This is a genomic window from Kosakonia pseudosacchari (assembly GCF_900184035.1).
Taxonomy (GTDB): Bacteria; Pseudomonadota; Gammaproteobacteria; order Enterobacterales; family Enterobacteriaceae; genus Kosakonia; species Kosakonia pseudosacchari.
In genome coordinates, this window is record NZ_FXWP01000014.1 from 1 (window position 1) to 57671 (window position 57671).

53 protein-coding genes are annotated in these 57671 nt (G+C 53.0%); 32 read left to right on the forward strand and 21 right to left on the reverse strand.

The window, feature by feature from the left end:
* Nucleotides 1-267 precede the first annotated feature (267 nt).
* Nucleotides 268-957 (forward strand): FadR/GntR family transcriptional regulator, encoded by a 690-nt coding sequence (locus tag BN2591_RS13160; RefSeq protein WP_086872156.1) that lies wholly within the window; start codon nucleotides 268-270, stop codon nucleotides 955-957.
* An 11-nt stretch (nucleotides 958-968) separates the two neighbouring features.
* Nucleotides 969-2372 carry a multidrug transporter subunit MdtD gene (gene mdtD / locus BN2591_RS13165; protein WP_086872158.1) on the forward strand — a complete coding sequence of 468 codons (1404 nt, stop codon included), beginning with the start codon at nucleotides 969-971 and terminating at the stop codon, nucleotides 2370-2372.
* Here the strand turns inward: mdtD and rbsR are convergent.
* From rbsR to kup, 7 genes are all read right to left on the reverse strand, one after another.
* A complete protein-coding gene (gene rbsR, locus BN2591_RS13170; RefSeq protein WP_086872160.1) occupies nucleotides 2364-3356 on the reverse strand; it encodes a ribose operon transcriptional repressor RbsR in 993 nt (330 codons plus the stop codon). The two genes, mdtD and rbsR, sit on opposite strands and share 9 nt — an antisense overlap.
* Nucleotides 3357-3359: 3 nt before the next feature.
* Complete coding sequence (rbsK, locus tag BN2591_RS13175; protein ID WP_086872163.1) at nucleotides 3360-4289, reverse strand: ribokinase; 930 nt, start codon at nucleotides 4287-4289, stop codon at nucleotides 3360-3362.
* 108 nt (nucleotides 4290-4397) lie between these two features.
* A complete protein-coding gene (gene rbsB, locus BN2591_RS13180; protein ID WP_086872165.1) occupies nucleotides 4398-5288 on the reverse strand; it encodes a ribose ABC transporter substrate-binding protein RbsB in 891 nt (296 codons plus the stop codon).
* A 26-nt stretch (nucleotides 5289-5314) separates the two neighbouring features.
* A complete protein-coding gene (gene rbsC, locus BN2591_RS13185) occupies nucleotides 5315-6280 on the reverse strand; it encodes a ribose ABC transporter permease (protein ID WP_086872167.1) in 966 nt (321 codons plus the stop codon).
* 5 nt (nucleotides 6281-6285) lie between these two features.
* Nucleotides 6286-7791, reverse strand: coding sequence for a ribose ABC transporter ATP-binding protein RbsA (gene rbsA, locus BN2591_RS13190; RefSeq protein WP_086872169.1), 1506 nt, complete (start codon nucleotides 7789-7791; stop codon nucleotides 6286-6288).
* A gap of 7 nt (nucleotides 7792-7798) precedes the next feature.
* Complete coding sequence (rbsD, locus tag BN2591_RS13195) at nucleotides 7799-8218, reverse strand: D-ribose pyranase (protein ID WP_086872171.1); 420 nt, start codon at nucleotides 8216-8218, stop codon at nucleotides 7799-7801.
* Between the two features lie 205 nt (nucleotides 8219-8423).
* Complete coding sequence (gene kup / locus BN2591_RS13200) at nucleotides 8424-10292, reverse strand: low affinity potassium transporter Kup (protein WP_086872173.1); 1869 nt, start codon at nucleotides 10290-10292, stop codon at nucleotides 8424-8426.
* A 223-nt stretch (nucleotides 10293-10515) separates the two neighbouring features.
* On the opposite strand from kup, the gene ravA reads away from it, so the two are divergent.
* A complete protein-coding gene (gene ravA / locus BN2591_RS13205) occupies nucleotides 10516-12015 on the forward strand; it encodes an ATPase RavA (RefSeq protein WP_086872175.1) in 1500 nt (499 codons plus the stop codon).
* On the forward strand, nucleotides 12009-13460 hold the full coding sequence (viaA, locus tag BN2591_RS13210) for an ATPase RavA stimulator ViaA (protein ID WP_086872177.1): 1452 nt from the start codon (nucleotides 12009-12011) through the stop codon (nucleotides 13458-13460). Before ravA ends, viaA begins: the two co-directional genes overlap by 7 nt.
* Here the strand turns inward: viaA and asnA are convergent.
* On the reverse strand, nucleotides 13457-14449 hold the full coding sequence (asnA, locus tag BN2591_RS13215; RefSeq protein WP_086872179.1) for an aspartate--ammonia ligase: 993 nt from the start codon (nucleotides 14447-14449) through the stop codon (nucleotides 13457-13459). The two genes, viaA and asnA, sit on opposite strands and share 4 nt — an antisense overlap.
* Nucleotides 14450-14599: 150 nt before the next feature.
* On the opposite strand from asnA, the gene asnC reads away from it, so the two are divergent.
* From asnC to BN2591_RS13280, 13 genes are all read left to right on the forward strand, one after another.
* Complete coding sequence (gene asnC, locus BN2591_RS13220) at nucleotides 14600-15058, forward strand: transcriptional regulator AsnC (RefSeq protein ID WP_007369362.1); 459 nt, start codon at nucleotides 14600-14602, stop codon at nucleotides 15056-15058.
* Between the two features lie 118 nt (nucleotides 15059-15176).
* A complete protein-coding gene (gene mioC / locus BN2591_RS13225; RefSeq protein WP_086872181.1) occupies nucleotides 15177-15626 on the forward strand; it encodes an FMN-binding protein MioC in 450 nt (149 codons plus the stop codon).
* 372 nt (nucleotides 15627-15998) lie between these two features.
* Nucleotides 15999-17888, forward strand: a complete 1890-nt coding sequence (mnmG, locus tag BN2591_RS13230) for a tRNA uridine-5-carboxymethylaminomethyl(34) synthesis enzyme MnmG (protein ID WP_086872183.1) — start codon at nucleotides 15999-16001, stop codon at nucleotides 17886-17888.
* 54 nt (nucleotides 17889-17942) lie between these two features.
* Nucleotides 17943-18566 carry a 16S rRNA (guanine(527)-N(7))-methyltransferase RsmG gene (gene rsmG / locus BN2591_RS13235; RefSeq protein WP_086872185.1) on the forward strand — a complete coding sequence of 208 codons (624 nt, stop codon included), beginning with the start codon at nucleotides 17943-17945 and terminating at the stop codon, nucleotides 18564-18566.
* A gap of 617 nt (nucleotides 18567-19183) precedes the next feature.
* On the forward strand, nucleotides 19184-19564 hold the full coding sequence (gene atpI / locus BN2591_RS13240; RefSeq protein ID WP_017458042.1) for a F0F1 ATP synthase subunit I: 381 nt from the start codon (nucleotides 19184-19186) through the stop codon (nucleotides 19562-19564).
* An 8-nt stretch (nucleotides 19565-19572) separates the two neighbouring features.
* On the forward strand, nucleotides 19573-20391 hold the full coding sequence (atpB, locus tag BN2591_RS13245; RefSeq protein WP_020455863.1) for a F0F1 ATP synthase subunit A: 819 nt from the start codon (nucleotides 19573-19575) through the stop codon (nucleotides 20389-20391).
* A gap of 48 nt (nucleotides 20392-20439) precedes the next feature.
* Entirely contained in the window at nucleotides 20440-20679 is a 240-nt protein-coding gene (atpE, locus tag BN2591_RS13250; RefSeq protein WP_007369368.1) for a F0F1 ATP synthase subunit C, read from the forward strand.
* A gap of 58 nt (nucleotides 20680-20737) precedes the next feature.
* A complete protein-coding gene (atpF, locus tag BN2591_RS13255; RefSeq protein WP_017458044.1) occupies nucleotides 20738-21208 on the forward strand; it encodes a F0F1 ATP synthase subunit B in 471 nt (156 codons plus the stop codon).
* Between the two features lie 13 nt (nucleotides 21209-21221).
* Nucleotides 21222-21755 (forward strand): F0F1 ATP synthase subunit delta, encoded by a 534-nt coding sequence (gene atpH / locus BN2591_RS13260; protein WP_086872186.1) that lies wholly within the window; start codon nucleotides 21222-21224, stop codon nucleotides 21753-21755.
* 12 nt (nucleotides 21756-21767) lie between these two features.
* Nucleotides 21768-23309 (forward strand): F0F1 ATP synthase subunit alpha, encoded by a 1542-nt coding sequence (atpA, locus tag BN2591_RS13265; RefSeq protein WP_017458046.1) that lies wholly within the window; start codon nucleotides 21768-21770, stop codon nucleotides 23307-23309.
* 50 nt (nucleotides 23310-23359) lie between these two features.
* Complete coding sequence (gene atpG, locus BN2591_RS13270) at nucleotides 23360-24223, forward strand: F0F1 ATP synthase subunit gamma (RefSeq protein WP_017458047.1); 864 nt, start codon at nucleotides 23360-23362, stop codon at nucleotides 24221-24223.
* A gap of 26 nt (nucleotides 24224-24249) precedes the next feature.
* Entirely contained in the window at nucleotides 24250-25632 is a 1383-nt protein-coding gene (atpD, locus tag BN2591_RS13275; protein ID WP_017458048.1) for a F0F1 ATP synthase subunit beta, read from the forward strand.
* 20 nt (nucleotides 25633-25652) lie between these two features.
* Nucleotides 25653-26072, forward strand: coding sequence for a F0F1 ATP synthase subunit epsilon (locus BN2591_RS13280; protein ID WP_086872188.1), 420 nt, complete (start codon nucleotides 25653-25655; stop codon nucleotides 26070-26072).
* 337 nt (nucleotides 26073-26409) lie between these two features.
* Here the strand turns inward: BN2591_RS13280 and BN2591_RS13285 are convergent, their stop codons facing one another.
* Nucleotides 26410-28527 (reverse strand): right-handed parallel beta-helix repeat-containing protein, encoded by a 2118-nt coding sequence (locus BN2591_RS13285; RefSeq protein ID WP_086872190.1) that lies wholly within the window; start codon nucleotides 28525-28527, stop codon nucleotides 26410-26412.
* A 343-nt stretch (nucleotides 28528-28870) separates the two neighbouring features.
* Here BN2591_RS13285 and glmU point away from each other — a divergent pair, with 343 nt between their 5' ends.
* The 8 genes from glmU (at nucleotide 28871) to phoU (ending at nucleotide 37824) form a co-directional block, all read left to right on the forward strand.
* Nucleotides 28871-30241: a bifunctional UDP-N-acetylglucosamine diphosphorylase/glucosamine-1-phosphate N-acetyltransferase GlmU gene (glmU, locus tag BN2591_RS13290; RefSeq protein ID WP_086872192.1), complete on the forward strand. Its 1371-nt coding sequence runs from the start codon at nucleotides 28871-28873 to the stop codon at nucleotides 30239-30241.
* Between the two features lie 206 nt (nucleotides 30242-30447).
* The gene (gene glmS, locus BN2591_RS13295; protein ID WP_086872599.1) at nucleotides 30448-32277 is read left to right on the forward strand and encodes a glutamine--fructose-6-phosphate transaminase (isomerizing); all 1830 of its coding nucleotides are present in this window, start codon (nucleotides 30448-30450) and stop codon (nucleotides 32275-32277) included.
* 66 nt (nucleotides 32278-32343) lie between these two features.
* On the forward strand, nucleotides 32344-32922 hold the full coding sequence (locus BN2591_RS13300; protein WP_086872194.1) for a hypothetical protein: 579 nt from the start codon (nucleotides 32344-32346) through the stop codon (nucleotides 32920-32922).
* Nucleotides 32923-33195: 273 nt separating this feature from the next.
* Entirely contained in the window at nucleotides 33196-34236 is a 1041-nt protein-coding gene (pstS, locus tag BN2591_RS13305) for a phosphate ABC transporter substrate-binding protein PstS (protein WP_086872196.1), read from the forward strand.
* 123 nt (nucleotides 34237-34359) lie between these two features.
* Nucleotides 34360-35319, forward strand: coding sequence for a phosphate ABC transporter permease PstC (pstC, locus tag BN2591_RS13310; protein WP_017458058.1), 960 nt, complete (start codon nucleotides 34360-34362; stop codon nucleotides 35317-35319).
* The gene (gene pstA / locus BN2591_RS13315; protein WP_017458059.1) at nucleotides 35319-36209 is read left to right on the forward strand and encodes a phosphate ABC transporter permease PstA; all 891 of its coding nucleotides are present in this window, start codon (nucleotides 35319-35321) and stop codon (nucleotides 36207-36209) included. The genes pstC and pstA overlap by 1 nt, the downstream gene beginning before the upstream one ends.
* 46 nt (nucleotides 36210-36255) lie before the next feature.
* Nucleotides 36256-37029: a phosphate ABC transporter ATP-binding protein PstB gene (gene pstB, locus BN2591_RS13320; protein WP_086872198.1), complete on the forward strand. Its 774-nt coding sequence runs from the start codon at nucleotides 36256-36258 to the stop codon at nucleotides 37027-37029.
* 69 nt (nucleotides 37030-37098) lie between these two features.
* Nucleotides 37099-37824 (forward strand): phosphate signaling complex protein PhoU, encoded by a 726-nt coding sequence (gene phoU / locus BN2591_RS13325; RefSeq protein ID WP_086872200.1) that lies wholly within the window; start codon nucleotides 37099-37101, stop codon nucleotides 37822-37824.
* Nucleotides 37825-37858: 34 nt separating this feature from the next.
* On the opposite strand, the gene BN2591_RS13330 is transcribed toward phoU, so the two are convergent.
* Genes BN2591_RS13330 through yieH form a run of 3 tightly spaced genes read right to left on the reverse strand, consistent with a single transcriptional unit; the run spans nucleotide 37859 to nucleotide 40065 of the window.
* Complete coding sequence (locus BN2591_RS13330) at nucleotides 37859-38761, reverse strand: ADP-ribosylglycohydrolase family protein (RefSeq protein WP_086872202.1); 903 nt, start codon at nucleotides 38759-38761, stop codon at nucleotides 37859-37861.
* A gap of 24 nt (nucleotides 38762-38785) precedes the next feature.
* On the reverse strand, nucleotides 38786-39373 hold the full coding sequence (gene cbrC / locus BN2591_RS13335; protein ID WP_020455854.1) for a PF03691 family colicin E2 tolerance protein CbrC: 588 nt from the start codon (nucleotides 39371-39373) through the stop codon (nucleotides 38786-38788).
* Nucleotides 39374-39399: 26 nt separating this feature from the next.
* Nucleotides 39400-40065: a 6-phosphogluconate phosphatase gene (yieH, locus tag BN2591_RS13340; protein ID WP_086872204.1), complete on the reverse strand. Its 666-nt coding sequence runs from the start codon at nucleotides 40063-40065 to the stop codon at nucleotides 39400-39402.
* 169 nt (nucleotides 40066-40234) lie between these two features.
* Between yieH and BN2591_RS13345 the strand changes: the two genes are divergently transcribed.
* A complete protein-coding gene (locus BN2591_RS13345) occupies nucleotides 40235-41572 on the forward strand; it encodes an NCS2 family permease (RefSeq protein ID WP_086872206.1) in 1338 nt (445 codons plus the stop codon).
* A 37-nt stretch (nucleotides 41573-41609) separates the two neighbouring features.
* Here BN2591_RS13345 and BN2591_RS13350 read toward each other — a convergent pair whose 3' ends face one another.
* From BN2591_RS13350 to rpmH, 7 genes are all read right to left on the reverse strand, one after another.
* Nucleotides 41610-42176, reverse strand: a complete 567-nt coding sequence (locus tag BN2591_RS13350; protein ID WP_086872208.1) for an NADPH-dependent FMN reductase — start codon at nucleotides 42174-42176, stop codon at nucleotides 41610-41612.
* 19 nt (nucleotides 42177-42195) lie between these two features.
* Nucleotides 42196-42939 carry a 4'-phosphopantetheinyl transferase family protein gene (locus BN2591_RS13355; RefSeq protein ID WP_020455850.1) on the reverse strand — a complete coding sequence of 248 codons (744 nt, stop codon included), beginning with the start codon at nucleotides 42937-42939 and terminating at the stop codon, nucleotides 42196-42198.
* A gap of 197 nt (nucleotides 42940-43136) precedes the next feature.
* Nucleotides 43137-44501, reverse strand: coding sequence for a tRNA uridine-5-carboxymethylaminomethyl(34) synthesis GTPase MnmE (gene mnmE / locus BN2591_RS13360; protein ID WP_086872209.1), 1365 nt, complete (start codon nucleotides 44499-44501; stop codon nucleotides 43137-43139).
* A 72-nt stretch (nucleotides 44502-44573) separates the two neighbouring features.
* Nucleotides 44574-46220, reverse strand: coding sequence for a membrane protein insertase YidC (yidC, locus tag BN2591_RS13365; protein WP_086872211.1), 1647 nt, complete (start codon nucleotides 46218-46220; stop codon nucleotides 44574-44576).
* A gap of 2 nt (nucleotides 46221-46222) precedes the next feature.
* Nucleotides 46223-46480 carry a membrane protein insertion efficiency factor YidD gene (gene yidD, locus BN2591_RS13370; protein ID WP_017458070.1) on the reverse strand — a complete coding sequence of 86 codons (258 nt, stop codon included), beginning with the start codon at nucleotides 46478-46480 and terminating at the stop codon, nucleotides 46223-46225.
* On the reverse strand, nucleotides 46444-46803 hold the full coding sequence (gene rnpA / locus BN2591_RS13375; RefSeq protein WP_017458071.1) for a ribonuclease P protein component: 360 nt from the start codon (nucleotides 46801-46803) through the stop codon (nucleotides 46444-46446). Before rnpA ends, yidD begins: the two co-directional genes overlap by 37 nt.
* Nucleotides 46804-46819: 16 nt before the next feature.
* Nucleotides 46820-46960, reverse strand: coding sequence for a 50S ribosomal protein L34 (gene rpmH, locus BN2591_RS13380; RefSeq protein WP_000831330.1), 141 nt, complete (start codon nucleotides 46958-46960; stop codon nucleotides 46820-46822).
* A 606-nt stretch (nucleotides 46961-47566) separates the two neighbouring features.
* Between rpmH and dnaA the strand changes: the two genes are divergently transcribed.
* The 5 genes from dnaA (at nucleotide 47567) to yidA (ending at nucleotide 54696) form a co-directional block, all read left to right on the forward strand.
* Nucleotides 47567-48964: a chromosomal replication initiator protein DnaA gene (dnaA, locus tag BN2591_RS13390; protein WP_086872215.1), complete on the forward strand. Its 1398-nt coding sequence runs from the start codon at nucleotides 47567-47569 to the stop codon at nucleotides 48962-48964.
* A gap of 4 nt (nucleotides 48965-48968) precedes the next feature.
* The gene (gene dnaN, locus BN2591_RS13395; protein WP_065369723.1) at nucleotides 48969-50069 is read left to right on the forward strand and encodes a DNA polymerase III subunit beta; all 1101 of its coding nucleotides are present in this window, start codon (nucleotides 48969-48971) and stop codon (nucleotides 50067-50069) included.
* Nucleotides 50070-50215: 146 nt separating this feature from the next.
* Nucleotides 50216-51289, forward strand: a complete 1074-nt coding sequence (recF, locus tag BN2591_RS13400) for a DNA replication/repair protein RecF (RefSeq protein WP_017458074.1) — start codon at nucleotides 50216-50218, stop codon at nucleotides 51287-51289.
* Between the two features lie 28 nt (nucleotides 51290-51317).
* Complete coding sequence (gene gyrB, locus BN2591_RS13405) at nucleotides 51318-53732, forward strand: DNA topoisomerase (ATP-hydrolyzing) subunit B (protein ID WP_086872217.1); 2415 nt, start codon at nucleotides 51318-51320, stop codon at nucleotides 53730-53732.
* 151 nt (nucleotides 53733-53883) lie between these two features.
* Nucleotides 53884-54696 (forward strand): sugar-phosphatase, encoded by an 813-nt coding sequence (gene yidA, locus BN2591_RS13410; protein ID WP_086872219.1) that lies wholly within the window; start codon nucleotides 53884-53886, stop codon nucleotides 54694-54696.
* Between the two features lie 21 nt (nucleotides 54697-54717).
* Here yidA and BN2591_RS13415 read toward each other — a convergent pair whose 3' ends face one another.
* A complete protein-coding gene (locus BN2591_RS13415; protein ID WP_086872221.1) occupies nucleotides 54718-55806 on the reverse strand; it encodes an FAD-binding protein in 1089 nt (362 codons plus the stop codon).
* Between the two features lie 124 nt (nucleotides 55807-55930).
* On the opposite strand from BN2591_RS13415, the gene BN2591_RS13420 reads away from it, so the two are divergent.
* Complete coding sequence (locus BN2591_RS13420; protein ID WP_086872223.1) at nucleotides 55931-57157, forward strand: YidR family protein; 1227 nt, start codon at nucleotides 55931-55933, stop codon at nucleotides 57155-57157.
* A gap of 1 nt (nucleotide 57158) precedes the next feature.
* On the opposite strand, the gene BN2591_RS13425 is transcribed toward BN2591_RS13420, so the two are convergent.
* Nucleotides 57159-57485 carry a YceK/YidQ family lipoprotein gene (locus BN2591_RS13425; RefSeq protein WP_086872601.1) on the reverse strand — a complete coding sequence of 109 codons (327 nt, stop codon included), beginning with the start codon at nucleotides 57483-57485 and terminating at the stop codon, nucleotides 57159-57161.
* Nucleotides 57486-57671: the final 186 nt, after the last annotated feature.

Sequence of the window (57671 nt, forward strand, 5' to 3'; positions counted from 1 at the left end):
TTTCCCGCCGTGAAGTCAACTGTTTATTTTCAGATTTCTTCACCTGACAGGCCGGTGTATTTGCCGTTGTGCCGTGTCAGTGGTGGCGCATTATAGGGCGTTAATTCCCGCTGACAACCCCTAATTTCAAAAAACTTTTCAACCGTCTCTTTTTTCAACAAAGCGTGGTAAAAAGCGGCATAAATTGCCGATTTCGCTGTGTTTACCACCACTGAAAGGTATCGAATGGCATACTAGCCAGTGAAATAAAGAGATAAGGAAGTAAAAATGCCGCTAAACGCACAACAACTTGCCGCGCAGAAAAACATCTCCTGGGTTCTGGCTGAGAAACTGGCGCAACAAATCCTGAAGGGAGAATATGCCCCTGGCAGTATTCTGCCGGGTGAGATGGAGCTGGGCGAGAAGTTTGGCGTAAGCCGCACCGCTGTCAGAGAGGCGGTAAAGACATTAACAGCAAAAGGGATGGTGCTCCCGCGCCCGCGTATTGGTACTCGCGTTATGCCGCGCGGAAACTGGAACTTCCTTGATAAGGAACTGCTCTCCTGGTGGATGCATGAGGATAACTTCCAGGACGTTGTTCAACACTTTCTTATTATGCGCAGTAGCCTTGAGCCTCAGGCGTGTCTGCTCGCCGCCACGCTGGGTAGCGCGGAACAAAAAGCATATCTCAACACATTAATGGAAGAGATGGTATTCCTGAAAAAGCACTTCAACCGCGAACGCTGGGTGGAAATCGATACGGCGTGGCATGAACATATCTACGCAATGAGCGATAACCCTTTCCTAATCTCTTTTTCCACGCTCTTCCATTCGGTTTATCACAGCTACTTTACTTCTATTACCCAAAATGAAGTGGTCAAGCTCGACCTTCACCAGGCGATTGTGGACGCCATCCAGGAAAGCGATGGCGACAGCGCGTTCCGGGCGTGCCAACTGTTACTGAATACGCCGAATTAACAGGACATGGTATGACAGAAAAAAAAGCGCGCAGTATGGCCGGCCTGCCGTGGATTGCGGCAATGGCCTTTTTTATGCAGGCTCTGGATGCCACGATTCTTAACACCGCACTTCCCGCAATAGCACAAAGCCTTGGCCGTTCCCCTTTAGCAATGCAATCGGCGATTATCAGCTACACACTGACCGTCGCCATGCTTATCCCTATGAGCGGCTGGCTGGCCGATCGCTTCGGTACACGGAAAGTCTTTATGCTGGCAGTCAGCTTGTTTACCCTTGGCTCGCTGGCCTGCGCACTTTCTAATTCATTATCGATGCTGGTTGTGTTCCGCGTAGTTCAGGGGATTGGCGGCGCGATGATGATGCCGGTCGCACGCCTGGCATTGCTTCGGGCTTATCCGCGTAGCGAATTGCTGCCGGTACTGAACTTCGTCACCATGCCTGGGCTTGTCGGGCCAATTCTTGGGCCGGTGATGGGAGGCGTGTTAGTCACCTGGGCGAGCTGGCACTGGATCTTCTTAATTAATATCCCGATTGGCCTCGCCGGTCTGTTTTATGCGCGCAAATATATGCCGAACTTCACTACGCCACGACGCAGTTTCGATATGGGCGGTTTTTTCCTGTTCGGTTTAAGCCTGGTGCTGTTCTCAAGCGGAATGGAGTTATTCGGTGAGAAGCTGGTCGCCAGTTGGATTGCTTTTACTATCATTCTGAGCGGCATTTTGCTGTTACTGGCCTACGTTCGCCATGCGCGTCGACACCCGACGCCGCTGATATCGCTCAATCTGTTTAACACCCGCACCTTTTCCGTCGGGATCGCCGGGAACATAGCTTCACGCCTGGGTACTGGCTGTGTGCCTTTTTTGATGCCGTTGATGTTACAAGTTGGGTTCGGTTATCCGGCATTGATTGCCGGTTGCATGATGGCCCCCACTGCGCTGGGTTCTATCCTGGCGAAATCCACGGTAACTCAGGTACTGCGCTGGTTTGGCTACCGGAAAACACTGGTTGGTATCACGCTGTTTATTGGTTTGATGATTGCGCAGTTCGCCTTACAAACACCGGCGATGGCAATATGGATGCTGGTGCTGCCGCTGTTCATCCTTGGGATGGCGATGTCCACGCAGTTCACCTCAATGAACACCATTACGCTTGCAGACTTAACCGATGAGAACGCCAGCAGCGGTAATAGTGTGCTGGCAGTAACACAGCAACTGTCGATTAGCCTCGGCGTGGCGGTTAGCGCAGCGGTACTGCGTTTCTATGAAGGGTTTGACGGCACAAACACCGTTGAGCAATTCCACTATACCTTTATTACTATGGGCGCGATTACGCTGATTTCCGCGTTAGTTTTTATGTTGTTAAAAGCAAAAGATGGCCGCAACCTGATTAAAGAACGGCACAAAAAATCAGGCTGAGCCGCGCTCCATCAATATTGGTGTGAGCTGCAAACGCTGCTGTTGCAAACCTGGCTCCGCAATCCGGTGGATAAGCACATCAATCGCCAGCTCACCCAGTTCATCTTTTGGCTGATGAATAGTGGTGAGCGGCGGCGTCATATAGCGCGCCAGTTCAATGTCGTCATAACCGACGATCGCCATGTCCTGCGGGATTTTCAGCCCCGCCTGGTAAAGCGCCTGATACGCGCCAACGGCCATCGCATCATTGCCAATAAATACCGCCTGCGGGCGCTCGTTCATTGCCAGTAATGTCTGCATCGCGTCGAAGCCGCCGCCAAACTCAAAATCGCTCTCGATCTCATCCCCTTCACGAATCACCAACCCGGCGCGAGCCATCGCTTCGCGATACCCTTCCAGGCGCAAACGTGCGGGGGTTTTATCCAGCGGACCAGTAATGCAGGCGATACGCGTATGCCCTTTGCCAATCAGATATTGCGTCGCCATATCGCCGCCGAGCAGCGAGTTGTCCTGAATCAGATCGCTGTCACCATCGAATGGCGCCCAGTCCATCATTACGGTAGGAATTGAAGGGTAGCGCTGCATGATCTCTTGCGAAGGCTGGTGCGTTTCGGTACACAGCAACAGCAACCCATCGACGCGTTTTTGCATCAGAGTTTCCAGGTTGCGATTCATCCGCTGCTCGTCACCTTCGGTGTTGCACAACACCAGGCTGTAACCCCGCTCGAAACAGCTGCGCTCCACGCCGCGTACCAGCTCCGAGTAAAACGGATTGGTACTGGCGGTGATCAGCATACCAATCGTACGCGTCTGGTTGATCTTCAGGCTACGCGCGATAGCAGAAGGCGCGTAGTTCAGCGTCTTGATCGCCGTTTCCACTTTTTCGCGGATAGCCTCACTGACAAAGCGATCTTTGTTAATTACGTGGGAAACGGTTGAAGTAGAAACGCCCGCCAGGCGGGCAACATCTTTCATGGTCGCCAAGCGTCACCCCTGCGAAGAGAGAAAATCGTCAATCTCATTGCGCCACGGCACAGACGGTTGCGCACCCTTACGCGTGACGGCAATCGCCGCCGCCGCATGAGCAAAACGAATCGCCTCATCCAGAGGTTTATCTTCCAGTAACGCGGTTAGCAACGCGCCGTTAAACGTGTCACCCGCCGCAATGGTATCGATGGCTTTCACTTTAAAGCCCGGTACCCGTTTGCCTTCGCCATTAACGCTGGTCCACACACCACGGCTACCGAGAGTAATAATCACCGTGTTAATACCTTTGGCGTGCAGCGCCTGCGCAGCCCGCGCGGCGTCTTCGTCGCTGGCTACCTTAATGCCGGTGAGTTTTTCCGCTTCGGTCTCGTTCGGCGTGATGATATCCACCAGCGCCAGCAGTTCATCGGAAAGCTCGCGCGCCGGAGCCGGATTCAGCGCCACAATGGTATTGTTTTGATGCGCAATACGCGCCGCAGCCAGTACACTCTCAACCGGTGATTCCAGCTGCATTAACAGTGCAGAAGCCTGCGCGATCAGATCATGCTGCGCGTTGACGCGATCAATTGAGAGCGCCGCATTCGCTCCCGCATGAATACCGATAACATTCTCACCTTCACCGTTAACGAAAATCAGCGCAACACCTGTGGATTCGCCCGCAACCACGCTCACTGGAGCAACATCAATATTGTCGCTCTCAAGCTGTTTACGTACGCGCGCACCGGTATCGTCATCGCCGGTACAGGCGATAAACGCAATATCCGCACCGCTACGCCCGGCGGCTACCGCCTGGTTTGCCCCTTTACCGCCAAAAGCCACCTGATACTGGCTGCCCGTCACGGTTTCGCCCGGTGTCGGGAAAGATTCAAGGTTAAGAATGTGATCGGCATTGATACTGCCAAGGACAACGAGTTTGCCTGCGGTTTTCATGATGAGCTTGTCCGTAAAATGCGCCACCTTTCGGTGGCGCGTGCCATGCTTTTCTTTTTTGCATTGTCCCTCAGGTGAAAGGTGTTTGCCCTCCACCAGAATGACGAATTACTGCTTAACCACCAGCTTCAGATCAACCGGGTTTTTGGCGTAGACTTTTTCACCTTTCAGCACTTTGTCTGCGGTATCCACGCCTTTCGCGCCGATCTGCTCCGGCAACTGAGCGATAGTCGCCGCCAGTTTACCGTCGTTAACCGCTTTCACGCCGTCTGGCGTACCGTCGAAACCAACAACCATGACGTCGGATTTACCGGCGGTTTGCAGTGCGCGCAGCGCACCCAGCGCCATTTCGTCGTTCTGCGCGAAAACAGCCTGCACATCCGGATGCGCGGTCAGCAGGTTCTGCATGACGTTCAGGCCTTTAGTGCGGTCGAAGTCAGCCGGCTGGCTGGCCAGTACGTTAAATTTGTGCGCAGCAACTGCCTGCTGGAAGCCTTCACCACGTTCACGCGCAGCGGACGTCCCGGCAATACCCGCCAGTTCAATCACTTTCGCGCCTTCGCCCGCTTTCTTAGCAATGTAATCCCCGGCAATTTTGCCGCCGAGCACGTTATCAGAAGCGATATGGCTTACCACTTCACCGCTGGAAGCCACACGGTCAAGGGTGATCACCGGGATTTTCGCCTGGTTTGCCATTTTCACAGCGTTACCTACAGCGTCGGAATCGGTCGGGTTGATCAGCAGCAATTTGGTGCCGCGCACGGTCAGGTCCTGCACGTTCGCCAGCTCTTTCGCCGGGTTGTTTTGCGAGTCCAGCACCACCAGGTCATAACCCAGTTTGTCCGCTTCTTTCTGCGCGCCATCCTTCAGGGAAACAAAGAACGGGTTGTTCAGCGTGGAAATCACCAGAGCAATAGAGTCTTTCGCCATCGCGTTTGCGCTTACGGTGGCGCTCAGTGCAACAGCAGAAACCAGAGTGGCCAGTTTTTTCATGTTCATTTTCATGAGTCCTGTTGTGTAGGTAATTACTGCTTTTTGTTGTCTACCAGCACCGCGAGCAGAATCACCACTGCTTTAACGATCATCTGGTAATAGGAGGAAACGCTCAACAAATTCAATCCATTATTGAGGAAGCCAAGGATCAGTGCGCCGATTAGTGTACCGACAATACGTCCTTTGCCACCTGCGAGACTGGTCCCACCCAAAACAACCGCAGCGATAGCATCCAGCTCATAACCTGCTCCCGCAGTAGGTTGCGCCGAGGAAAGACGCGCCACTTCAATAATGCCCGCCAGCGAGGCCAGAAGGCCGCACAGGGAGTAAACGATAACTTTAACTTTATCAACGCTGATACCGGACAAGCGCGTTGCGGCCTCGTTACCGCCTAACGCATAGATATAACGACCCAAACGGGTGTGATGCAACAGATACCACGCCGCGATAAAGACGACGGCCATCAGCCACACCGGCGTCGGAATGCCGAACGGGCGACCAATACCGAACCAGCCAAATACGTCAGCGTTATCGGTAAAGCCGGTGTTGATCGGGCTACCGTTGGTATAAACCAGCGTCACACCGCGCAGCAGCAGCATCATCACCAGCGTGGCGATAAACGCCTGTACGCGGCCTTTCGCGACAATCGTACCGGTCAGTGCGCCAACCGCCGCGCCGAGCGCCAGCGCGCCGAAAACCGCCACCAGCGCGTTAACTTCCATTCCCACCAGCGAGGCGGCAACCGCGCCGGTGAGCGCTAACAGAGAACCGACGGACAGATCGATTCCCGACGTTAAAATAACCAGCGTCATACCGACCGCCATAATGGCGTTCACTGAGGTCTGTTGCAGGATGTTTAACAGGTTATTGACGGTAAAAAAGTTCGGGCTCATGGTCGAGACAATCGCAATCAGCACCAGCAGGGCAATCAACGATTTTTGTTCCATCAACCATGCTTTGGTGAAATAACGGCGACCAGAAACAGCCTGGGTAGTCATCTTTTTTACTCCTGATTCACACGATTAAGCTTGCCCACAGCGGCAGCCATCAACACTTCCTGAGTGGCCTGCTCGCGCGTGAATTCCCCGCCGAGATGCCCTTCATGCATCACCATTATGCGATCGCTCATGCCCAGCACTTCCGGCATTTCGGAGGAGACAAGAATGATGCTCAGGCCATCGGCCTTAAACTGGTTAATTAATTGATAAATCTCTTTTTTCGCCCCAACATCGACACCACGCGTCGGCTCGTCGAGGATCAGCACTTTCGGCCGCGTCATCAAACCGCGCGCGATCGCCACTTTTTGCTGGTTCCCACCGGAGAGCAAACCAATGGCCTGCTCCATAGAAGGCGTTTTCACATTAAACAGACGAATAAAATCACTTACCGCCTGCTGCTCATCTTTGTGTTTCAGCGTACCGCCCGCATGGCTGAAGTAACGCAGCGCAGTCAGCGACATGTTCTCTTTCACCGACATGCCGAGGACCAGCCCGTCACGCTTGCGGTCTTCCGAAATATAAACAATACCGTTTGCCAGACCGTCCTGCGGTGAGCGGGTTATGACTTCATGGCCGTCGAGCGTCACATAACCGCTGGTGCGCGGCAGCGCGCCATACAGCACTTTCATCAGTTCAGTGCGCCCCGCGCCCATCAGCCCGGCCACGCCCAGGATCTCGCCTTTACGCAACGTGAAACTGACGTTTTCCACACCCGGCCCGCACAGATTATCGACGGAAAGGCGGATCTCGCCCGGCGCTTTATCCAGCCGCGGATATTGATCTTCCAGTTTGCGGCCAACCATCATTTCAATCAGCGTATCTTCGGTCAGCGTGGCCACTTCGCGCTCGGCGATAAATTGCCCGTCACGAAAGACGGTCACGTCATCGCAAATCTCGAAGATCTCTTTCATGCGGTGAGAAATATAGACGATGCCGCGCCCCTGCGATTTCAGCTCGCGAATAACACGGAACAGCGATTCGGTTTCGGTATCGGTCAGGGCATCGGTTGGCTCATCCATAATGATGACCTGCGATTCGTAGCTCATCACTTTGGCGATTTCGACCATCTGCTGATCGCCAATCGACAGTTCGCCGACCAGCCGCTCGCTGTTAAAGCGCAGATTCAGCTTCGCCAGCAGTTTGTCCGCTTCGGCAAACATCTTTTTCCAGTCGATTTTGCCAAAGCGATTCACAAACTCACGGCCAAGGAAGATGTTCTCGGCGATGGTGAGTTGCGGGATCAGGTTCAGTTCCTGGTGAATGATGCCAATACCGGCTTCCTGGGAGGATTTCGGCCCGCTGAACGTGGTCTCTTTGCCTAACCACAGCAGCGAACCGGCGTCACGGGTGTAGATGCCCGTCAGCACTTTCATCATCGTTGATTTGCCGGCACCGTTTTCACCCACCAGCGCCATCACGCGGCCAGGGTAAACATTTAGCGCCGCGCCGGAGAGGGCTTTTACGCCGGGAAAGGCTTTATCAATGCCTTTGAGTTGTAGTAACGCGTCCATGATGGCCTCAGAAGGTCACGCCAGCACAGAGAATGATATTCGCAAACGGGGAACACTCCCCGCTGCGAATCACCGCATGACTGTCCGCGGTGTGTTTTTTAAATTGCTCGTGCGTAACGTACCGCACATCGATGTTATTTCCCTGGTGTTTTTGCAGCTGCTCAATATGCTTGAGCAACGTTTCATGGAGCTGCGGATTATGCTGCTTAATCTCCGAGGCGATAATCGCGGACTCAACCTGCATTTCCGCCGTCACCACTTCCAGTACTTGCATAAAGGAAGGCACGCCTTGAGTGAGTGCCATATCAATGCGTTGGGTGTTACGCGGTACCGGCAACCCGGCATCACACACCACCAGCGAATCAGTATGACCAAGACGAGAGATGACTGACGAGATGTCAGCGTTCAGCACACGACCTTTTTTCATTTTTTATGCTCCATCAGCGAAACGTTTCGCTGTATTGCAGTGTAGTACGAAGAATGTGCAGAAAACTATCTTGCCGTTACAGAAGTGTGATCGATATCGAAACGTTTCGCTTGTCGAATTGATGAAAAAAACAGCTTTCCTGTTTTAAGTGAAATAGCCAGTAATTAATAGCAAAAACCCCTCATAAAGAGGGGTTTTGTTAGCATTAAATTTCGACCTGCGTTCCCAGCTCTATCACCCGGTTTGGCGGGATCTCAAACTGGTCTGGTGCGCGCAGCGCGTTACGCTGCAGTACCAGATAAAGCTTCCCGCGCAGACGCAAATACCAGGGGCGTTTACCCAGAATCAACGATTCATGCGACATAAAGAACGAGGTTTCCATCATGCGACAGTTCAGCCCTTCCAGCCCGCAGCGGTGGAACACTTCTTCCACGTTCGGCGTTTCGCGCCAGCCATAGCTCGCCACCACACGCCAGAAGGTTGGCGACAATTGCTCAATCTGTACGCGGCGCACATTGTGCACATACGGCGCATCTTCAGTACGCAGCGTCAGCAGGATCACGCGCTCATGCAGCACCTTGTTGTGCTTCAGGTTATGCATCATCGCGAACGGGATAACATTCAGTGCACGCGACATATAAACCGCGGTTCCCGGTACGCGCACCGGCGGTGATTTCTCCAGCGAGGCAATCATTGCCTCCAGAGAGTTACCATGTTCATGCATACGGCGCAGCAGACGGAAACGCTCGCTCTTCCAGGTCGTCATCACCATGAACATCACCAGCCCAAGGGTTAATGGCAACCAACCACCGGAGACGATTTTGTCGAGGTTCGCCGAGAACAGCGGCACATCGATAGAGAGGAATAAGAGCAGAAGCAGCCCCACCAGCACTTTGTTCCAGTGCCAGTTTTTGCGTGCCACCGTGGTGGAGAGAATCGAGGTCAGCACCATGGTGCCGGTCACGGCGATGCCATATGCCGCCGCCAGGTTACTGGAGTGCTCAAAGCTGACAATCACCAGCACCACCGCAAAGTAAAGCAGCCAGTTAATGAACGGGATATAGATCTGCCCGGATTCCATCTCCGAGGTATGGATGATACGCATCGGTGCCAGATAACCCAGACGTACGGCCTGGCGCGTCAGGGAGAACACGCCGGAAATCACCGCCTGCGAGGCAATCACCGTCGCCAGCGTGGCAATAATCAGCATCGGGATCAGCGCCCATTCAGGCGCAAGCAGGAAGAAGGGGTTTTTAATCGCTTCCGGCGTTTTCAGCAATAACGCGCCCTGACCAAAGTAGTTCAGCACCAGCGACGGCAATACCACAATAAACCACGCCACGCGGATCGGCAGCTTACCGAAGTGCCCCATATCCGCATACAGTGCTTCCACCCCGGTGATAGAGAGCACGACCGCACCCAGCGCCACAAAGGAGATAGCTTTATATTGCAGGAAGAAATTCACCGCCCACATCGGGTTCAGTGCCTGCAATACTTCAGGGTTGGCAATAATACTACGTGCGCCGAGCACCGCGAGAATCAAAAACCACGCCAGCATAATGGGCGCAAACAGCTTCCCCACAAGGCCTGTACCGTGTTTTTGAATCGCGAACAGCAGGGTTAACACCACAATCGACAGCGGCACAATCCAGTCGTCGAGCGAAGGCGCGATAATTTCCAGCCCCTCTATTGCCGACATCACCGAAATCGCGGGGGTTATCACCACCTCGCCATAAAAGAAGCTGCCGCCAATCAGCCCCATGATCACCAGCACCGAGGTCATCCTTGCGGAGGTATTGCGCCCGGCCAGCGACATCAACGTTAAGATCCCGCCTTCACCGGCGTTATCCGCCCGCATGACGAAGGTCAGGTACTTAATGGAGACGACAAAAATCAGCAGCCAGAAGATGAGCGACAAAAAGCCGAACACAGCATCGCGCTCAACGCCAAAACCAAACTGACCAGACAAACATTCACGAAGTGTATAAAGTGGGCTGGTGCCGATATCACCGTAGACAACCCCAATCGCCGCAAGCGTAACCGCAGGTAATGATTGCTTATTATCAGTGCTCATAGACTAATCTTTTGATTGAATGCCAAAATGTGTGCTTAGTCCCTTGGCCCACAAAAAGCGCACAGTATGCACGATTATTTGTGAAATCGTACCCCTAAATGCGGCCACATTAATCTGGCGCAAAGAAAATAAAGCCGTTCTTCAGTCTATTACAAGCCCTTTCAGGAACGTCTATACTCGCTTTTGCAAGCCGGATAACACGGCGAAAGGACGCAAATCTATTATGGCTCACTCACATTTATTAGCAGAAAGAATTTCCCGCTTGAGCAGCGCGCTGGAAAAAGGGCTTTTTGAGCGCAGCCACGCCATTCGCCTGTGTTTGCTGGCGGCACTAAGCGGTGAGAGTGTGTTTCTTCTTGGCCCGCCGGGCATTGCCAAAAGCCTGATTGCTCGCCGTCTGAAATTTGCCTTCAAACATGCCCGCGCTTTTGAATATTTGATGACCCGTTTCTCGACGCCGGAAGAGGTGTTTGGCCCGCTTTCCATCCAGGCATTAAAAGATGAAGGGCGCTACGAGCGCTTAACCAGCGGCTATTTACCGGAAGCTGAAATTGTCTTTCTGGATGAAATCTGGAAAGCAGGTCCGGCCATTCTCAACACGCTGCTGACCGCGATTAACGAACGACGTTTTCGCAATGGTGCCAGCGAAGAGAAAATCCCCATGCGCTTGCTGGTGGCCGCCTCTAACGAACTGCCGGAAGCGGATAGCAGCCTTGAAGCGCTGTATGACCGCATGTTGATTCGCCTGTGGCTCGACAAAGTGCAGGAGAAGGGCAACTTCCGCTCGATGCTGATTAGCCAGCAGGATGAGAACGACAACCCGGTGCCTGCGGAGTTGCAAATCACTGATGACGAGTACGCCAGCTGGCAACAGGAGATCAGCAAGGTCAAACTACCGGATAATGTTTTTGAGCTTATCTATACGTTGCGCCAGCAGCTTGATGCATTGCCGAGCGCGCCGTATGTTTCCGATCGTCGCTGGAAAAAGGCCATCCGCCTGTTGCAGTCCAGCGCCTTTTTCAGTGGCCGCGATGCGGTCGCGCCGATTGATTTAATCTTGCTGAAAGATTGTCTGTGGCACGACGCTGAAGGCATGCGCCTGCTGCAACAACAACTGGAAATTTTGATGACCGGGCACGCCTGGCAACAACAATCGATGCTCGCGCAGCTCACCACTATTTCGCAGCGCCACCTGCAACTTCAGCAACAGCAAAGCGACAAAACGGCGCTTAAAGTGAGCCGCCAGGGCGGGATGTTCAGCCGACGCCCTCATTACGATTTACCCGCCGATGTAACCGAACCGGTGCTGACACTCCTCTTGCAAAAGCCGTTAAAATTGCATGATTTGCAGGTTATTCACGTCACCCTTGAACGCAGCGCGCTGGAGCAGTGGCTGGCGAAAGGCGGTGAGATCCGCGGCAAACTTAACGGCATTGGTTTTGCGCAAGTACTGAATCTGGAAGTGGATGCCAGCCTGCATCTGTTGATCCGCGACGTCAGTCTGCAAGGATCGCGTCTTGCCCTGCCCGGTGGCAGTACCTCAGAAAATGTGCCGGAAGAGATCAAGCAACAACTGGAAGCGCTGGACAACACCTGGCACCAGCAGCACACCCGTTTTAGCGAGCAGCAAAAATGCCTGTTTATTGCCGCCGACTGGTTAGGTCGCATTGAAGCCAGCCTGCAGGATGTCAGAGCGCAGATCCAACAGGCGCGGCAATGCTAACGCTGGAAACACTCAATGTAATGCTCACTATCAGTGAGGAGGCGTTGGTTGAAGAACTGATAGTTCTGCTGCTGGCGTCCCCGCAACTGGCGCTGTTTTTCGAAAAATTTCCCAAACTCAAACACGCCATCACTGAGGATGTTCCGCGCTGGCGTGAAGCGCTAAAAAAGCACCTCAAAGAGAGTGAAGTGCCGCCAGAGCTGGCGCAAGAAGTGTTGAGCTACCAGCAAAGTCAGCTGCTTTCAACGTCGCAATTTACTGTTCAGTTGCCACAAATTCTGGCTTTGCTGGATAAGCTGCGCTCGCCTTTCGCAACACAAGCGAGGCAAATGGTTGCCGATAACCCGGTCTTTACGCCCGCGCTGCATACTCTGTTTTTGCAACGCTGGCGGTTGAGTCTGGTGGTACAAACCACCGCTTTCAACCAGCAGTTACTGGAAGAAGAGCGCGAGCAATTGCTCAGTGAAGTGCAGGAACGCATGACGCTCAGCGGCCAGTTAGAGCCGGTGCTGATCGAAAATGAAAACGCCGCAGGCAGGCTATGGGATATGAGCGCCGGTCAGCTTAAACGCGGTGATTATCAGTTGATCGTTAAGTATGGTGATTTTCTCAAAGAACAACCGGAACTCCAGCAGCTCGCGGAACAACTTGGCCGCTCACGGGAAGCCAGGTCGGTGCCGCGAAAAGATGCGCCAATGGAAACCTTCCGCACCCTGGTGCGCGAACCGGCTATCGTACCGGAGCAGGTTGACGGGCTGCATCAGAGCGACGATATTCTGCGCTTATTGCCGCCGGAACTGGCGACGCTGGGTATCACCGAACTGGAGTACGAGTTTTACCGGCGGCTGGTGGAAAAGCAGTTGCTGACTTACCGCCTGCATGGCGATGCCTGGCGGGAAAAAGTGACAGAACGCCCGGTTGTTCACCAGGATTTTGACCAGCAACCGCGCGGCCCCTTTATCGTCTGTGTCGATACATCCGGTTCCATGGGCGGTTTCAACGAACAGTGCGCCAAAGCGTTCTGCCTCGCACTGATGCGTGTGGCACTGGCGGACAAACGACGCTGTTTTATTATGCTGTTTTCCAGCGAAGTGGTGCGCTATGAACTTACCAGTGCGCAGGGGCTGGAGCAGGCGATCCGTTTTCTCAGCCAGCGCTTTCGCGGTGGCACCGATCTGGCGAGCTGTTTTCGCGCGATCATCGAACGGATGCAGGGCGGAGAGTGGTATGACGCGGACGCGGTGGTGATTTCTGATTTTATCGCCCAGCGCCTGCCGGACGATGTCGTTAATAAAGTGAAAGAGCTGCAACAGGTTCATCAGCATCGCTTTCACGCCGTGGCGATGTCGTCGCACGGCAAGCCCGGCATCATGCGTATCTTCGACCATATCTGGCGCTTTGATACCGGGATGCGCAGCCGCCTGTTACGGCGCTGGCGGCGTTAAAGCAGGCCGGAAACCTGCTCGCGAACATGCGCAGGCCACACGCCGCACTGCACTTGCCCGATGTGCGGTAATTGCAGCAGCAGCATGGTAAGACGCGATTGACCGATCCCGCCGCCGATCGTTTGTGGCATCTCACCGCGCAGCAGCGCCTGGTGCCACTCCAGCTGTAAGCGATCTTCATCACCGGTCAGCTTCAACTGCCGTTTTAAGGCGTCGGCATCAACGCGAATGCCCATCGACGACAGTTCCAGCGCGTCTTCCAGTACCGGGTTCCACACCAGAATATCGCCGTTCAGACCGCTGAAACCCGTTTCCGCCGGCGTACTCCAGTCATCGTAATCCGGCGCACGCACATCATGGCGCTTGCCGTCGCTAAGTTTGCCGCCAATGCCCATCAGGAACACTGCGCCCAGCTCTTTCGCGATCGCTCTCTCGCGCCCTTTGGCATCGAGATGCGGAAAGCGGCTAAGCAGCGTTTCGCTATGTACAAAGTGGATCTGTTCTGGCAGGAACGGTACCAGGCCAAATCGCTCGCTAACGGCAGCTTCAGTCTCTTTGATCCCTGACCAGATCGCCTCAACGGTGCTTTTTAAGGTTGCCAGCTGACGCTGATCGTCACCCAACACACGTTCCCAGTCCCACTGATCCACATAAACGGAGTGAATAGAAGAAAGGCGATCTTCATCCGGGCGCAGGGCTTTCATGTGCGTGTATAGCCCTTCACCAGCACTGAAGTCATGCTGGCCCAGCGTCTGGCGTTTCCATTTAGCCAGTGAATGCACCACTTCGAAACGGGCATCCGGCAGCGTTTTCACATTGACCTGTACCGCTTTTTCACACCCCGACAGGTTATCTTGCGTGCCATCACCCACACGGCTAAGGATCGGCGCCTGAACTTCAATCAGGCCCAGTTTCTCCTCCAGCTGGCGAGAGAAAAAAGATTTCACGAAAGCAATCTGGCGTTGTTTTGCGATGTAAGCGGTTTTCATTATGTCACTCCTGTGTCCTGTTGCTATTCATTAAGCAATAAAACATCGCAATAACTCAATAATTCACAATTAAAAAGCCGGTAACGCTTTTGATTCGTCAATACAGCAAGCTAAAATAGAAATATTCATTATTCTTAATAAGAAAATCCTATGGAAAATTATCAGATCGATAATCTGGACCGCGGCATCCTCGACGCGTTGATGGCGAATGCGCGTACTGCATACGCCGAACTGGCCAAACAGTTTGGTGTCAGCCCTGGCACCATTCACGTACGCGTGGAGAAAATGAAGCAAGCAGGGATCATTACCGGTGCGCGCATTGACGTAAGCCCAAAACAATTGGGATATGACGTCTGCTGCTTTATCGGCATCATTTTGAAAAGCGCCAAAGATTACCCCTCCGCGCTGGCGAAGCTGGAAAGTCTGGAAGAGGTGACCGAGGCTTATTACACCACCGGTCACTACAGCATCTTTATTAAGGTGATGTGTCGATCCATAGACGCCTTGCAGCAGGTACTTATCAACAAGATCCAAACTATTGATGAAATTCAGTCCACGGAGACGCTAATCTCCCTGCAAAACCCGATCATGCGTACGATCCGCCCTTAACCGGGCGTTTTCATCCTCAAATAATACCCGTATTGTCCACAGGTAGATCCCAGCCCATTCACAGCGTACAATGCCCCCCTATTTATCGCCGAATGGCGAGTAAAACGGAGCGGGCTTCATGGCAGACATCACTCTTATTAGCGGCAGTACTCTTGGCGGCGCGGAATACGTGGCGGAACATCTGGCGGAAAAGCTGGAAGACGCGGGTTTCAGTACCGAGACGCTGCACGGCCCGCTTTTAGAGGATCTTGTTTTGCAGGGCACCTGGCTGGTGGTCAGTTCCACCCATGGTGCGGGCGATCTGCCCGAAAACCTGCAACCGTTTTTAGATGATTTGAATGAGCAAAAGCCGGATCTGTCCCAGGTACGTTTTGGCGCTATCGGTATCGGTAGTCGTGAATATGACACCTTCTGTCAGGCGATCGAAAAACTGGAAGCGTCATTAAAGGCGTGTGGTGCAAAACAGATCGGCGAAACGCTGAAGATCAACATCCTTGATCACGATATTCCGGAAGATCCAGCGGAAGAATGGCTGGGATCCTGGAAAAATTCACTCAATAACGATTAAAGATCGTGCGATCAGATGTGGATAACTATGCTTAAAAGCACTGATCAACCGGTAGTTATCCCATTAACAACTGCAGTTCAGTTTTTGACTTGTGTATAACTAGCCATTCTGATCCCAGCTTATACGGTTCAGGATCACCGATCATTCACAGCTAATGATCCTGCCTAATGAATTGATCTTAAAGTGATGATCCGGGTTATCCACAGTACCTGTCGCTCCTAATAAGAGATCACAATAGAACAGATCTCTACATATAAAAGATCTTCTTTTTAATAGCCGGGATCCGATCCTTTCTCACTGGACTAAAGTTGAGTAGAATCCACGGCCCAGGCTTCAATCCAATTTCTAACCGCTCAGGCGAGGCATACCACCATGTTTTATCCGGATCCTTTTGACGTCATTATCATTGGCGGGGGTCATGCAGGCACTGAGGCCGCAATGGCCGCAGCGCGTATGGGTCAGCAGACCCTGCTTTTGACACACAATATCGACACGCTGGGGCAGATGAGCTGCAACCCGGCGATCGGCGGTATTGGGAAAGGACACCTGGTAAAAGAAGTGGATGCGCTTGGCGGGCTGATGGCAAAGGCGATCGATCAGGCAGGTATTCAGTTTAGGATACTAAACGCCAGCAAAGGTCCGGCAGTGCGCGCGACACGTGCACAGGCAGACCGCGTGCTTTACCGTCAGGCAGTGCGCACAGCGCTTGAAAACCAACCGAACCTGATGATCTTCCAGCAGGCGGTTGAAGATCTGATTGTCGAAAACGATCGGGTAGTTGGTGCCGTGACCCAGATGGGGCTCAAATTCCGTGCGAAAGCGGTCGTGCTGACCGTGGGGACATTCCTCGATGGCAAAATCCATATTGGCCTTGATAACTACAGCGGTGGTCGTGCGGGCGATCCGCCATCCATTCCGCTGTCGCGTCGTCTGCGCGAACTGCCGCTGCGCGTCAGCCGCCTGAAAACCGGGACACCGCCGCGTATTGACGCACGCACCATCGATTTCAGCGTCCTGGCCCAGCAACATGGCGATAACCCGATGCCGGTGTTCTCGTTTATGGGCAACGCTGCGCAGCACCCACGTCAGGTGCCGTGCTACGTCACGCATACCAATGAAAAAACCCACGATGTGATCCGCAACAACCTTGATCGCAGCCCGATGTACGCCGGGGTTATCGAAGGGATCGGCCCGCGCTACTGCCCGTCGATCGAAGATAAAGTGATGCGCTTTGCCGATCGCAACCAGCACCAGATCTTCCTTGAACCGGAAGGACTGACTTCAAACGAAATTTACCCGAACGGTATCTCCACCAGCCTGCCGTTCGATGTGCAGATGCAAATTGTTCGCTCCATGCAGGGGATGGAAAACGCGAAGATTGTTCGCCCTGGCTACGCCATTGAGTACGACTTCTTCGATCCGCGCGACCTGAAACCTACGCTTGAAAGCAAATTTATTCAGGGTCTGTTCTTTGCCGGCCAGATTAACGGCACCACCGGGTATGAAGAAGCTGCGGCCCAGGGGCTGCTGGCGGGGCTTAACGCTGCGCGCTTCTCTGCCGAAAAAGAGGGCTGGGCGCCGCGCCGCGATCAGGCTTACCTCGGCGTACTGGTGGACGATCTCTGTACCCTGGGTACGAAAGAACCGTACCGCATGTTTACCTCCCGTGCGGAATATCGCCTGATGCTGCGCGAAGACAACGCCGATCTGCGCCTGACGGAAGCGGGGCGTGAACTGGGTCTGGTGGATGACGAACGTTGGGCGCGCTTTAACGAAAAACTGGAGACTATCGAGCGTGAGCGTCAGCGCCTGAAATCTCAATGGGTATCACCAGCCTCTGAACATGCGCCTGCGGTCAACGAACATCTGACCGCACCGTTGTCGCGCGAAGCCAGCGGCGAAGATCTGCTGCGTCGTCCTGAGATGACCTACGAGCAACTGGTTCAGTTGGCGCCGTTCGCACCGGGCCTGGACGATCAACAAGCTGCCGAGCAGGTGGAAATCCAGGTGAAATACGAGGGGTACATCGCGCGTCAGCAGGATGAGATCGAAAAACAGCAGCGCAATGAGAACACGCTCCTGCCAGCAACGCTGGATTATCGGCAAGTGAACGGTTTGTCCAATGAAGTGATCGCCAAACTTAACGATCACAAACCGTCGTCTATTGGCCAGGCATCGCGTATCTCCGGGATCACCCCGGCGGCGATCTCCATTCTGCTGGTGTGGCTGAAAAAACAAGGTATGCTGCGCCGTAGCGCCTAATTTCACTTATCTGCCCGGTTCTTACCGGGCATTTTAATTCCACAGGTAACCACCGTGCTTAACAAACTCTCTCGTCTGCTCGATGAAGCAGGTATTTCGTTGTCCGATCACCAGCAACAACAACTGGTGGCTTACGTCGAACTGCTGCACAAATGGAACAAAGCGTACAACCTGACTTCCGTACGTGATCCCAACGAGATGCTGATCCGCCATATCCTCGACAGCGTTGTGGTTGCGCCTTACCTGCAAGGTTCACGCTTTATTGACGTCGGGACTGGCCCCGGATTGCCTGGCATTCCGTTGTCTATCGTACGTCCTGAATCGCACTTCACTTTGCTCGACAGCCTTGGCAAACGGGTACGGTTTTTACGCCAGGTTCAGCATGAATTGAAACTGAGCAATATCGAACCGGTGCAGAGTCGTGTCGAAGATTTCCCGGCAGAACCGCCATTTGACGGCGTTATTAGCCGCGCTTTTGCTTCGCTGAACGACATGGTGAGCTGGTGCCGACATTTACCTGGCGAAGAAGGGCGTTTCTATGCGTTAAAAGGTTTAGTGCCGGAAGAGGAAATCGCGCTGTTACCTGCTGATTTGTGTGTAGAAACTATTATTAAACTGCATGTTCCGCACCTCGATGGTGAGCGTCATTTGGTCGTCGTTAAAGCAAATAAAGTTTAATTTTTATCAAAAAATGTATCATTCGTGCGGTTGCTGCGATGTTAAAAAACGACATTAAAAACGATGATACGTTCGGTTACATTTAACCGTATTTTTACCAGGATTTTTCTGACATTTAACGATGAGAATTTTATTACCGCGTAAAATAATCAACTGTGAAAATATCAGTCCGCTAAAAATCGGCTTCGATAACGAAATATTCATGTTAAATAATTATTAAAAATGTCAATAAATCGTTTTTATAGTAGATGTGAGTGTTTTAAAAAGAGTTGTGATAAATCGGCTTAAATATCAGAAAGATGAAAAGTATCAAATTCCTGCTGCGATAAATAGGGTGGGTGCATAAATGTTTATTTTGTGACCGAGTGCACGCTTTACCATCAGGAATTTCGCGTTATTTGCACTTTTGCCCGAAGGTTCACAGTTTCTGCAAAAGTTTAAAAATAGCCCTTGGGAAAAATATTTAAACATTTATTCACCTTTTCGCTACTTATTGTTTGAAATCACGAGGCCGCACCGTATAATTTGACCGCTTTTTGATGCTTGACTCCGGGCCTCAAAGAACGTTTTATACGACACGCGGCATACCTCAAAGGGAGCAGGAGTTAAGAAACGCAATGTCTGTGTCGCTCTATAGTCGAAACGTTGCTCGCAGGCTTCTGCTTATTCAGTTTCTGGCAGTAATGGCAAGTGGATTGCTGTTTAGCCTCAAAGACCCCTTCTGGGGCATTTCCGCCGTGTGCGGAGGTATGGCAGTCTTGCTGCCGAATATGTTGTTTATGATTTTTGCCTGGCGTCATCAGGCGCATACACCCGCTAAAGGCCGCGTGGCCTGGACCTTCGCCTTCGGTGAAGCGCTCAAGGTGTTGATGACATTCGTGTTACTGGTGGTGGCGCTGGCGGTTTTCAAGGTGGCTTTTTTGCCGCTGATAGTCACGTGGGTTTCGGTGCTGGTAGTTCAGATACTGGCACCTGCTGTAATTAACAACAAAGGGTAAGAGGCATCATGTCTGCAGGAGAATACTCAACACCGCAGGAGTACATCGGTCACCATCTGAATAACCTTCAGATTGACCTGCGTACCTTCTCACTGGTGGATCCGCATAACCCCCCGGCCACTTTCTGGACGCTGAATATCGACTCCATGTTTTTCTCAGTGGTTCTGGGTCTGTTGTTCCTGGTGATGTTCCGTAGTGTAGCGAAAAAAGCCACCAGCGGTGTCCCAGGGAAATTCCAGACGGCGATTGAGCTGGTGATTGGTTTTGTTCATGGTAGCGTCAAAGACATGTACCACGGCAAAAGCAAGCTTATCGCGCCACTGGCCCTGACGATTTTCGTCTGGGTATTCCTGATGAACCTGATGGATCTTTTGCCTATCGACTTCCTTCCGTGGATTGGCGAGCACGTCCTGGGTCTGCCTGCACTGCGCGTGGTGCCGTCTGCTGACGTCAACATCACCCTGTCGATGGCGCTGGGCGTATTTATCCTGATTCTGTTCTACAGCATCAAAATGAAGGGTATTGGCGGTTTCGCTAAAGAGCTGACTCTCCAGCCGTTCAACCATCCGGTATTTATTCCGGTAAACCTTATCCTTGAGGGCGTGAGCCTGCTGTCCAAACCGGTTTCACTCGGTCTGCGACTGTTCGGCAACATGTACGCGGGTGAGTTGATTTTCATTCTGATCGCGGGTCTTCTGCCGTGGTGGTCACAGTGGGTTCTGAATGTGCCATGGGCCATTTTCCACATCCTGATCATTACGCTGCAAGCCTTTATCTTCATGGTTCTGACGATTGTCTATCTGTCGATGGCATCCGAAGAGCACTGATTTTTAACAACACTACTACGTTTTAACTGAAACAAACTGGAGACTGTCATGGAAAACCTGAATATGGATCTGCTGTACTTGGCTGCCGCTGTGATGATGGGTCTGGCGGCAATCGGTGCTGCGATCGGTATCGGCATCCTCGGGGGTAAATTCCTGGAAGGCGCTGCGCGTCAGCCGGATCTGATTCCTCTGCTGCGTACTCAGTTCTTTATCGTAATGGGTCTGGTGGATGCTATCCCGATGATCGCTGTGGGTCTGGGTCTGTACGTGATGTTTGCTGTCGCGTAGTGAGGGTTGCTTTTCAAGCAATTGTTTAGAACGTTAACCAGATAAGAGGCATTGTGCTGTGAATCTAAACGCAACAATCCTCGGCCAGGCCATCGCGTTTGTCCTGTTCGTTCTGTTCTGCATGAAGTACGTATGGCCGCCGTTAATGGCAGCCATCGAAAAACGTCAGAAAGAAATTGCTGACGGTCTTGCTTCCGCAGAACGAGCTAAAAAGGACCTTGACCTTGCACAGGCCAATGCGACCGACCAGCTGAAAAAAGCGAAAGCTGAAGCTCAGGTAATCATTGAACAGGCGAACAAACGTCGTTCTCAGATCCTGGACGAGGCGAAAGCAGAAGCCGAGCAGGAACGTACCAAAATCGTGGCGCAGGCGCAGGCGGAAATTGACGCCGAACGCAAACGCGCCCGCGAAGAGCTGCGTAAGCAAGTGGCTCTGCTGGCAGTAGCCGGCGCCGAGAAAATCATCGAGCGTTCCGTGGATGAAGCTGCTAACAGCGACATCGTGAATAAACTGGTCGCTGAACTGTAAGGAGGAGGGGCTGATGTCTGAATTTGTAACGGTAGCTCGCCCCTACGCCAAAGCAGCTTTTGACTTTGCCGTCGAAACTCAGAGCGTTGACCGCTGGCAGGATATGCTGGCGTTCGCCGCCGAGGTGACGAAAAATGAAGACATGGCAGAGCTTATCTCCGGCGCGTTAGCACCGGAAACGCTCGCTAAGTCGTTTATCGCAGTTTGTGGGGAGCAACTTGACGACAAAGGTCAGAACCTGATCCGGGTGATGGCGGAAAATGGTCGAATCAAAGTGCTTCCTGATGTTCTTGAGCAGTTTATTCAGTTACGCGCAGCCAGCGAGGCTATTGCCGAAGTCGAAGTGACTTCCGCGACCGCACTGAGTGAAGAACAGCTTTCGAAGATCCGCGCCGCGATGGAAAAACGTCTGTCACGCAAAGTGAAGCTGAATTGCAATATCGATAAGTCTGTAATGGCAGGCGTAATCATCCGTGCGGGTGATATGGTCATTGATGGCAGCGTACGCGGCCGTCTTGAACGCCTTGCAGACGTCTTGCAGTCTTAAGGGGACTGGAGCATGCAACTGAATTCCACCGAAATCAGCGAACTGATCAAGCAGCGCATTGCTCAGTTCAGTGTTGTGAGCGAAGCTCACAACGAAGGTACTATTGTTTCTGTAAGTGACGGTGTTATCCGCATCCACGGCCTGGCCGACTGTATGCAGGGCGAGATGATTTCTCTGCCGGGTAACCGTTACGCTATCGCACTGAACCTGGAGCGCGACTCCGTAGGTGCCGTTGTGATGGGTCCGTACGCTGACCTCGCCGAAGGCATGAAGGTGAAGTGTACTGGCCGTATTCTGGAAGTTCCGGTTGGCCGTGGCCTGCTTGGTCGTGTGGTCAACACCCTGGGCGCGCCGATCGACGGTAAAGGTCCGGTTGATAACGATGGCTTCTCGCCGATCGAAGTTATCGCACCGGGCGTTATCGATCGTCAGTCCGTCGATCAGCCGGTTCAGACAGGTTATAAATCCGTTGACGCCATGATCCCAATCGGTCGTGGTCAGCGTGAGCTGATCATCGGTGACCGTCAGACCGGTAAAACGGCGATGGCTATCGACGCTATCATCAACCAGCGCGATTCTGGCATCAAATGTGTGTACGTGGCTATCGGCCAGAAAGCGTCCACCATTGCTAACGTGGTTCGTAAACTGGAAGAGCACGGCGCACTGTCCAACACCATCGTTGTTGTGGCAACCGCTTCTGAATCTGCTGCACTGCAATACCTGGCGCCGTATGCCGGTTGCGCAATGGGCGAATACTTCCGTGACCGCGGTGAAGATGCGCTGATCGTATACGATGACCTGTCCAAACAGGCAGTCGCTTACCGTCAGGTTTCCCTGCTGCTCCGTCGTCCGCCAGGACGTGAAGCATTCCCGGGCGACGTATTCTATCTCCACTCTCGTCTGCTGGAGCGCGCATCCCGCGTTAATGCTGAATACGTTGAAAACTTCACCAAAGGTGAAGTGAAAGGTAAAACCGGTTCTCTGACCGCGCTGCCGATCATCGAAACCCAGGCGGGTGACGTTTCTGCGTTCGTTCCGACCAACGTAATTTCTATTACCGATGGTCAGATCTTCCTGGAAACCAACCTGTTTAACTCCGGTATTCGTCCGGCGGTTAACCCGGGTATCTCCGTATCTCGTGTGGGTGGCGCAGCTCAGACCAAGATCATCAAGAAACTGTCCGGTGGTATTCGTACCGCGCTGGCGCAGTATCGTGAACTGGCGGCGTTCTCTCAGTTCGCTTCCGATCTTGACGAGGCGACCCGTAAACAGCTGAGCCACGGTCAGAAAGTGACCGAGCTGCTGAAACAGAAACAGTATGCCCCTATGTCTGTTGCACAACAGGGTCTGGTGCTGTTCGCGGCTGAGCGCGGTTACCTCGAAGATGTGGAACTGGCGAAAATCGGTAGCTTCGAAGCCGCTCTGTTGGCTTTCGCTGACCGTGATCACGCTCCGCTGATGCAAGAGATCAACCAGTCCGGTGGCTATAACGACGAAATCGAAGGCAAGCTGAAAGGCCTCCTCGATTCCTTCAAAGCAACCCAATCCTGGTAACGTCTGGCGGCTTGTCTTAGGGCAGGCCGCAAGGCATTGAGGAGAAGCTCATGGCCGGCGCAAAAGAGATACGTAGTAAGATCGCAAGCGTCCAGAACACGCAGAAGATCACTAAAGCGATGGAGATGGTCGCCGCTTCCAAAATGCGTAAATCGCAGGATCGCATGGCGTCCAGCCGTCCTTATGCAGATACCATGCGCAAAGTGATTGGTCACCTTGCAAACGGTAATCTGGAATATAAGCACCCCTATCTGGAAGAACGCGACGTTAAACGCGTGGGCTACCTGGTGGTGTCGACCGACCGTGGTCTGTGCGGTGGTTTGAACATTAACCTGTTCAAAAAACTGCTGGCGGATATGAAAGCATGGTCCGATAAAGGCGTTCAGAGCGAACTCGCGATGATCGGCTCTAAGGGCGTCTCTTTCTTTAATTCCGTAGGTGGCAACGTTGTCGCTCAGGTGACAGGCATGGGTGATAACCCGTCCTTGTCAGAACTGATCGGCCCGGTAAAAGTGATGTTGCAAGCCTACGACGAAGGTCGTCTCGACAAGCTTTATATTGTTAGCAACAAATTTATCAACACCATGTCTCAGGTTCCGACCATCACTCAGTTGCTGCCGTTACCGGCTGCAGAAGATGAAGAGTTGAAGCGTAAATCCTGGGATTATCTGTATGAACCTGATCCAAAAGCGTTGCTGGATACGCTCCTGCGTCGTTATGTTGAATCTCAGGTTTACCAGGGTGTTGTGGAAAACCTGGCCAGCGAGCAGGCCGCACGTATGGTGGCGATGAAAGCCGCGACCGACAATGGCGGCAGCCTGATTAAAGAGCTGCAGTTGGTATACAACAAAGCTCGTCAGGCCAGCATTACTCAGGAACTCACCGAAATCGTCGGTGGTGCATCCGCGGTATAACCAGGTTAATTCGTAGAGGATTCATGATGGCTACTGGAAAAATTGTCCAGGTAATCGGCGCCGTAGTTGACGTCGAATTCCCTCAGGATGCCGTACCGCGCGTGTACGATGCTCTTGAGGTTAAAAATGGTAACGAGACGCTGGTGCTGGAAGTTCAGCAGCAGCTCGGCGGCGGTATCGTACGTACCATCGCCATGGGTTCTTCTGACGGTCTGCGTCGTGGTCTGGAAGTTAATGACCTTGCGCACCCGATCGAAGTCCCGGTAGGTAAAGCTACACTGGGTCGTATCATGAACGTGCTCGGTCAGCCGATCGACATGAAAGGCGACATCGGTGAAGAAGAGCGTTGGGCTATTCACCGCGCTGCACCTTCCTATGAAGAGCTCTCCAGCTCTCAGGAACTGCTGGAAACCGGCATCAAAGTTATCGACCTGATGTGTCCGTTCGCCAAGGGCGGTAAAGTTGGTCTGTTCGGTGGTGCGGGCGTAGGTAAAACCGTAAACATGATGGAGCTGATCCGTAACATCGCGATTGAGCACTCCGGTTACTCTGTGTTTGCGGGCGTGGGTGAACGTACTCGTGAGGGTAACGACTTCTACCACGAAATGACCGACTCTAACGTTCTGGATAAAGTATCCCTGGTTTACGGCCAGATGAACGAGCCGCCGGGAAACCGTCTGCGCGTTGCGCTGACCGGTCTGACCATGGCTGAGAAGTTCCGTGACGAAGGTCGTGACGTTCTGTTGTTCGTCGACAACATCTACCGTTATACCCTCGCCGGTACTGAAGTATCCGCACTGCTGGGCCGTATGCCATCAGCGGTAGGTTACCAGCCGACGCTGGCGGAAGAAATGGGCGTTCTGCAGGAACGTATCACCTCCACCAAAACCGGTTCTATCACTTCCGTTCAGGCGGTATACGTACCTGCGGATGACTTGACTGACCCGTCACCAGCCACCACCTTTGCGCACCTTGACGCAACCGTGGTACTGAGCCGTCAGATCGCGTCTCTGGGTATCTACCCGGCCGTTGACCCGCTGGATTCCACCAGCCGTCAGTTGGATCCGCTGGTTGTGGGTCAGGAACACTACGACACCGCGCGTGGCGTACAGTCTCTGCTGCAACGTTATCAGGAACTGAAAGACATCATCGCCATCCTGGGTATGGATGAGCTGTCTGAAGAAGACAAACTGGTGGTAGCTCGCGCACGTAAGATCCAGCGCTTCCTGTCCCAGCCGTTCTTCGTTGCGGAAGTATTTACCGGTTCTCCGGGTAAATACGTCTCCCTGAAAGACACCATCCGTGGCTTTAAAGGCATCATGGAAGGCGAATACGATCACCTGCCGGAGCAGGCGTTCTACATGGTTGGTTCCATCGAAGAAGCAGTGGAAAAAGCCAAAAAACTTTAACGCCTTAATCGGAGGGTGATATGGCAATGACTTACCACCTGGACGTCGTCAGCGCAGAGCAACAAATGTTCTCTGGTCTGGTCGAAAAAATCCAGGTAACGGGCAGTGAAGGTGAACTGGGTATTTTCCCGGGTCACGCACCGCTGCTCACCGCCATTAAGCCTGGTATGATCCGCATCGTTAAACAGTTCGGTCATGAAGAGTTTATCTATCTGTCCGGCGGCATTCTTGAAGTGCAACCGAGCAGCGTGACCGTTCTGGCTGATACCGCTATTCGTGGCCAGGATCTCGACGAAGCGCGAGCCCTGGAATCGAAGCGTAAAGCAGAAGAGCACATTAAGAGCTCTCACGGTGACGTGGATTACGCTCAGGCGTCTGCGGAGCTGGCGAAAGCCATCGCGAAACTGCGTGTTATCGAGTTGACCAAAAAAGCGATGTAACACCGGCTTGAACGTTAAAAAGCCAGTCTGGTTTCCAGGCTGGCTTTTTTTATGGATGCGTTTCAGAAAACATGAAACTGAAATGGTGTTTTATTATTTTGTGATACACATCACGAAAAATATTGATCGGTTAAAAAATGCGGAGTAGACTCTTTTTTGTGAAGTTCATCACAGAAAATAACCTTCAGTCAAAGCGGGAAACCATTATGAAACTGATCAACAAAATCATCGCTCTCTTCAGCAACATGAACATCTCTTTCGGTACGTTCAATCATTAATTGCTGATATGCCGAGTGGCGCCACGCTTACCGTTGTGTGATAAGCGAGCGCCATCTGGCTACATTTTCAGTTCCGCCAGCACTGCTCCGCTATCCAGCACCTTCCCCTTGTTGTTCACGCTCTGCCCTTTCTCAATAAAATAATTCGTATCATCAATATTTCCGACCACTGCATCGTCATAGCGACCCGGCGCACTGCGCACTGATTTATTATTGATGAATTTCCCCTGAGTAGACGCATCACCGTAGGGGCTTGGACGAAAAATAAAGTTAAAACGTTGATTATCCGCAGCGATATTGTTCTCTACTACCAGTGCGCCAGGGTTAAAGTTGTCGGTGAAACCGTCCAGATGGTTACCAATCGCTTTGCTGTTCCGCACTTGATGCGCGACTGGCTGCCCTTCTCCCCCCAGTTTGAAACCGTTGCTGGTATTGTTGCTGGCAATAGAATTCTCGATCACCACAACACCGTTGCCACCATCCTCAATCTTATTAAACAAATCAAAGCCGTCATCGATGTTGTCATGGGAGTAGCATCTCTCCAGACGGTTACCGTCACCGACGCGCATCTTTACCGCGAAACCGTCAGCGTTAATTTTTCCCGGATCTTCATTCCCCCAGGATTCAGCATCGATCACGCGATTATGGCTCGCCCACAATGCGCGACCAATGTTTTCCGGCGAAGATATTTGAATGCCGGTATCGTCATTACGCCAGGCAACCACTTTTTCGATCACGTTATGGCTACCCTGCACACGCAGGCTCTTGCCGGTAACTTCAATGCCTTTGATATGCCAGTAGCTGGCATCAACCAGTAAACCGTGAACCACTGCTTTGCCATCGGCTTGCAGCGTTTTTGGTTTATCACGCAAGCCGCTGGCGGTGAGTGGGATCTCTGCCCGGGCATAATCTCCGGCTTTCAGGTTAATCGTCCCGCCTGGCGGCAACAGAGATATTGCGGTCGGCAAATCCAGTGGTGCCGCAGCGGTGCCTTCTCCATCTGCTTTACCATCGGCTGCGGCATACAGAGTAGAAATCATCGTTCCGGCAACCCTTTCGACAGTGAATGTCTGCGAAATGGGCGTTGTCTCTTTGCCGCTTGTCGGCGTAAAGGTCAGTGCAAAGGTGTTCTCTGCCGAAAGGTGGGTTGGCAGAGTATACATTTCACCCGCTTTCACCGGTTTTTCATTACCGATCACCACTTCGTTCTGCCGAACGCTGAACAAGCCATCATAATTAGCACGAGCCTGTACCGTGTAGGCTTCGCCAATGCTTTGTGTAGGAGAGGCTATTTGTACGACAACCGGCAATGGCTTAGCCTGCCAGGGCTTCGAGTTGATGGTCTGGGCTTTGCTGGTAGTCAATGTGGCATCGCTGACCACTATTTTGGCGTTACGTGAGGCAAAAAAACCCACGTAATAGTGGTCCTTGTTTTGCACTGAAATTAAATCGGTGCGCGGTACACTGTGACTGACCCATTTATCACTGCCATGCGGCGCCCATGCGCTGATAAAGCCGTCGTTGGTACGTTCTAATTTCAGGCGAAAGGTTGGCGTCTGGCGAAGATCAATCTCTTCTTGGTAACTCTGTTTCGAGATCGTGGCACCGGCGTTACCCCACGGCTGGCTGATCCCCTCGCGAGTAATCGCTTGCATCTTCACGCGAAAATTATCTTTTTTATCCTGCGTCATAATGGCGTTCATCACCATGTTTGATGCCGCTGGAAACTCTTCATAACCCTCTTTTAGCGGCTGCTGGCGCGGAGTACCTATCACGTCTCGTACCAGCAAACCGGCACCTTCCTGCGCGGCGGGTTTTGCACCGTTTTCCGGACCGAACTGCTCAACAGTAATCGTCGCCTGTAAGACAAAATTTTCGTTACCGGGAAGCTGGGTATAAAAAAACGTTAGCCCGTCGTGGGAATTAGCAATTTTGCCGCCACGGCTTTCAATGGTGATCGGATTTGTTAATGTTGCCTCATCCGTGACAGAGAGCTTTTTACCGGCAATGGTGACATCATTGACCCCTATTTTTTCCGGTAACACATTTGATGAGAAATTCATGTCGGTAGATTGCCCAAAAGCAATCGCTTTCCAGACAGGGGCTGCTGCAGCCAACGCAGGAACGGAAATAAGCGAGCTACAAACGGTGAGGGCCAGAGGTATTTTATAATTCATTATCTTCTCCTGATTGATAATTGCCTGCCATTATCATCAAGATGAAACGCTGTTTCTTTTTTGTGCGTCACACTCTTCGATGATTAAAACGCCGTTTTGTTTTTGCGCGATCTTTATTCAGGATGAAAAAAATGGCTAACCCATTGTATGAATTAGCACCAGCAGGAAATGGCGCTATTTTTCAGCGGTAAACTGATTTACTCTGCGCACCAACTAGCCTTCAAATGGCCTGTAATCGCCGAACTTGAGCGTTTCGTCGGCAATCCATTTCATGCTACAAAATATGTAGAATTTTCAACGTGAAAGAGGTTTACTTCTTTCCCAAAATAGAGTCAGGACGCATATGTTGAACACAAAAATGAGTGTGGTGATCCTTGCTGCGGGCAAAGGTACACGCATGTATTCCGATCTTCCCAAAGTGCTGCATACGCTTGCAGGGAAAGCGATGGTTCAGCATGTCATTGATACTGCGACTGTTCTTGGCGCGAACCACGTTCATCTGGTGTATGGACACGGCGGCGATCTGCTCAAACAACGCCTTTCTGACGATAAACTCAATTGGGTTTTACAAGCTGAACAACTGGGCACTGGCCATGCGATGCAGCAGGCTGCACCGTTCTTCGCTGATGACGAAGATATCCTCATGCTCTACGGTGATGTGCCGCTGATTTCGGTGGAAACACTGGAACGTCTGCGTGCGGCAAAACCGCAAGGTGGGATCGGTTTGTTAACGGTGGTTCTGCATGACCCTACTGGCTATGGCCGCATCACGCGCGAAAACGGCGTCGTAACCGGCATTGTTGAGCAGAAAGATGCCAGTGAAGAGCAGCGTAAGATTAATGAAATCAATACCGGTATTTTGATCGCCAATGGCGGCGATATGAAACGCTGGCTTAGCAAACTCACCAACAACAATGCCCAGGGTGAATACTACATTACCGATATCATTGCGCTGGCATACCAGGAAGGGCGTGAAATCACCGCCGTTCACCCGCAGCGCCTGAGCGAAGTGGAAGGCGTTAACAATCGTCTTCAGTTGTCGAGTCTGGAGCGCGCTTACCAGTCTGAACAAGCGGAGAAACTGCTGCTGGCAGGCGTTATGCTGCGCGATCCTGCACGTTTCGATCTGCGCGGTACGCTGGAGCACGGGCGGGATGTCGAGATCGATGCTAACGTCATCATTGAAGGTCACGTTAAGCTCGGCCATCGCGTGAAGATCGGGGCCGGTTGTGTCCTGAAAAACAGCGAAATAGGTGACGATTGCGAAATCAGTCCTTACAGCGTTGTGGAAGATGCTCGTCTGGAAGCGGCATGTACCATCGGGCCTTTTGCACGTTTGCGCCCGGGTGCTGAATTGCTGGCTGGCGCGCATGTCGGCAACTTTGTGGAAATGAAAAAAGCGCGGCTGGGTAAAGGTTCTAAAGCGGGCCATCTGACCTATCTTGGTGACGCGGAAATTGGTGACAACGTGAATGTCGGCGCAGGGGTTATCACCTGTAACTATGACGGCGCGAACAAGCATAAAACCATCATTGGTGATGATGTGTTTGTTGGTTCTGATACGCAACTGGTGGCACCTGTCACAGTCGGTAAAGGCGCAACTATTGCCGCCGGTACCACGGTGACGCGCAACGTTAACGAAAATGAACTGGTTTTAAGCCGCGTGCCGCAGGTCCAAAAACAGGGCTGGCAGCGTCCGGTGAAGAAGAAGTAACAATTTCAGGGATGAGGGGAAAGATAATCCCCCGCCCGCGTGCAGTACCTATAAAAATAACCCCACTCTCTACAAGGCTCGGGGAGTCCGGTAATCGGACACTTACACCCACTAATTCGCGTTGTACACAGGCAGCGTCGAAGCATGGCGTGTAAACAGGTTGACCGACAACAAAAGGCATAATGCCAAAATCGGAATCAAAAAATATGTGTGGAATTGTTGGCGCAGTCGCGCAACGTGATGTAGCTGAAATCCTTCTCGAAGGCCTTCGTCGTCTTGAATACCGTGGTTATGACTCTGCCGGTCTGGCAGTGGTTGATGCGCAAGGTCACATGACCCGGCTGCGTCGTCTCGGTAAAGTGCAGATGCTCTCTCAGGCGGCGGAAGAACACCCTCTGCACGGTGGGACCGGTATTGCCCACACTCGCTGGGCAACACACGGTGAACCGTCGGAAGGCAACGCGCATCCGCATGTTTCTGACCATATTGTTGTGGTGCATAACGGTATTATCGAAAACCATGAGCCGCTGCGTGAAGAGTTAAAAGCGCGTGGTTATGTGTTTGTTTCTGAAACAGATACCGAAGTTATCGCGCACCTGGTGCATTGGGAACTGGAGCAGGGCGGTACGCTGCGTGAAGCCGTACTGCGTACTATCCCTCAATTACGCGGTGCATATGGCACGGTCATTATGGATACCCGCGATCCCAACACGCTGCTGGCAGCGCGCTCTGGCAGCCCGCTGGTTATCGGTCTTGGCATGGGCGAAAACTTTATTGCATCCGATCAACTGGCACTCCTGCCGGTTACCCGCCGCTTTATCTTCCTTGAAGAGGGCGATATTGCGGAAGTGACTCGCCGTAGCGTGACGGTTTTCGATAAATCCGGTGCGCAGGTTAAACGCCCTGATATCGAATCGAATCTGCAATACGATGCGGGCGATAAAGGTATTTACCGCCACTACATGCAGAAAGAAATCTACGAACAGCCGAACGCCATCAAAAACACTCTCACTGGCCGTATCAGCCACGGCGAAGTTGATCTGAGCGAACTGGGGCCGAATGCCAACGAACTGCTGTCGAAAGTTGAGCATATTCAAATTGTTGCCTGCGGTACGTCTTACAACTCCGGTATGGTTTCCCGCTACTGGTTTGAAGCGCTGGCGGGGGTTCCGTGCGATGTCGAAATCGCTTCTGAGTTCCGCTATCGCAAATCAGCGGTGCGTCGCAATAGCCTGATGATCACGCTGTCGCAGTCTGGTGAAACGGCGGATACGCTGGCGGCGCTGCGCTTGTCGAAAGAGCTGGGATATCTGGGGTCGCTGGCGATTTGTAACGTGCCGGGTTCCTCGCTGGTGCGCGAATCCGATCTGGCGATGATGACCAAAGCCGGTACGGAAATCGGTGTTGCATCAACCAAAGCGTTCACTACTCAGCTCACCGTGTTGCTGATGCTGGTGGCGAAACTGAGTCGCCTGAAAGGGCTGGATGCGGCTATTGAGCACGATATCGTTCATGGTTTGCAGGCGCTGCCGAGCCGCATTGAGCAAATGCTGTCGCAAGATAAACGCATTGAAGCGCTGGCAGAAGATTTCTCCGACAAGCATCATGCGCTGTTCCTTGGCCGTGGCGATCAGTATCCGATTGCACTGGAAGGCGCGCTGAAGCTGAAAGAGATCTCCTATATTCACGCCGAAGCCTATGCCGCAGGTGAACTGAAACATGGCCCGTTGGCGCTGATTGATGCCGATATGCCGGTGATTGTTGTTGCGCCAAACAATGAACTGCTGGAAAAACTGAAATCCAACATCGAAGAAGTTCGCGCCCGTGGCGGCGTGCTGTATGTCTTTGCCGATCAGGATGCCGGTTTCACCAGCAACGACAATATGCACATTATCGATATGCCGCATGTAGAAGAAATGATCGCGCCAATCTTCTATACCGTGCCGCTGCAACTGCTGGCTTACCATGTTGCGCTGATCAAAGGCACCGACGTGGATCAGCCGCGTAACCTGGCGAAATCGGTTACTGTGGAATAAGGTTTTAAGCTTGTCATAGTGTAGAGAGAGGTTGCCTGATGGCAGCCTCTTTTTTTAAGGATAGCCATGAGTTTGTTGGAAAAAATGGCAGGTGCGAGGTTGCTTGCACTCATCAATTATTGCCGGGGTGTTGATGCGGGAATAGCGGGTCGCAAGCTGGCAGAGTTGAAGCTGGCTGCGGAGGCATTTACAGAGATGCCAAAGGCCTATCCTGCAGGCAGAGGCGGGATGACATTTTATGGCAGCGCAACGGTAGTCTTTTATGCGTTACTGCTGAGCTATGTTTGCCTCGCTATTGCGGCGAAATCGGTGATTAGCGGTCTGGGGATTATTGCCGGGATCGGCGTGTTCGTTCTGCTGATCGCCGCGTTAACAGGCGTTGAGAAAGGTAAAACATTATCCCTGAAACTGTTTTTGGCAGTCTGGTTTCTGTTATCTGTTTGCAATGTGCTGGTGGCAGGATGGCTAATGTTTGCACCATTTAGCTGGTTATCTCTGGCTTGTTGGGGAGGCGGTTTTTTTCTCTGGTGGCTGGCGCGGCAGGTGATGAATGGGCCAGAACTGACGAAATTGATGCAGTGGCGTGTGTCACTGAAAATCATGCAATTCCGCCGTGATGCGCTAACGCAACCGAAGCGTAAATAAATTAATACGCGGTGGCTTTTTTCTCGCGGTTGGTTAGGACTTCTTGTCAGATTCAACTACGTTTTTAGTGTCATAAAATTAAAATCATACTGAAATATCATTGTCATTAAGCGTTTTATCTCGCTGATAACGCATTCAATATTCACTGAATCAAACCGTAATCCGTTGCTGTCATAAAACAGTAACAATCATTGCATATAACTGTCATCAAAGTGTCCTATTTTGCTCATCGTAGCCACTAAACAACGATTTACGATTCTTGCAGGAGACATTATGAACGTTATGCGTACCACTGTCGCAACTGTTGTCGCCGCGACCTTTTCTCTGAGTGCATTTGCTGTAAACGCAGCTGCCAGCCTGACAGGCGCGGGCGCAACTTTCCCGGCACCGGTGTATGCCAAGTGGGCTGATACCTATCAGAAAGAAACAGGTAACAAGATTAACTATCAGGGCATCGGTTCTTCGGGTGGCGTTAAACAAATTACGGCTAAAACTGTTGATTTCGGTGCGTCCGATGCTCCGCTGTCTGACGACAAACTGGCTCAGGAAGGCCTGTTCCAGTTCCCGACCGTGATCGGCGGTATCGTGCTGGCAATCAACGTCCCGGGTGTTAAATCCGGCGAGCTGGTACTGGACGGCAAAACCCTCGGTGATATCTACCTGGGTAATATCAAAAAATGGGATGACGCGGCTATCGCCAAACTCAACCCAGGCCTGAAACTGCCTTCGCAGAACATCGCTGTGGTTCGCCGCGCTGATGGTTCCGGTACCTCTTTCGTTTTCACCAGCTACCTGGCGAAAGTGAACGAAGAGTGGAAATCTAAAGTCGGTTCTGGTTCTACCGTTAACTGGCCGACCGGTCTTGGCGGGAAAGGTAACGACGGTATCGCCGCGTTCGTTCAGCGTCTGCCGGGCTCTATCGGTTACGTTGAATATGCTTACGCTAAGCAGAACAACCTGACCTACACCAAGCTGCTCTCTGCCGATGGTAAAGCGGTTAGCCCGACGGAAACCAATTTCTCCAACGCGGCTAAAGATATCGACTGGAGCAAATCTTTCGCGCAGGACCTGACTAACCAGAAAGGTGCGGATGTGTGGCCAATCACCTCCACCACGTTCATTCTGGTGCACAAAGAGCAGGCTAAACCTGAGCAGGGTGCCGAAGTGCTGAAGTTCTTTGACTGGGCCTACAAAAAAGGCGGTAAACAAGCTAACGACCTCGACTACGCAACCCTGCCGGATAGCGTTGTTGAACAAGTTCGCGCTGCCTGGAAAGCCAACGTGAAAGACAGCAGCGGTAAAGCACTGTACTAAGCACTCGTTTTTGAAGAACATGGCGGATGGCGCTTACACCATCCGCCTTACAGATCTTCTGTAGGCCGGCAAGCGCAAGTGCCTGCGGGCAAATTCGTAAGACGTTAAACTGAAGAGTAATTTATGGCTGCAACCAAGCCGGCATTTAATCCCCCGGGTAAAAAAGGCGACATGTTATTCAGCGCACTGGTAAGACTGGCTGCGCTGATTGTGTTATTGCTGCTCAGCGGCATTATCGTGTCCCTGATTTTCTCCTCATGGCCAAGCATTCAGAAGTTTGGTTTTTCTTTCCTGTGGACCAAAGAGTGGGATGCGCCGAATGATGTCTACGGGGCGCTGGTACCGATTTATGGCACCATTGTTACCTCGGTCATCGCGTTGCTTATCGCTGTTCCGGTGAGTTTTGGTATCGCACTGTTTCTGACGGAGCTGTCGCCAAACTGGCTGAAACGCCCGCTGGGTATTGCTATTGAGCTGCTGGCGGCGATCCCGAGTATTGTTTACGGCATGTGGGGGCTGTTTATTTTTGCTCCGCTGTTCGCAACTTATTTCCAGGAACCGGTGGGCAATGTCCTTTCCAACATTCCTTTTGTCGGCGCGCTGTTTTCCGGCCCCGCATTTGGTATCGGTATTCTGGCTGCCGGGGTGATCCTCGCCATTATGATCATTCCGTACATTGCGGCGGTAATGCGCGATGTATTCGAACAAACGCCGGTGATGATGAAAGAGTCGGCCTATGGCATTGGCTGCACGACCTGGGAGGTTATCTGGCGTATCGTGCTGCCATTTACCAAAAACGGGGTGATTGGTGGCGTAATGCTGGGGCTGGGGCGCGCACTGGGTGAAACCATGGCGGTGACCTTTATCATCGGTAACACCTACCAGCTCGACAGTGCTTCGCTGTTTATGCCTGGCAACAGTATTACCTCTGCGCTGGCGAACGAGTTCGCCGAAGCTGAATCGGGCTTGCATGTCGCAGCATTGATGGAACTGGGGCTTATCCTGTTCGTGATCACCTTTATCGTGTTGGCCATTTCAAAATTTATGATCATGCGCCTGGCGAAAAACGAGGGGGCACGCTAATGGCTACGCTTGAAATGCAAAGCACCGCTCAACTGGCTGAATCGCGTCGCAAAATGCAGGCGCGCCGCCGTCTGAAAAACCGCATAGCCCTGACATTGTCGATGGCGACCATGGCCTTTGGTCTGTTCTGGTTGATTTGGATCCTGCTGTCGACGGTTACACGCGGTTTTGATGGTATGTCGCTGGCGATGTTTACCGAAATGACGCCGCCGCCCAATACGGCGGGCGGTGGCCTGGCTAACGCCCTGGCGGGCAGCGGACTGTTAATTCTCTGGGCAACGGTTGTCGGTACGCCGCTGGGCATTATGGCCGGGATTTATCTGGCGGAATATGGTCGTAAATCACTGTTGGCTGAAATTATCCGGTTTATCAACGACATTCTGCTTTCCGCGCCTTCGATTGTGGTCGGCCTGTTCGTTTACACCATTGTTGTCGCGCAGATGCAGCACTTCTCCGGTTGGGCCGGTGTGATTGCGCTGGCGCTGTTGCAGGTGCCGATTGTCATCCGTACCACGGAAAACATGCTGAAACTGGTGCCGGACAGCCTGCGTGAAGCGGCTTACGCGTTGGGAACGCCGAAGTGGAAGATGATTTCGGCGATTACCCTGAAAGCCTCGGTTTCCGGGATTATGACTGGCGTGCTGCTGGCTGTTGCGCGCATTGCGGGTGAAACGGCACCGCTGCTGTTTACCGCGCTCTCCAATCAGTTCTGGAGCACCGATATGATGCAGCCTATCGCTAACTTGCCGGTGACAATTTTCAAATTCGCTATGAGCCCGTTTGCCGAGTGGCAGCAACTGGCCTGGGCCGGGGTGCTGATCATCACTCTCTGCGTACTGTTGTTAAATATTCTGGCGCGCGTCATTTTCGCGAAGAGTAAACACGGTTAATTTTTGCGACGCGGCGAAAGCGGCGTCGAGTTGAGGAAAGAGATAAATGAGTATGGTTGAAACGACGCCGGGCAAAATGCAGGTTCGCGATTTGAACTTCTATTACGGCAAATTCCATGCACTGAAAAACATCAGCCTGGATATTGCCAAAAATCAGGTGACGGCGTTTATCGGGCCGTCGGGCTGCGGTAAGTCCACGCTGCTGCGTACGTTTAATAAAATGTTTGAGCTTTATCCGGAGCAACGTGCCGAAGGCGAAATTCTGCTGGATGGCGACAACATTCTGACGAACACGCAGGATATTGCGTTGCTGCGCGCGAAAGTAGGGATGGTTTTTCAGAAGCCAACGCCGTTCCCAATGTCGATTTATGACAATATCGCTTTTGGGGTGCGCCTGTTTGAGAAACTTTCACGCCCGGATATGGACGAGCGCGTGCAGTGGGCTTTGACTAAGGCCGCATTATGGAACGAAACCAAGGATAAACTGCACCAGAGCGGGTACTCTCTCTCCGGTGGTCAGCAACAGCGTCTGTGCATCGCCCGCGGCATCGCGATCCGCCCGGAAGTGCTGTTGCTTGACGAACCTTGTTCAGCGCTCGATCCGATCTCCACGGGTCGTATCGAAGAGCTGATTACGGAACTGAAACAGGATTACACCGTTGTTATCGTAACGCACAACATGCAGCAGGCGGCGCGCTGTTCCGATCACACGGCATTTATGTACCTCGGTGAGTTGATTGAGTTCAGCAATACAGATGATCTGTTCACGAAGCCGAAGAAGAAGCAAACGGAAGACTACATTACCGGGCGCTATGGTTGATTTGCCGAACCGTAAAGGTCTCAGCAACCCTGTTACAACGTGAAATCTGTCGGGCATTTGGAGTGCACCATGGACAATCTCAACCTTAACAAACACATTTCCGGGCAGTTCAACGCTGAGCTGGAAAGCATTCGCACTCAGGTAATGACCATGGGTGGAATGGTGGAGCAGCAGCTTTCTGATGCGATCACCGCCATGCACAACCAGGACAGCGAGCTGGCTAAGCGCGTTGTTGAGGGCGACAAACAGGTCAATATGATGGAAGTCGCCATCGATGAAGCCTGTGTGCGCATTATCGCCAAACGTCAGCCGACGGCGAGCGATTTGCGTCTGGTTATGGCGATCATTAAAACCATCGCTGAGCTGGAACGTATTGGCGACGTGGCGGATAAAATCTGCCGTACCGCACTGGAGAAGTTCTCTCAGCAGCACCAGCCGCTGCTGGTAAGCCTGGAGTCGCTTGGCCGCCACACCGTGCAGATGCTGCACGACGTGCTGGACGCTTTCGCCCGTATGGATCTGGATGAAGCGGTGCGTATCTACCGCGAAGATAAAAAAGTGGATCAGGAATATGAAGGCATTGTGCGTCAGTTAATGACCTACATGATGGAAGATCCCCGCACGATCCCGAGTGTACTGACCGCGCTATTCTGTGCTCGCTCTATTGAGCGTATCGGCGACCGTTGCCAGAATATCTGTGAATACATCTTCTACTTCGTGAAAGGCCAGGATTTCCGTCACGTGGGTGGCGATGAACTGGATAAGCTGCTCGCCGGAAAAGATCCTAAAGAGTGATGTGAAAACCCCCTCAGCGACGAGGGGGTTTTTTTCAGGCCGATTTTGCCAGCAGCTTTCTTGCCAGCATATCGATATCCTCGTACTGCCAGAGTTTGTCACGCCACGTTTGCGGAATGCCGTTTATCCCGTAAAACGCGCCGGCCAGTTGCCCGGCAATGGCGGCGGTGGTATCCGCATCATCGCCGAGGTTGGTTGCCAGCAGGATGGTTTCTTCAAAATCATTCCCTTTGGCGAAACACCACAGCGCAGCTTCCAGGCTCTGCACGCAGTAACCAGTACCAAAAATCTCCGCCCGCGTTTTTTGCAGATAGCGACCTTCAGCGATATGGCGCAGGTTTTCCTGCTCCGGCAACTGCGCGATATCGGTCAGCGTTTCCCGCTTACTCTTGCCCTGTAAGGCATTCATAAGCTGTTGCGCGAACAGACGGCAGCTGGCTAGTGCTTCCGGCGCGGCATGCGTCGTGCGTGAAGAGGCTTGTGCATATTCCAGCACTTGCGCTTGATCCGGAAAGAACCACAGCACCACAGGCGCCAGGCGCATCAGTGAGCCGTTGCCCGCCGTTCGCGGGTTGCTGGAACCGGCAAACGGTTCGCCATCATTGGCGAACTTTTGCAGCGCGCTGGCAACGGTCATGCCGATATCAAAACAGTGACCCGTAGAGCTTAAATAGCCCCACTTCCACCAGTTCAGATAACGGTTCATCTGATCCTTTGCGTCAAATCCGTTACAGGTGACCAGGCTTTCCGCAAGGCACAGCGCCATTGAGGTATCATCAGTCCACTGCCCGGCCTGTAAATGAAACGGGCCGCCGCCTTCCATCCCCGTCACAGGTGGAAAGGAGTCCTTCGCGCGGAACTCCACCGTGGTACCAACCGCATCACCTGCGGCCAGCCCAAGCAGGCAGCCCCGATAACGTGCAAGTAATTCAGACATCTGTTGTGCTCCTGTCGCTCTCCGTCAGGAGAGATCGGCCCACAGCCGCAATTTCCCGCAATGCAGACAGCGGAAGAGATAACCCTGGCAATCGCCGCCGTCGAGCAGGTATTCGGGTAGCTTCTCGTAATCAATGCCGAAAGCATCGCAGTCGGCCCGCAAATCAGCAAACTGATCCAGCTTGTCGGCAATCTCTTTCCAGCCAACGTAACCTTCGAAGGCGCAAAAATCATTACAGTGTGCCAGCCAGAACTCCTGCTGCCAGCCACAATATCCCGGCGTTCTTTCGGTCAATTCAATCACGCTGGCTTCCGGCCAGGGATTTTTAAAGCCGGTAAATTCGCCTTCGTCGTCGAACTCGCTTTCTATCCCCTCCAGAGAGGATTCATCCTGAAAGCTACCGCCAAATTTCTCTGCAGCTGCACCGTCTGCAATACACCATGGGCAGAGATAATCGACATCTTGCTGGGTATAGAACGGATTGGTGTAGTAGACATTGGTCGGCTGCTGACAGCAGGCGCAGGTGACCGTTTTGTCTTCAGAGAACACCCCGGTTTCCAGAGGTTGCGGGTGATATTTAAATACCGGTAGAGGGCGATGTGTCTGGGCCATAAAAACATCCTGTTTAGTGGTTTAGATTAACGCGTAACATGCCACCCGCGAGCGCGCCACAGTTCTGGCAACTGCGCCAAATCAGTGAACGTAGTCACTTTTGGGTGGTCGATGGGTTTGTTATGCGGATCGGCGCAGAAGTAAAATACTTCCATCCCTGCCGCGATACCAGATTGCGCCCCGGCGGTGGAATCATCCACCAGAATACAGTTTGCCGGATCGACATTAAGCGCTTTAGCTGCATGGTACATTATCGCCGGATCGGGCTTCCAGCGTTGGATGTCATAGCCGCTAAACAGTTTTTCAGGAAAGTGATGTAGCATTCCAAGTTTGCCCAAAGAGTGTTGCATTTTGCTGACGGGGCCATTAGAAACAACGCACATCGGAATCGCTACCGCGTCCAGCAATGCATTCGCACCGGCAATCACTTCCAGCTCGCTGTCAAACAGACGCGCCACTTCCGCGCGGTACACCGGCTCCAGCGCGCTTTTATCCAGCGATTTACCGTACTCTTCGCCGATAACATCGATGATTTCATACAGTTTCATGCCTTTAAATCGTTTAAAAACCTCGTCGAGATCGAGCGAAATACCAAACGCTTCAAACATATGCACGTACGCGCGGGAACAAATTACTTCACTGTCGACCAGGGTGCCGTCACAGTCGAAAAATACCGCTTCAATGTGGGACATGCCGTTTCCTGTTTTATTGCAAGTTTAACGTTTACTTAACGCAGATTACGGGACGCAATCGTTGCCGTATAAGCAAATTCAATGAAAAAAAGTGTGTGATAACCGTCAACATTGTCTCATTTTGGTATAGGATAGCGACGAATTTTCCCTCCTATTCCGGAAATTGATAATGAGCCAACAACACACTACCCAGGCCTCAAACCAGGGGTTGCTTGACCGCGTGTTTAAACTGCGCGAGCACGGTACTTCGGCACGCACCGAAGTGATCGCCGGTTTCACGACGTTTTTGACGATGGTGTATATCGTTTTTGTTAACCCCCAGATTCTGGGCGTCGCCGGAATGGATACCAGCGCAGTATTTGTGACAACCTGCCTGATTGCCGCTTTTGGCAGCATTTTGATGGGGCTGGTGGCGAATTTGCCGGTCGCACTGGCTCCGGCCATGGGCCTGAATGCTTTCTTTGCGTTCGTGGTGGTTGGCGCGATGGGCCTCTCCTGGCAGATTGGCATGGGCGCGATTTTCTGGGGCGCGGTCGGCCTGCTGCTGCTGACCATTTTCCGCGTCCGTTACTGGATGATTGCCAATATCCCGGTGAGCCTGCGTGTTGGTATTACCAGCGGTATCGGTTTGTTTATTGGCATGATGGGGCTGAAAAATGCCGGTGTTATCGTCGCCAACAAAGAGACGCTGGTAAGCATTGGCAACCTGACGTCTCACAGTGTTCTGCTGGGCGTGCTCGGTTTCTTTATCATCGCGATTCTGGCGTCGCGCAACATTCATGCCGCGGTGCTGATCTCTATTGTTGTGACGACGCTGCTGGGCTGGTTGATGGGTGATGTGCAGTACCACGGCATCGTTTCCGCGCCGCCGAGCGTTGCCTCCGTTGTCGGCAACGTTGATCTCGCCGGTTCGTTTAACATCGGTCTGGCGGGCGTGATCTTCTCGTTTATGCTGGTTAACCTGTTCGATTCTTCCGGTACGCTGATTGGCGTGACGGATAAAGCCGGGCTGGTGGATGAGAGCGGCAAATTCCCGCGCATGAAGCAGGCGCTGTACGTTGACAGCATCTCTTCGGTCGCCGGTTCGTTTATCGGCACCTCTTCCGTGACGGCGTATATCGAATCGTCTTCTGGTGTGTCTGTCGGCGGGCGTACCGGTCTGACCGCTGTGGTGGTTGGTCTGCTGTTCTTGCTGGTTATCTTCCTGTCGCCGCTGGCGGGCATGGTTCCGGCGTATGCGGCGGCTGGTGCGCTGATCTACGTTGGCGTGCTGATGACATCCAGCCTCGCGCGCGTGAAGTGGGACGATCTGACAGAAGCCGTACCTGCGTTTATTACTGCGGTGATGATGCCGTTTAGCTTCTCGATTACCGAAGGTATCGCGCTCGGCTTTATCTCTTACTGTGTGATGAAGATTGGCACTGGCCGTCTGCGCGATCTGAGCCCGTGCGTGCTGGTGGTTGCTGTGCTGTTCCTGCTGAAAATCATCTTTATCGACGCGCATTAATCTTTTTCCCTCTCCCGCAAGGGAGAGGGTTTTTCCACTACCGTTTAACGCGCTGAATATAATCAGCAAAAGCCGTTAGCTGGCCGGTCAAATGGTCGAGGGTGCTTTGATCGACCACCTCTCCCGTTTGCTGATCCACCTTGCTCTGGATCACGCCCCCCATAAACTCCGGCTTGTTCATCACCATCGCATCAAGGAACACCAGGATCTGGCGTAAGTGATACTGGCAGCGTGCGCCGCCAATCGCGCCCATTGAACTGGTCTGGATCAAAACCGGTTTTCCGGCCAGTGGTTGCTCAGGCAGACGCGATAGCCAGTCGATGGCGTTCTTCAGGCCGCCTGGCACGGAGTAGTTATACTCAGGCGTTACAATGACCACGCCGTCTGCGGCGCGGATTTGTGCCGCGATCGCTTCCACGCTTTGCGGGAACCCCTCTTCTTGCTGAATATCCGCGTCATACAATGGGATATCGGCAATAGACGGCAGCGGCGTCACGTCCATTCCTGCCGGAGCGAGTTTCGGTAACGTGCGTGCAACCATGGCATTAAATGAGCCTTTACGCAGGCTCCCGAGAAGTGTCACAACCTTGAGTTCAGCAGACATAATGACTCCTGTGTAGGGATCAATTAAGGATCAGCGCTTTTTCCGCAGGCAGGCTGGTGAATCGCATTAAGCGGGACGCGGGATCGTTAGCGCGCGTTTGCACATCAGAAAGATAACGCCACCCTTTTTGACTGTCGAATTCCCAGATTTTCAGGCTTTCGATTGCCGGACTCACCGCAACTGACCAAATCAGTACATCCTCCGCGTCACACATCACTTCCACCTGCGACAGTTGCGCAGTGCGAAGACGCCCGGAGCCTGGCAATAACTGTAGCTGACCCGGCTCATCCTGCATCTGATGCAGCAATTTCATTACACTCTGGCGAATGGTCAAAAGCTGGGTTTGCGCTTCGTTAGCATCGTTTTGGTTGTTGATCCACAGCTGCTCATTATTGGTGAACGTGTGTTTATGCCCGTGCGGGCTATGAAAACTCCGCGTTGCGCGCTGTAACTCCATATCCAGCCCGCATTCGCCTTCGGTGGTGATAGCCACACCAACCATGTTTCCGGCATACGCCAGTGAGAAGTGCGGCAGGCTGCTGTCGACAAACCTCGGTCTTCCGCTTGGCTCAACTTCTATTTCCGGTAGTTCACTCGCGCCGTACAGCATAAACAGCATTTCGGCGAGTAACGCGCGGGAAGCGAGAAAGCGTGAGCGGCGGTGTTCAGGAAGCTGGCGCGCCGTATCGTGGCAGGTTAGTGGTAACCGGGTAGAGATGAGATGCCCTTCTGACAGAATCCCTCTTGCAAAGTGCGTCGCCATTTTTCTCTCCGTGATAATGGTCTGAGTTGATCGAATCGATAATCAATATTATCGCCCATACTGCATAGGTTTTAATGCGGAAATTCGCATCTGAAAAGTCCTAATGGGGATATTTACACTTTCTTTCGCTGATTCGAAACACTTTAGGAAAATCCACCGTAGTAACACAAACGGCCGTTAAAACGGCCGCCATGTCATTACTTACCAATACAGAAACTTGAGAAAATACGCCCCAGCAAATCGTCAGAGGTAAACTCGCCGGTGATTTCACTTAAGTTCTGTTGTGCCAGGCGTAGCTCTTCGGCAAGCAATTCACCCGCCCATGCACCTAACAACTGCGCTTTGCCCTGTTGCAGATGTTCTGCGGCCGTTTCCAGCGCTTGTAAATGACGACGACGCGCGAGGAAGCCACCCTCCATGCTGGTGTCAAAGCCCATGCTCTGTTTAAGATGCTGACGTAATACATCCACGCCTTCACCCGTTCGTGCCGACAGACGAACAAGTGAGTGTCTATTCACTTCACTAATACCCAGCGGTTCGCCAGTCACATCCGCTTTATTGCGCACCACGGTAATCGGTAGTTTTGCTGGCAAGCGGGCAATAAAATCAGGCCAGATCGCCGCCGGGTCAACGGCATCAGTAGTGGTGCCATCCACCATAAACAGCACGCGATCGGCTTGCTCAATCTCCTGCCAGGCGCGTTCGATGCCAATGCGTTCCACTTCGTCGCTGGCTTCGCGCAACCCGGCGGTATCAATGATATGCAGCGGCATGCCATCGATATGAATATGTTCGCGCAGCACGTCGCGGGTGGTACCGGCAATATCGGTGACGATTGCCGCTTCGCGCCCGGCCAGCGCGTTCAGCAGGCTCGATTTCCCGGCATTGGGGCGCCCGGCAATAACGACCTTCATCCCTTCGCGCAACAGGCTACCCTGACGCGCTTCGGCGCGTACGGCGTCCAGATCGGCAATAACGTTATTCAGTTGCGCTTCGATTTTGCCATCGGAGAGGAAATCGATCTCCTCATCCGGAAAATCAATCGCCGCTTCGACGTAAATGCGCAGGTGAGTAAGTGCTTCCACCAGGTGATTCACACGGGCGGAAAACGCGCCCTGCAATGAGTTAACCGCCGAACGTGCCGCCTGCTCAGAACTGGCATCAATCAGGTCGGCAATTGCCTCAGCCTGCGCCAGGTCGAGTTTGTCGTTAAGGAATGCGCGCTCAGAGAACTCGCCAGGGTTGGCGATACGCAGCCCTGGCAGCGTCAGGATGCGTTTTAACAGCAGATCGAGGATCACCGGGCCGCCATGGCCTTGCAGCTCCAGCACGTCTTCACCAGTGAAAGAATTCGGGCCGGGGAACCACAGCGCAATGCCCTGGTCCAGCGCGGTGCCGTCGACATCCATAAACGGCAGATAGTCGGCATAACGCGGTTTCGGGAGTTTGCCCAGCACCGCTTGCGCGACATCGCGTGCTTTGCTGCCTGAAATACGCAGGATGCCTACACCACCGCGTCCCGGTGGGGTTGCCTGGGCGACAATCGTGTCGTTGTGGTTCATGGTTTATTTTCCGAAATCTCAAAATAAGAAAGGCGGTCAGTTGACCGCCTTCCGTAGAGCTATGACTTACTGTCAGGAGCTTTTCTTCTCGCGGCTATGCAAACCACGTTTCTCCAGACCACGGTAAATCAGCTGCTGCTGAATGATGGTCACCAGGTTGCTGACGATATAGTACAGCACCAGACCTGACGGGAACCACAGGAAGAACACCGTGAAGATGACCGGCATAAAGGTCATGATCTTCTGCTGCATCGGGTCGGTCACGGTGGTCGGCGACATCTTCTGAATGAAGAACATCGTTACGCCCATCAGGATCGGCAGGATGTAGTACGGGTCTTGCGCGGACAAGTCATGGATCCACAGGGCGAACGGCGCGTGGCGCAGCTCAACGGAACCCATCAGCATGTAGTACAGCGCGAGGAAGATTGGCATCTGAATCAGCAGCGGGAAACAGCCACCCAGCGGGTTCACTTTTTCCGCTTTGTACATCGCCATCATTTCCTGGCTCATACGCTGCTTGTCATCGCCTAAACGCTCACGCATCGCCTGAATTTTCGGCTGCAGCATGCGCATTTTCGCCATGGAGGTGTACTGCGCTTTAGTCAGTGGGTACATGATGCCACGTACGATAAAGGTGATGGCGATGATGGCGAAGCCCCAGTTACCGAGGAAGCTATGGATCCATTTCAGCAGCTTGAACAGCGGCTGAGAGATGAACCACAACCAGCCGTAATCCACGGTCAGGTCCAGGTGCGGTGCCGCAGCAGCCATTTTGTCCTGAATCTCCGGGCCTACCCACAGGGTGCTGTTTAGCGCGGTAGTCTGGCCAGGCTGAACAATAACCGGCTGGGATTTGTAGCCGATAGCGGCCACGCCATTACCCAGATTGCTGGTGTAGAAGTTATTGGCACTGTTGCTGCTCGGGATCCACGCCGTAGCGAAATACTGTTGCAGCATCGCAACCCAGCCGCCATTGGAGCTGACGTTCAGGTTTTCGTTATCGGCGATGGTGTCGAATTTGTATTTCTCATACTTCGCGTCAGGCGTGGAGTAGGCCGCGCCGCGGAAGGTATGCAGTGCAAAGTTGCTGCTGCCGGTATCACGATGAGACGGCAGATTGATGGATTGCTTCAGTTGACCGAATGGAGCAACTTCCAGCGGTTTTTCGCTGGCGTTCTGCACGTTATAGCCGACGTTCACCGTGTATTCACCGCGTTTCAGGGTGAAGACTTTGGTAAAGGTGTTGCCAGCCGCATCGGTATAGGTCAGCGGGATAGCCAGCTCGTTCTGGCCATCAGCCAGTACAAACGCATCTTTTTCCACGTTATACAGCGGACGTGGACCGTTCGCCGGGTTATCCGGGCCATCACGACCTGTCAGGCCGCTCTGCGCCTGATAGATAAACTGCGGGGTGGTTTCCAACAGCTGGAACGGCTCGCTGGAACCCAGCTCTTTCGGGTAAGCCGGAAGCAGTGCCTGCTCAACATCACCACCACGGGTGTTGATGGTCAGCTCGAGCACATCGGTTTTAACCGTAATCAGTTTCCCCTGGCCACTGGCCGGAACGCCCTGGTCGGCTGCGTTACCCGCTGCGGTGGTCGTAGTCTGCGTGGTCTGCTGCTGCGCCGGAGGAGGATTTTTATCCTTCTCCCACGTTTGCCAGATCATGAAAGACACGAACAACAAAGCGATGATAAAAAGATTGCGTTGCGAATCCATCGTTAGTGTTCTCTGGTTTTAGAAGGTCCTGGCGGGACGGGATCGTCTCCACCCGGGTGTAAAGGGTGGCATTTTAATACGCGTTTCACTGTCAACCAACTGCCTTTTATCACTCCAAACCTGCGCAATGCCTCAATTCCATAGTGAGAGCAAGTTGGAGTGAAACGACAGTGCGGCCCGAGTAGCGGACTAATCAGGCGTTGATAGACCCGAATGAGGGCTATCAGGACCCTTGAGCCAGGCGACAATGGCGGCGCCATAATTTTTCCAACGCTTCCGAGAGAGCACGGTTATCGAGGTCGGCAACCCCTTTCTTCGCCACCACCACAAAATCCATTGCCGGCAGTTCATGCTGGCGTAAACGGAAACTTTCACGCGTCAGACGTTTAATCCGATTGCGTTCATGGGCGCGTTTGACGTTTTTTTTGGCGACGGTAAGACCGATACGGGGATGCCCCAGCGAATTCAGGCGGCCGAGGATGGTGATTTGCGGCGTGCCAGCCCGTTGTGGCTGCTGGAAGACGAAAGTGAAATGAGTGGGAGTTAACAAACGTAACTCCCTGGGAAAAGCGAGCTTAACCACTCAGGGGTTAGCTTTATTACTTGGAAACGGTCAGACGTGCGCGGCCTTTAGCGCGACGACGAGCCAGAACCTGGCGACCATTTTTAGTAGCCATACGAGCACGGAAGCCGTGAGAACGGTTGCGCTTCAGTACAGACGGTTGAAAAGTGCGTTTCATGGCGGTTTCTACCTAAACTTGAATAAATTCACTGACTTTTGCGTATGCCTGAACGGATATCGAACGACTGGCGCGCAAGCCATGGGTAATTAAAGAGGCCGGATTGTAATAATTGTACACTCCGGAGTCAATTCTCTTTCCTTATTGCGCTCCTATTTTTGCACAGATCCGCGCAAAAAATAAGCAGCATTCGACGCCCGAAGAAGAGCAAGACGCGCCGGGGGCAGAATTATACGGAGCCAACAGCAAAGCGCAAGGATCCTCCAGGATCTTCATTAGATCGTTTAAGCAATAAATCGGCGTTACTCATTAAATTTTCCAATATGCGGCGTAAATCGTCTCGCACGTTCGGTTGGATCGTTTACACTTACCCGATTCTGAATCGCCCTGTGGATAAATAGTGAAGAATCTGTGAGAAACACAAGATCTCTGCTGCGGTTTACGCTATGATCCGCGGTCCCGATCGCGATCCAGGATCGTGAGCAGGGCAAAAAACCGTAAATAGCGGTTCGCACGTCACCCGGTTGGGTCTTATCGACGTGTGTCAAAAAACATTAATGTTTCTGTCTTTACTATTTATCGATTTTCGTTCGAGTGGAGTCCGCCGTGTCACTTTCGCTTTGGCAGCAGTGTCTTGCCCGATTGCAGGATGAGTTACCAGCCACAGAATTCAGTATGTGGATACGCCCATTGCAGGCGGAACTGAGCGATAACACGCTGGCTTTGTATGCGCCAAACCGTTTTGTCCTCGACTGGGTTAGGGACAAATACCTTAATAATATCAATGGGCTGCTGAACGATTTCTGCGGTACGGATGTTCCGCAACTGCGTTTTGAAGTGGGTACCCGCCCGGTTAATCAGACCCTGAAAGAACCTGCCGTTGTCGCTGCGCCCGCGCAGGCGGCGCAAGTGGTTGTGCAGCGTGCGGCACCTGCAGCTCGCTCTGGTTGGGATAATGTCCCGGCTCCGGCGGAACCAACCTACCGCTCAAACGTTAACGTGAAACATACCTTTGATAACTTCGTGGAAGGTAAGTCTAACCAGCTGGCTCGCGCGGCGGCTCGCCAGGTAGCGGATAACCCCGGTGGTGCGTATAACCCGTTGTTTTTATATGGCGGAACCGGTCTCGGTAAAACGCACTTGTTGCATGCTGTGGGTAACGGCATTGTGGCGCGCAAGCCCAACGCTAAAGTGGTGTATATGCACTCCGAGCGTTTTGTCCAGGACATGGTAAAAGCCCTGCAAAACAATGCGATCGAAGAGTTTAAACGCTACTACCGCTCTGTTGACGCCCTGCTGATCGACGATATTCAATTCTTTGCCAATAAAGAACGATCCCAGGAAGAGTTTTTCCACACCTTCAACGCCTTGCTTGAAGGTAATCAGCAGATCATTTTGACGTCGGATCGTTATCCAAAAGAGATCAACGGGGTTGAGGATCGTCTGAAATCCCGCTTCGGTTGGGGGTTAACGGTGGCGATCGAGCCGCCGGAGCTGGAAACACGCGTAGCGATCCTGATGAAAAAGGCAGACGAAAACGATATTCGTCTGCCGGGTGAAGTCGCCTTCTTTATTGCTAAGCGCCTGCGCTCTAACGTGCGTGAGCTGGAAGGGGCGCTGAACCGCGTTATCGCCAACGCCAATTTTACTGGTCGTGCGATTACTATCGATTTTGTCCGTGAGGCGCTGCGCGATTTGCTGGCGTTGCAGGAAAAACTGGTCACCATCGACAATATTCAAAAGACGGTGGCGGAGTATTACAAGATCAAGGTAGCGGATCTGCTGTCGAAGCGTCGGTCCCGTTCGGTAGCCCGCCCGCGTCAGATGGCGATGGCGCTGGCAAAGGAGTTGACCAACCACAGCTTGCCGGAAATCGGCGATGCATTTGGTGGTCGCGACCATACTACCGTGCTGCACGCCTGCCGTAAGATTGAGCAGTTGCGTGAAGAAAGCCATGATATCAAAGAAGATTTTTCCAATTTAATCAGAACATTATCTTCGTGACGCTATGAAATTTACCGTTGAACGTGAACACTTATTAAAGCCGCTGCAACAGGTAAGCGGCCCGCTGGGCGGACGTCCGACGTTGCCTATTCTTGGTAATCTGCTGCTGCAGGTGACTGAAGGCGCGTTGTCGCTGACCGGCACCGATCTCGAAATGGAGATGGTGGCGCGCCTGGCGTTAGTCCAGCCGCATGAACAGGGAGCGACCACCGTACCGGCGCGTAAATTCTTCGACATCTGTCGCGGTCTGCCGGAAGGCGCAGAAATTGCCGTGCAGCTGGAAGGCGAGCGTATGCTGATCCGTTCCGGGCGCAGCCGTTTCTCGCTTTCTACTCTGCCTGCTGCGGATTTCCCGAATCTGGACGACTGGCAAAGCGAAGTGGAGTTCACGCTGCCGCAGGCCACCATGAAACGACTGATTGAAGCGACACAGTTTTCGATGGCGCATCAGGATGTGCGTTACTACTTAAACGGCATGCTGTTTGAAACCGAAGGTGAAGAGTTGCGTACCGTTGCGACCGATGGCCACCGGCTGGCGGTCTGTTCAATGCCGATTGGTCAGGCGCTGCCGAACCATTCGGTGATCGTGCCGCGTAAAGGGGTGATTGAACTGATGCGTATGCTCGACGGCGGTGATACGCCGCTGCGCGTGCAGATCGGCAGCAATAACATCCGTGCGCACGTTGGCGATTTTATTTTTACCTCCAAGCTGGTTGATGGCCGTTTCCCGGATTATCGTCGCGTATTGCCGAAAAACCCGGACAAAACCCTCGAAGCGGGCTGTGATTCGCTGAAACAGGCATTTGCCCGCGCGGCGATCCTCTCTAACGAGAAATTCCGCGGTGTGCGTCTGTATGTCAGTGAGAACCAAATCAAAATCACTGCCAACAACCCGGAGCAGGAAGAAGCGGAAGAGTTTCTCGACGTCACCTATGGCGGGAGCGAAATGGAAATCGGCTTTAACGTCAGCTATGTGCTGGACGTACTGAATGCGCTGAAATGTGAAAATGTGCGCATTCTGCTGACGGATTCGGTTTCCAGTGTGCAGATTGAGGATGCGGCGAGTCAAAGCGCAGCCTATGTTGTCATGCCCATGCGTTTGTAGTGATAAAAAGGGGCTGGTTTACTTGCCATTTCGCCTTCCGGCAGTGCTCGAAATGCTCACGTACTTCGTGTACGCTCCGCTTTTTGTGCGCTGGCGGTAGACGAACTTGCTGCGACACTCACGCCCCTGGACTGATGCTCTGAACTATGTCACTGACCCGCCTTCTTATTAAAGATTTTCGTAATATCGAGAATGCGGATCTCGCGCTCTCCCCTGGCTTTAATTTTCTGGTCGGTGCCAACGGCAGCGGCAAAACCAGCGTTCTGGAAGCGATCTATACGCTCGGCCATGGGCGGGCGTTTCGCAGTTTGCAAATCGGCCGTGTGATCCGTCATGAGCAGGAGTCTTTTGTTCTGCACGGGCGTTTACAGGGCGAAGAGCGGGAAACGGCGATTGGCCTGACCAAAGACAAGCTCGGCGACAGCAAGGTGCGCATTGACGGCACCGACGGTCACAAAGTCGCGGAGCTGGCGCTGCTGATGCCGATGCAGCTGATCACGCCGGAGGGGTTTACTTTACTCAACGGCGGCCCCAAATACCGAAGAGCGTTCCTCGACTGGGGATGCTTTCACAACGAAACCGGTTTTTTCACCGCCTGGAGCAATCTCAAACGTCTGCTGAAACAGCGTAACGCCGCGTTGCGCCAGGTGAGCCACTACGCGCAGCTTCGTCCGTGGGACAAAGAACTTATCCCGCTGGCTGAGCAAATCAGTCGCTGGCGTGCGGAGTACAGCACCGCTATCGCTGAAGATATGGCGGATACCTGCCAACAATTTTTGCCGGAGTTTTCCCTGACGTTCTCTTTTCAGCGCGGCTGGGAGAAGGAGACGGACTACGGTGACGTGCTGGAGCGCAATTTTGAGCGCGACCGCATGCTGACCTACACCGCGCACGGCCCGCACAAGGCGGATTTCCGCATTCGTGCGGACGGCGCGCCGGTAGAAGATACGCTGTCGCGCGGGCAGCTAAAACTCCTGATGTGCGCGCTGCGTCTGGCGCAGGGCGAGTTTTTAACGCGCGAGAGCGGACGACGCTGTTTATACCTGATAGATGATTTTGCCTCAGAACTGGATGACGCGAAGCGCGGGCTGTTAGCCAGCCGCTTAAAAGCTACGCAGTCACAGGTTTTCGTCAGCGCTATCAGCGCTGATCACGTGATGGACATGTCGGACAAAAATTCGAAGATGTTCACCGTGGAAAAGGGTAAAATAACGGATTAACCCAAGATTAAATGAGCGAGAAACGTTGATGTCGAATTCTTATGACTCCTCCAGTATCAAAGTCCTGAAAGGGCTGGATGCGGTGCGTAAGCGCCCGGGTATGTATATCGGCGATACGGATGACGGCACCGGTCTGCACCACATGGTATTCGAGGTGGTAGATAACGCTATCGACGAAGCGCTCGCAGGGTACTGTAAAGACATTATCGTTACCATCCACAGCGATAACTCTGTCTCCGTACAGGATGATGGCCGTGGTATTCCGACCGGTATTCACCCGGAAGAGGGGGTTTCCGCTGCGGAAGTGATCATGACCGTTCTGCACGCAGGCGGTAAGTTTGACGATAACTCCTATAAAGTTTCCGGCGGTCTGCACGGCGTGGGTGTTTCCGTGGTTAACGCCCTGTCGCAGAAGCTGGAACTGGTTATCCAGCGCGATAACAAAGTTCACCGTCAGATTTATGAGCACGGCGTTCCGCAGGCACCGCTGGCAGTTACCGGTGACACCGAAAAAACCGGGACGATGGTGCGTTTCTGGCCGAGCTATGAAACCTTCACCAACGTGACTGAATTCGAATATGAGATTCTGGCGAAGCGCCTGCGTGAGCTGTCATTCCTGAACTCTGGTGTGTCTATCCGCCTGCGTGATAAGCGCGACGGCAAAGAAGATCACTTCCACTATGAAGGCGGCATCAAGGCGTTTGTTGAATATCTCAACAAGAACAAAACGCCGATCCACCCGAATATCTTCTACTTCTCCACCGAAAAAGACGGTATTGGCGTTGAAGTTGCGCTGCAGTGGAATGATGGTTTCCAGGAAAACATCTACTGCTTTACTAACAACATTCCGCAGCGCGATGGCGGTACTCACCTTGCAGGTTTCCGCGCGGCGATGACCCGTACGCTGAACGCCTACATGGATAAAGAGGGCTACAGCAAGAAAGCTAAAGTCAGCGCCACCGGCGATGATGCCCGTGAAGGCCTGATTGCGGTCGTCTCTGTGAAAGTGCCGGATCCGAAATTTTCCTCGCAGACCAAAGATAAACTGGTCTCTTCTGAGGTGAAATCGGCGGTAGAACAGCAGATGAACGAACTGCTCAGTGAATATCTGCTGGAAAACCCGTCCGACGCGAAAATCGTGGTGGGCAAAATTATCGACGCGGCGCGTGCGCGTGAAGCGGCGCGTAAAGCACGTGAAATGACCCGCCGTAAAGGCGCGCTGGATCTTGCCGGTCTGCCAGGCAAACTGGCAGATTGCCAGGAGCGCGACCCGGCGCTGTCTGAACTCTACCTGGTGGAAGGGGACTCCGCGGGCGGTTCTGCGAAGCAGGGCCGTAACCGTAAAAACCAGGCGATTCTGCCGCTGAAAGGTAAAATCCTCAACGTTGAGAAAGCGCGTTTCGACAAGATGCTCTCTTCGCAGGAAGTGGCGACGCTTATCACTGCGCTGGGCTGCGGCATCGGCCGTGATGAGTACAACCCGGATAAACTGCGTTACCACAGCATCATTATCATGACCGATGCGGACGTCGATGGTTCGCACATCCGTACGCTGCTGCTGACCTTCTTCTATCGTCAGATGCCGGAAATCGTTGAGCGCGGCCATGTCTACATTGCGCAGCCGCCGCTGTACAAAGTGAAAAAAGGCAAGCAGGAGCAGTACATCAAAGATGATGAAGCGATGGATCAGTACCAGATCGCAATCGCGCTTGATGGTGCCACCCTGCATACCAACGCCAGTGCGCCGGCATTAGCCGGTGAGCCGCTGGAAAAACTGGTCGCTGAGTACAACGCGGTGCAGAAAATGATTGGTCGCATGGAGCGCCGTTTCCCGCGCGCGCTGTTGAAAGAGCTGGTGTATCAACCGACACTGGCCGAAGCTGACCTTTCCGACGAACAGAAAGTGACGCGCTGGGTTAATGCCCTGGTCACCGAGCTCAACGAAAAAGAGCAGCACGGTAGCCAGTGGAAGTACGATGTGCGTGTTAATAGCGAGCTGAACCACTTCGAGCCGATTATTCGCGTGCGTACGCATGGCGTTGACACGGATTATCCGCTGGATAACGAGTTTGTTATCGGTGGCGAATACCGTCGTCTCTGCGCGTTGGGTGAAAAACTGCGTGGTCTGATTGAAGAAGACGCCTTTATTGAACGCGGCGAGCGCCGTCAGCCGGTTGCCAGCTTCGAGCAGGCGCTGGACTGGCTGGTGAAAGAGTCCCGCCGTGGTCTCGCTATCCAGCGTTATAAAGGTCTGGGCGAAATGAACCCGGATCAGCTGTGGGAAACCACTATGGATCCGGACAGCCGCCGCATGCTGCGCGTGACCGTCAAAGACGCGATTGCCGCAGACCAGCTGTTCACCACGCTGATGGGCGATGCGGTTGAACCGCGCCGCGCCTTTATCGAAGAGAACGCCCTCAAAGCGGCGAATATCGATATCTGATCCGCTGTTTCCCCTCTCCATCCGGAGAGGGGAAAATTTAAAAGAGGCACTTCCCGCCCCGTTTCTATCCCCCTTTTCCCGCCATCTCCGTGCTGTTTTTTGAGCGGAATCGCGTTAGCATGAGCCTGGAAATATCTCATCTGGGGATCTCATGGCTATCAAACTTATTGCAATCGATATGGACGGCACGCTGCTGCTGCCGGACCACACCATCTCTCCCGCCGTTAAAAACGCGATCGCCGCTGCGCGCGAACGCGGTATTAACGTGGTGCTGACCACCGGACGGCCTTACGCGGGCGTACACAGCTACATGAAAGAGCTGCATATGGAACGGGAAGGGGATTATTGCATTACCTATAACGGCGCACTGGTACAGAATGCCAGCGATGGCAGCACTGTCGCGCAAACTGCGCTGAGCTATGATGATTATCGCTATCTGGAAAAACTCTCCCGCGAAGTGGGTTCCCACTTTCACGCGCTGGATCGCAACACGCTTTACACTGCTAACCGCGACATCAGCTACTACACCGTGCACGAATCTTATGTCGCTACCATTCCGCTGGTGTTCTGCGAAGCGGAGAAAATGGATCCGGCAATCCAGTTGCTGAAAGTGATGATGATTGATGAGCCAACCATTCTTGATCAGGCCATTGCCCGTATTCCTCAGGAAGTGAAAGAGAAATATACCGTGCTGAAAAGCGCGCCGTACTTCCTTGAAATCCTCGATAAACGCGTAAACAAAGGCACCGGCGTTAAATCGCTGGCCGATGCGCTGAATATCAAACAAGTGGAGATTATGGCGATTGGCGATCAGGAAAACGACATCGCGATGATTGAATACGCGGGCGTTGGCGTGGCGATGGATAACGCCATCCCGGCGGTGAAAGAGGCGGCGAATTTCGTCACCAAATCGAACCTGGAAGACGGCGTTGCCTACGCGATCGAGAAATTTGCGCTGATCTAAGCCGTAACATGGGCAAGGGCGCTACGCCCTTGCCGTTGTTGTTGGTTTTTCTGCGGTCAGCGGGATATGTGCAACGCCGCTTTGCATGATCACATTGCGTAACCAGGGTGTGGTCAGAACGCGATTTTTAATGATTTTTCCCAGCAGTTTTACGCGTAATCCCCGCGTCTTGCGGCGATAGACCTTATTCGCATTATCCGGCGGATTGCAAAGCACGCCGCTGAGTATTTCGGCGCTATCCAGCGCATAGCTGATGCCTTCAAGCGAGCTGGCGCTGATAAAACCGGCCGCTTCACCAATCAAAAACGCATTCTCTTCCCCACAGACAAAATCGCCCCAGCGCGACGGGCACAGAACGGTGCATTTCTCACTTTTCACCACTTCGCCGAAGCGAAAGCCGAACGCTTCCAGCCGCCTTTTCAGCGCCTCAAAATTTTCACGGCTGTTTTTCAACGCAAACGCGCCGCCAAAAATAAAGTAACCCTCTTTGCTGATGCTCCACGCGTAACAATCGGTGGTCGCGTTATCAAAAACGCAGGAGTAGAACGGCTGCGGGTGCTGGTCTTTAAACCACTGTTGCAGCGCGACGTATTTACGAATGTCATGCGCCGGGTAGAGCGCCCGCCGCACCATCGAATTTGCACCGTCTGCGCCCACCAGATAACGACACGTCACGGTAGACTCCGCGCCTTCGGCGCAAAAGGTCAGGTGCCAGAGATCGTTTTCACGCCAGATTTTGCGACACAAAGCATCGTGATGAACGTTAACCGACGCTGGGATCAAGGACTTCATCCACAAATCAAACGCATGGCGATCGATATTCAGGTAGCTGCGCTGATAGTTTCGCGTAATGCCACTTTGCACATCGACCGTACGCACGCTAAAAATCTGCGGATCGGCCATCACTTGCACGGGCAGCGTGATGCCTGCACGAATAAACGCCCGCTGCGCATCGGGCGCCAGCAACCCACCGCAAGGTTTCTTAACGCCGCGCGTACCCTGCTGCTGCTTTTTATCCAGCGCGATAACGCTCAGGTTTCCTGCTAATTGTCTCGCCAGCGCCGCGCCTGCTGGCCCCAGACCGATTATTGCCACATCAAAATGCTGCATCATTTCCTCCTGTATTGAGCGAGGAAGGCTAAACCGTGTCTGTGAAGTGACCATGAAGTGCAGAGTAGGCGAATCCCGCGCATTGCTATACCCTGAAGCGACATTATGACTGCAGGGTCTTTTCATGAAACAGCTCACCTTTGCTCCGCGCAATCATCAACTTACCAATATCAACACCTGGACTGCGGACAGCCAGTGGCTGGTTTTTGATGTTCGCCCTTCTGGCGCATCGTTTACCGGCAAAACCATTGAGCGGGTCAATGTGCGCAACGGTGAGGTTGAGGTGCTGTATACCGCCACAAACGGTGCGCATGTCGGCGTCGTGACGGTCAACCCAACAGCGCAAGAGTATGTTTTTATCCACGGTCCGGAAAACCCGGACGCCAGCTGGCAGTATGATTTTCACCATCGGCGCGGCGTGGTGTCGGCAAACGGTATCGCCCGTAATCTTGATGCGCTGGACATTACCACGCCTTACACGCCCGGTGCGTTGCGCGGCGGTACCCATGTACATGTGTTCAGTCCGAATGGCGAATTCGTGAGCTTCACCTATAACGACCATGTATTGCACGAGCGCGATCCGGCTCTGGATTTACGCAATGTCGGCGTTGCGGCACCGTTTGGCCCGGTGACCCCGCCTTGTACGCATCCACGCGAATATGGCGGAAGCCACTGGAGTGTTTTGGTCAGCCGCACGACGCCGACACCGCAACCGGGTAGCGATGAGATCAACCGCGCGTATGAAGAGGGGTGGGTGGGCAACCAGCGCCTGGCGTTTATCGGCGATACCTTGTCGCACAGCGGTGAAAAAGTGCCTGAGCTGTTTATTGTTGCGCTTCCCGGCGATGAGCAGGGCTGGAAAACACCGGGTGATGCGCCGCTGGCGGGTAGCGAACAAACTCTGCCCGCGCCGCCAAAAGGCGTGAGGCAAAAACGCCTGACTTTTACTCATCACCGCCGCTATCCAGGATTGGTGAATGTGCCGCGTCACTGGGTGCGCAGCAATCCGCAAGCTACGGTAATCGCCTTTCTGATGCGCGACGATGATGGCATTGTGCAATTGTGGCTGATAAGCCCGGAAGGCGGCGAACCGCGCCAGTTAACGCATACGGCACATGGAATTCAGTCAGCTTTTAACTGGCATCCTTCCGGCGAGGCGCTGGGCTTTGTGCTGGAAAATCGTCTCGCGCTGTGCGATGCGCAGCATGGCGATATCACCTTTTTGAGCGCCGATCATGCAAACCCGCCGTCGGCAGATGCAGTGGTGTTTTCACCAGACGGTAAGCAGATTGCCTGGATGGAAGATGTAGACGGCTTCCGCCAGCTGTGGATGACGGAAACCGGCTGGTAATTTAATGCACCGGCATGGGAGCGGGAGGGATCACCGAATCGGTCGCAAGCGTGGCTTTCTCGCTCTGCTCCACCCGTGATTTGAGAGAGCTATCGCGGCGGAAAAGATCCCACGGTAGCAGTAACGTATCCAGAATGGCGGTAAAGGGCATATCCAGTACTACCAGTGATTTCGTGCCTATGCCGGTGTCATCATCAGACAGCATCGCCGAACTGGCGCGGGTGCCGGGATACGTCCCCTCTTTGCCGCCCGTATGCGACATCACGCTTGAACATCCCGACAACACCATCCCGCTCAGCAATGCAGAAACTATCAGAATCGTTTTCATTTTCGATTTGTCATCGTTGTTTATCGTTTGAATGCTATCCAGGGGGTTATAGCCTCCCGAACGAGAAAGCGACAGCATTCGAGCTCCGCTCTGTGGCGGCATTCGCACTTTAACCATTTGTGCTGTCACCCCAGTCTATGCGTTGTGCCAGAAAGTGCAAAAAAAAGTCCGAATTCCGGGCTTGAA

Bases quoted from the DNA above. Each gene is read 5' to 3' on its own strand.
- BN2591_RS13160 (WP_086872156.1), top strand. From the start codon at position 268: ATGCCGCTAAACGCACAACAACTTGCCGCGCAGAAAAACATCTCCTGG.
- mdtD (WP_086872158.1), top strand. From the start codon at position 969: ATGACAGAAAAAAAAGCGCGCAGTATGGCCGGCCTGCCGTGGATTGCG.
- rbsK (WP_086872163.1), bottom strand. From the start codon at position 4,289: ATGAAAACCGCAGGCAAACTCGTTGTCCTTGGCAGTATCAATGCCGAT.
- rbsB (WP_086872165.1), bottom strand. From the start codon at position 5,288: ATGAACATGAAAAAACTGGCCACTCTGGTTTCTGCTGTTGCACTGAGC.
- rbsC (WP_086872167.1), bottom strand. From the start codon at position 6,280: ATGACTACCCAGGCTGTTTCTGGTCGCCGTTATTTCACCAAAGCATGG.
- rbsA (WP_086872169.1), bottom strand. From the start codon at position 7,791: ATGGACGCGTTACTACAACTCAAAGGCATTGATAAAGCCTTTCCCGGC.
- rbsD (WP_086872171.1), bottom strand. From the start codon at position 8,218: ATGAAAAAAGGTCGTGTGCTGAACGCTGACATCTCGTCAGTCATCTCT.
- kup (WP_086872173.1), bottom strand. From the start codon at position 10,292: ATGAGCACTGATAATAAGCAATCATTACCTGCGGTTACGCTTGCGGCG.
- ravA (WP_086872175.1), top strand. From the start codon at position 10,516: ATGGCTCACTCACATTTATTAGCAGAAAGAATTTCCCGCTTGAGCAGC.
- viaA (WP_086872177.1), top strand. From the start codon at position 12,009: ATGCTAACGCTGGAAACACTCAATGTAATGCTCACTATCAGTGAGGAG.
- asnA (WP_086872179.1), bottom strand. From the start codon at position 14,449: ATGAAAACCGCTTACATCGCAAAACAACGCCAGATTGCTTTCGTGAAA.
- asnC (WP_007369362.1), top strand. From the start codon at position 14,600: ATGGAAAATTATCAGATCGATAATCTGGACCGCGGCATCCTCGACGCG.
- mioC (WP_086872181.1), top strand. From the start codon at position 15,177: ATGGCAGACATCACTCTTATTAGCGGCAGTACTCTTGGCGGCGCGGAA.
- mnmG (WP_086872183.1), top strand. From the start codon at position 15,999: ATGTTTTATCCGGATCCTTTTGACGTCATTATCATTGGCGGGGGTCAT.
- atpI (WP_017458042.1), top strand. From the start codon at position 19,184: ATGTCTGTGTCGCTCTATAGTCGAAACGTTGCTCGCAGGCTTCTGCTT.
- atpB (WP_020455863.1), top strand. From the start codon at position 19,573: ATGTCTGCAGGAGAATACTCAACACCGCAGGAGTACATCGGTCACCAT.
- atpE (WP_007369368.1), top strand. From the start codon at position 20,440: ATGGAAAACCTGAATATGGATCTGCTGTACTTGGCTGCCGCTGTGATG.
- atpH (WP_086872186.1), top strand. From the start codon at position 21,222: ATGTCTGAATTTGTAACGGTAGCTCGCCCCTACGCCAAAGCAGCTTTT.
- atpA (WP_017458046.1), top strand. From the start codon at position 21,768: ATGCAACTGAATTCCACCGAAATCAGCGAACTGATCAAGCAGCGCATT.
- atpG (WP_017458047.1), top strand. From the start codon at position 23,360: ATGGCCGGCGCAAAAGAGATACGTAGTAAGATCGCAAGCGTCCAGAAC.
- atpD (WP_017458048.1), top strand. From the start codon at position 24,250: ATGGCTACTGGAAAAATTGTCCAGGTAATCGGCGCCGTAGTTGACGTC.
- BN2591_RS13280 (WP_086872188.1), top strand. From the start codon at position 25,653: ATGGCAATGACTTACCACCTGGACGTCGTCAGCGCAGAGCAACAAATG.
- BN2591_RS13285 (WP_086872190.1), bottom strand. From the start codon at position 28,527: ATGAATTATAAAATACCTCTGGCCCTCACCGTTTGTAGCTCGCTTATT.
- glmU (WP_086872192.1), top strand. From the start codon at position 28,871: ATGTTGAACACAAAAATGAGTGTGGTGATCCTTGCTGCGGGCAAAGGT.
- glmS (WP_086872599.1), top strand. From the start codon at position 30,448: ATGTGTGGAATTGTTGGCGCAGTCGCGCAACGTGATGTAGCTGAAATC.
- BN2591_RS13300 (WP_086872194.1), top strand. From the start codon at position 32,344: ATGAGTTTGTTGGAAAAAATGGCAGGTGCGAGGTTGCTTGCACTCATC.
- pstS (WP_086872196.1), top strand. From the start codon at position 33,196: ATGAACGTTATGCGTACCACTGTCGCAACTGTTGTCGCCGCGACCTTT.
- pstC (WP_017458058.1), top strand. From the start codon at position 34,360: ATGGCTGCAACCAAGCCGGCATTTAATCCCCCGGGTAAAAAAGGCGAC.
- pstA (WP_017458059.1), top strand. From the start codon at position 35,319: ATGGCTACGCTTGAAATGCAAAGCACCGCTCAACTGGCTGAATCGCGT.
- pstB (WP_086872198.1), top strand. From the start codon at position 36,256: ATGAGTATGGTTGAAACGACGCCGGGCAAAATGCAGGTTCGCGATTTG.
- phoU (WP_086872200.1), top strand. From the start codon at position 37,099: ATGGACAATCTCAACCTTAACAAACACATTTCCGGGCAGTTCAACGCT.
- BN2591_RS13330 (WP_086872202.1), bottom strand. From the start codon at position 38,761: ATGTCTGAATTACTTGCACGTTATCGGGGCTGCCTGCTTGGGCTGGCC.
- cbrC (WP_020455854.1), bottom strand. From the start codon at position 39,373: ATGGCCCAGACACATCGCCCTCTACCGGTATTTAAATATCACCCGCAA.
- yieH (WP_086872204.1), bottom strand. From the start codon at position 40,065: ATGTCCCACATTGAAGCGGTATTTTTCGACTGTGACGGCACCCTGGTC.
- BN2591_RS13345 (WP_086872206.1), top strand. From the start codon at position 40,235: ATGAGCCAACAACACACTACCCAGGCCTCAAACCAGGGGTTGCTTGAC.
- BN2591_RS13350 (WP_086872208.1), bottom strand. From the start codon at position 42,176: ATGTCTGCTGAACTCAAGGTTGTGACACTTCTCGGGAGCCTGCGTAAA.
- BN2591_RS13355 (WP_020455850.1), bottom strand. From the start codon at position 42,939: ATGGCGACGCACTTTGCAAGAGGGATTCTGTCAGAAGGGCATCTCATC.
- mnmE (WP_086872209.1), bottom strand. From the start codon at position 44,501: ATGAACCACAACGACACGATTGTCGCCCAGGCAACCCCACCGGGACGC.
- yidC (WP_086872211.1), bottom strand. From the start codon at position 46,220: ATGGATTCGCAACGCAATCTTTTTATCATCGCTTTGTTGTTCGTGTCT.
- yidD (WP_017458070.1), bottom strand. From the start codon at position 46,480: ATGGCGCCGCCATTGTCGCCTGGCTCAAGGGTCCTGATAGCCCTCATT.
- rpmH (WP_000831330.1), bottom strand. From the start codon at position 46,960: ATGAAACGCACTTTTCAACCGTCTGTACTGAAGCGCAACCGTTCTCAC.
- dnaN (WP_065369723.1), top strand. From the start codon at position 48,969: ATGAAATTTACCGTTGAACGTGAACACTTATTAAAGCCGCTGCAACAG.
- recF (WP_017458074.1), top strand. From the start codon at position 50,216: ATGTCACTGACCCGCCTTCTTATTAAAGATTTTCGTAATATCGAGAAT.
- gyrB (WP_086872217.1), top strand. From the start codon at position 51,318: ATGTCGAATTCTTATGACTCCTCCAGTATCAAAGTCCTGAAAGGGCTG.
- yidA (WP_086872219.1), top strand. From the start codon at position 53,884: ATGGCTATCAAACTTATTGCAATCGATATGGACGGCACGCTGCTGCTG.
- BN2591_RS13415 (WP_086872221.1), bottom strand. From the start codon at position 55,806: ATGCAGCATTTTGATGTGGCAATAATCGGTCTGGGGCCAGCAGGCGCG.
- BN2591_RS13420 (WP_086872223.1), top strand. From the start codon at position 55,931: ATGAAACAGCTCACCTTTGCTCCGCGCAATCATCAACTTACCAATATC.
- BN2591_RS13425 (WP_086872601.1), bottom strand. From the start codon at position 57,485: ATGAAAACGATTCTGATAGTTTCTGCATTGCTGAGCGGGATGGTGTTG.